The organism is Amycolatopsis sp. NPDC021455, assembly GCF_040640995.1.
GTDB lineage: Bacteria > Actinomycetota > Actinomycetes > Mycobacteriales > Pseudonocardiaceae > Amycolatopsis.
This window is the reverse complement of the sequence record NZ_JBFACT010000004.1, coordinates 227,868-284,025: the sequence shown is the minus strand read 5'-3', so window position 1 is coordinate 284,025 and position 56,158 is coordinate 227,868. Positions and strand designations below refer to the sequence as shown.

54 protein-coding genes (2 of these 54 only partly in view) are annotated in these 56,158 nt (G+C 70.3%); 19 read left to right on the top strand and 35 right to left on the bottom strand.

What is annotated here, in order from left to right; translation table 11 throughout:
- The 14 genes from AB0G28_RS08710 to AB0G28_RS08645 all read right to left on the bottom strand — a co-directional run.
- Window positions 1-752, bottom strand: partial view of a DUF6551 family protein gene (locus AB0G28_RS08710; RefSeq protein ID WP_361084880.1) — the 5' portion only. It extends 16 nt beyond the left edge of the window; the window shows 752 of its 768 coding nt (coding positions 1-752); it begins with the start codon at window positions 750-752; its stop codon lies beyond the left edge, outside the window.
- Between the two features lie 26 nt (window positions 753-778).
- Entirely contained in the window at window positions 779-1,651 is an 873-nt protein-coding gene (locus tag AB0G28_RS08705) for a ParB N-terminal domain-containing protein (RefSeq protein ID WP_361084877.1), read from the bottom strand.
- On the bottom strand, window positions 1,648-2,010 hold the full coding sequence (locus AB0G28_RS08700; RefSeq protein WP_361084874.1) for an HNH endonuclease signature motif containing protein: 363 nt from the start codon (window positions 2,008-2,010) through the stop codon (window positions 1,648-1,650). The genes AB0G28_RS08705 and AB0G28_RS08700 overlap by 4 nt, the downstream gene beginning before the upstream one ends.
- The gene (locus tag AB0G28_RS08695) at window positions 2,007-2,432 is read right to left on the bottom strand and encodes a hypothetical protein (RefSeq protein ID WP_361084871.1); all 426 of its coding nucleotides are present in this window, start codon (window positions 2,430-2,432) and stop codon (window positions 2,007-2,009) included. The genes AB0G28_RS08700 and AB0G28_RS08695 overlap by 4 nt, the downstream gene beginning before the upstream one ends.
- A gap of 24 nt (window positions 2,433-2,456) precedes the next feature.
- Window positions 2,457-2,822, bottom strand: a complete 366-nt coding sequence (locus tag AB0G28_RS08690; RefSeq protein ID WP_361084868.1) for a hypothetical protein — start codon at window positions 2,820-2,822, stop codon at window positions 2,457-2,459.
- Window positions 2,819-3,043, bottom strand: coding sequence for a hypothetical protein (locus tag AB0G28_RS08685; protein WP_361084865.1), 225 nt, complete (start codon window positions 3,041-3,043; stop codon window positions 2,819-2,821). Before AB0G28_RS08685 ends, AB0G28_RS08690 begins: the two co-directional genes overlap by 4 nt.
- Window positions 3,040-3,600, bottom strand: coding sequence for a hypothetical protein (locus AB0G28_RS08680; protein WP_361084863.1), 561 nt, complete (start codon window positions 3,598-3,600; stop codon window positions 3,040-3,042). Before AB0G28_RS08680 ends, AB0G28_RS08685 begins: the two co-directional genes overlap by 4 nt.
- On the bottom strand, window positions 3,600-3,995 hold the full coding sequence (locus tag AB0G28_RS08675) for a hypothetical protein (RefSeq protein ID WP_361084860.1): 396 nt from the start codon (window positions 3,993-3,995) through the stop codon (window positions 3,600-3,602). Before AB0G28_RS08675 ends, AB0G28_RS08680 begins: the two co-directional genes overlap by 1 nt.
- 132 nt (window positions 3,996-4,127) lie before the next feature.
- Window positions 4,128-4,403, bottom strand: a complete 276-nt coding sequence (locus AB0G28_RS08670; protein WP_361084857.1) for a hypothetical protein — start codon at window positions 4,401-4,403, stop codon at window positions 4,128-4,130.
- A 72-nt stretch (window positions 4,404-4,475) separates the two neighbouring features.
- Window positions 4,476-4,892 carry a hypothetical protein gene (locus AB0G28_RS08665; protein ID WP_361084854.1) on the bottom strand — a complete coding sequence of 139 codons (417 nt, stop codon included), beginning with the start codon at window positions 4,890-4,892 and terminating at the stop codon, window positions 4,476-4,478.
- Between the two features lie 240 nt (window positions 4,893-5,132).
- Window positions 5,133-5,432 carry a hypothetical protein gene (locus AB0G28_RS08660; protein ID WP_361084851.1) on the bottom strand — a complete coding sequence of 100 codons (300 nt, stop codon included), beginning with the start codon at window positions 5,430-5,432 and terminating at the stop codon, window positions 5,133-5,135.
- Window positions 5,433-5,443: 11 nt separating this feature from the next.
- Entirely contained in the window at window positions 5,444-5,632 is a 189-nt protein-coding gene (locus AB0G28_RS08655) for a hypothetical protein (protein WP_361084848.1), read from the bottom strand.
- Entirely contained in the window at window positions 5,629-5,853 is a 225-nt protein-coding gene (locus AB0G28_RS08650; protein WP_361084845.1) for a hypothetical protein, read from the bottom strand. Before AB0G28_RS08650 ends, AB0G28_RS08655 begins: the two co-directional genes overlap by 4 nt.
- A gap of 66 nt (window positions 5,854-5,919) precedes the next feature.
- Window positions 5,920-6,189 carry a helix-turn-helix domain-containing protein gene (locus AB0G28_RS08645; RefSeq protein WP_361084843.1) on the bottom strand — a complete coding sequence of 90 codons (270 nt, stop codon included), beginning with the start codon at window positions 6,187-6,189 and terminating at the stop codon, window positions 5,920-5,922.
- A 386-nt stretch (window positions 6,190-6,575) separates the two neighbouring features.
- On the opposite strand from AB0G28_RS08645, the gene AB0G28_RS08640 reads away from it, so the two are divergent.
- Window positions 6,576-7,064 (top strand): hypothetical protein, encoded by a 489-nt coding sequence (locus AB0G28_RS08640; protein WP_361084840.1) that lies wholly within the window; start codon window positions 6,576-6,578, stop codon window positions 7,062-7,064.
- A gap of 387 nt (window positions 7,065-7,451) precedes the next feature.
- On the opposite strand, the gene AB0G28_RS08635 is transcribed toward AB0G28_RS08640, so the two are convergent.
- From AB0G28_RS08635 to AB0G28_RS08590, 10 genes are all read right to left on the bottom strand, one after another.
- On the bottom strand, window positions 7,452-8,735 hold the full coding sequence (locus AB0G28_RS08635) for a tyrosine-type recombinase/integrase (RefSeq protein ID WP_361084837.1): 1,284 nt from the start codon (window positions 8,733-8,735) through the stop codon (window positions 7,452-7,454).
- A gap of 184 nt (window positions 8,736-8,919) precedes the next feature.
- A complete protein-coding gene (locus AB0G28_RS08630) occupies window positions 8,920-10,323 on the bottom strand; it encodes a rhamnulokinase family protein (protein WP_361085301.1) in 1,404 nt (467 codons plus the stop codon).
- 5 nt (window positions 10,324-10,328) lie between these two features.
- Complete coding sequence (locus tag AB0G28_RS08625) at window positions 10,329-11,747, bottom strand: L-fucose/L-arabinose isomerase family protein (RefSeq protein ID WP_361084834.1); 1,419 nt, start codon at window positions 11,745-11,747, stop codon at window positions 10,329-10,331.
- Window positions 11,748-11,757: 10 nt separating this feature from the next.
- Window positions 11,758-13,788: a bifunctional aldolase/short-chain dehydrogenase gene (locus AB0G28_RS08620; RefSeq protein ID WP_361084831.1), complete on the bottom strand. Its 2,031-nt coding sequence runs from the start codon at window positions 13,786-13,788 to the stop codon at window positions 11,758-11,760.
- Window positions 13,789-13,790: 2 nt separating this feature from the next.
- Window positions 13,791-14,954 carry an L-rhamnose isomerase gene (gene rhaI, locus AB0G28_RS08615; protein ID WP_361084828.1) on the bottom strand — a complete coding sequence of 388 codons (1,164 nt, stop codon included), beginning with the start codon at window positions 14,952-14,954 and terminating at the stop codon, window positions 13,791-13,793.
- A complete protein-coding gene (locus tag AB0G28_RS08610; protein WP_361084824.1) occupies window positions 14,951-15,295 on the bottom strand; it encodes an L-rhamnose mutarotase in 345 nt (114 codons plus the stop codon). The genes rhaI and AB0G28_RS08610 overlap by 4 nt, the downstream gene beginning before the upstream one ends.
- A gap of 56 nt (window positions 15,296-15,351) precedes the next feature.
- Window positions 15,352-16,413, bottom strand: coding sequence for a rhamnose ABC transporter substrate-binding protein (rhaS, locus tag AB0G28_RS08605; protein ID WP_361084821.1), 1,062 nt, complete (start codon window positions 16,411-16,413; stop codon window positions 15,352-15,354).
- Window positions 16,414-16,418: 5 nt separating this feature from the next.
- The gene (locus AB0G28_RS08600) at window positions 16,419-17,417 is read right to left on the bottom strand and encodes an ABC transporter permease (protein WP_361084818.1); all 999 of its coding nucleotides are present in this window, start codon (window positions 17,415-17,417) and stop codon (window positions 16,419-16,421) included.
- A complete protein-coding gene (locus AB0G28_RS08595; RefSeq protein ID WP_361084815.1) occupies window positions 17,410-18,450 on the bottom strand; it encodes an ABC transporter permease in 1,041 nt (346 codons plus the stop codon). The genes AB0G28_RS08600 and AB0G28_RS08595 overlap by 8 nt, the downstream gene beginning before the upstream one ends.
- Window positions 18,447-19,964 carry a sugar ABC transporter ATP-binding protein gene (locus AB0G28_RS08590; RefSeq protein WP_361084812.1) on the bottom strand — a complete coding sequence of 506 codons (1,518 nt, stop codon included), beginning with the start codon at window positions 19,962-19,964 and terminating at the stop codon, window positions 18,447-18,449. The genes AB0G28_RS08595 and AB0G28_RS08590 overlap by 4 nt, the downstream gene beginning before the upstream one ends.
- Before the next feature lie 151 nt (window positions 19,965-20,115).
- On the opposite strand from AB0G28_RS08590, the gene AB0G28_RS08585 reads away from it, so the two are divergent.
- Both AB0G28_RS08585 and AB0G28_RS08580 read left to right on the top strand, forming a co-directional pair.
- Window positions 20,116-21,153, top strand: a complete 1,038-nt coding sequence (locus tag AB0G28_RS08585) for a LacI family DNA-binding transcriptional regulator (RefSeq protein ID WP_361084809.1) — start codon at window positions 20,116-20,118, stop codon at window positions 21,151-21,153.
- A gap of 83 nt (window positions 21,154-21,236) precedes the next feature.
- Complete coding sequence (locus tag AB0G28_RS08580) at window positions 21,237-23,624, top strand: glycoside hydrolase family 2 TIM barrel-domain containing protein (RefSeq protein ID WP_361084806.1); 2,388 nt, start codon at window positions 21,237-21,239, stop codon at window positions 23,622-23,624.
- Window positions 23,625-23,710: 86 nt separating this feature from the next.
- Here the strand turns inward: AB0G28_RS08580 and AB0G28_RS08575 are convergent, their stop codons facing one another.
- Complete coding sequence (locus AB0G28_RS08575) at window positions 23,711-24,073, bottom strand: DUF488 family protein (RefSeq protein WP_361084803.1); 363 nt, start codon at window positions 24,071-24,073, stop codon at window positions 23,711-23,713.
- A 406-nt stretch (window positions 24,074-24,479) separates the two neighbouring features.
- Here AB0G28_RS08575 and AB0G28_RS08570 point away from each other — a divergent pair, with 406 nt between their 5' ends.
- The 4 genes from AB0G28_RS08570 (at window position 24,480) to AB0G28_RS08555 (ending at window position 28,299) form a co-directional block, all read left to right on the top strand.
- A complete protein-coding gene (locus tag AB0G28_RS08570; RefSeq protein WP_361084800.1) occupies window positions 24,480-25,247 on the top strand; it encodes a sulfotransferase domain-containing protein in 768 nt (255 codons plus the stop codon).
- Between the two features lie 34 nt (window positions 25,248-25,281).
- Complete coding sequence (locus AB0G28_RS08565) at window positions 25,282-26,739, top strand: MFS transporter (protein ID WP_361084797.1); 1,458 nt, start codon at window positions 25,282-25,284, stop codon at window positions 26,737-26,739.
- A 172-nt stretch (window positions 26,740-26,911) separates the two neighbouring features.
- Window positions 26,912-27,520 carry an adenylyl-sulfate kinase gene (locus AB0G28_RS08560; protein ID WP_361084794.1) on the top strand — a complete coding sequence of 203 codons (609 nt, stop codon included), beginning with the start codon at window positions 26,912-26,914 and terminating at the stop codon, window positions 27,518-27,520.
- Complete coding sequence (locus tag AB0G28_RS08555) at window positions 27,520-28,299, top strand: class I SAM-dependent methyltransferase (RefSeq protein WP_361084792.1); 780 nt, start codon at window positions 27,520-27,522, stop codon at window positions 28,297-28,299. The genes AB0G28_RS08560 and AB0G28_RS08555 overlap by 1 nt, the downstream gene beginning before the upstream one ends.
- A gap of 420 nt (window positions 28,300-28,719) precedes the next feature.
- On the opposite strand, the gene AB0G28_RS08550 is transcribed toward AB0G28_RS08555, so the two are convergent.
- The gene (locus tag AB0G28_RS08550) at window positions 28,720-29,925 is read right to left on the bottom strand and encodes a phospholipase D-like domain-containing protein (protein WP_361084789.1); all 1,206 of its coding nucleotides are present in this window, start codon (window positions 29,923-29,925) and stop codon (window positions 28,720-28,722) included.
- A 362-nt stretch (window positions 29,926-30,287) separates the two neighbouring features.
- Here AB0G28_RS08550 and AB0G28_RS08545 point away from each other — a divergent pair, with 362 nt between their 5' ends.
- The 3 genes from AB0G28_RS08545 (at window position 30,288) to AB0G28_RS08535 (ending at window position 33,632) form a co-directional block, all read left to right on the top strand.
- Window positions 30,288-30,509, top strand: coding sequence for a hypothetical protein (locus AB0G28_RS08545; protein ID WP_361084786.1), 222 nt, complete (start codon window positions 30,288-30,290; stop codon window positions 30,507-30,509).
- Window positions 30,510-30,603: 94 nt separating this feature from the next.
- Window positions 30,604-32,688, top strand: a complete 2,085-nt coding sequence (locus AB0G28_RS08540) for a putative Ig domain-containing protein (protein ID WP_361084783.1) — start codon at window positions 30,604-30,606, stop codon at window positions 32,686-32,688.
- Window positions 32,689-32,768: 80 nt separating this feature from the next.
- Window positions 32,769-33,632 carry a GNAT family N-acetyltransferase gene (locus AB0G28_RS08535; protein WP_361084779.1) on the top strand — a complete coding sequence of 288 codons (864 nt, stop codon included), beginning with the start codon at window positions 32,769-32,771 and terminating at the stop codon, window positions 33,630-33,632.
- On the opposite strand, the gene AB0G28_RS08530 is transcribed toward AB0G28_RS08535, so the two are convergent.
- On the bottom strand, window positions 33,557-33,913 hold the full coding sequence (locus tag AB0G28_RS08530; RefSeq protein WP_361084776.1) for an MmcQ/YjbR family DNA-binding protein: 357 nt from the start codon (window positions 33,911-33,913) through the stop codon (window positions 33,557-33,559). The genes AB0G28_RS08535 and AB0G28_RS08530 overlap by 76 nt on opposite strands.
- Before the next feature lie 56 nt (window positions 33,914-33,969).
- Between AB0G28_RS08530 and AB0G28_RS08525 the strand changes: the two genes are divergently transcribed.
- Window positions 33,970-34,725 (top strand): fructosamine kinase family protein, encoded by a 756-nt coding sequence (locus AB0G28_RS08525; protein ID WP_361084773.1) that lies wholly within the window; start codon window positions 33,970-33,972, stop codon window positions 34,723-34,725.
- On the opposite strand, the gene AB0G28_RS08520 is transcribed toward AB0G28_RS08525, so the two are convergent.
- The 3 genes from AB0G28_RS08520 to AB0G28_RS08510 all read right to left on the bottom strand — a co-directional run bounded on the left by AB0G28_RS08520 (window position 34,722) and on the right by AB0G28_RS08510 (window position 38,198).
- On the bottom strand, window positions 34,722-35,378 hold the full coding sequence (locus tag AB0G28_RS08520; protein ID WP_361084771.1) for an HNH endonuclease family protein: 657 nt from the start codon (window positions 35,376-35,378) through the stop codon (window positions 34,722-34,724). The genes AB0G28_RS08525 and AB0G28_RS08520 overlap by 4 nt on opposite strands.
- Window positions 35,379-35,467: 89 nt before the next feature.
- Entirely contained in the window at window positions 35,468-36,328 is an 861-nt protein-coding gene (locus tag AB0G28_RS08515) for a hypothetical protein (protein ID WP_361084768.1), read from the bottom strand.
- Window positions 36,329-36,464: 136 nt separating this feature from the next.
- Entirely contained in the window at window positions 36,465-38,198 is a 1,734-nt protein-coding gene (locus AB0G28_RS08510; protein ID WP_361084765.1) for a pyruvate dehydrogenase, read from the bottom strand.
- Window positions 38,199-38,268: 70 nt separating this feature from the next.
- Here AB0G28_RS08510 and AB0G28_RS08505 point away from each other — a divergent pair, with 70 nt between their 5' ends.
- Window positions 38,269-39,171, top strand: a complete 903-nt coding sequence (locus AB0G28_RS08505; protein WP_361084762.1) for a LysR family transcriptional regulator — start codon at window positions 38,269-38,271, stop codon at window positions 39,169-39,171.
- Between the two features lie 51 nt (window positions 39,172-39,222).
- A complete protein-coding gene (locus tag AB0G28_RS08500) occupies window positions 39,223-40,317 on the top strand; it encodes an ionic transporter y4hA (protein ID WP_361084759.1) in 1,095 nt (364 codons plus the stop codon).
- Window positions 40,318-40,525: 208 nt separating this feature from the next.
- Here the strand turns inward: AB0G28_RS08500 and AB0G28_RS08495 are convergent, their stop codons facing one another.
- The 5 genes from AB0G28_RS08495 to AB0G28_RS08475 form a co-directional block, all read right to left on the bottom strand.
- Window positions 40,526-42,895, bottom strand: coding sequence for a SpoIIE family protein phosphatase (locus AB0G28_RS08495; RefSeq protein WP_361084756.1), 2,370 nt, complete (start codon window positions 42,893-42,895; stop codon window positions 40,526-40,528).
- Window positions 42,896-42,909: 14 nt separating this feature from the next.
- A complete protein-coding gene (locus AB0G28_RS08490) occupies window positions 42,910-47,460 on the bottom strand; it encodes a HAMP domain-containing protein (protein ID WP_361084754.1) in 4,551 nt (1,516 codons plus the stop codon).
- Window positions 47,461-47,766: 306 nt separating this feature from the next.
- Window positions 47,767-48,738: a magnesium transporter CorA family protein gene (locus AB0G28_RS08485; RefSeq protein ID WP_361084751.1), complete on the bottom strand. Its 972-nt coding sequence runs from the start codon at window positions 48,736-48,738 to the stop codon at window positions 47,767-47,769.
- Window positions 48,739-48,781: 43 nt separating this feature from the next.
- The gene (locus AB0G28_RS08480; RefSeq protein ID WP_361084748.1) at window positions 48,782-50,698 is read right to left on the bottom strand and encodes a prolyl oligopeptidase family serine peptidase; all 1,917 of its coding nucleotides are present in this window, start codon (window positions 50,696-50,698) and stop codon (window positions 48,782-48,784) included.
- Between the two features lie 34 nt (window positions 50,699-50,732).
- A complete protein-coding gene (locus AB0G28_RS08475) occupies window positions 50,733-51,158 on the bottom strand; it encodes a DUF6292 family protein (protein WP_361084745.1) in 426 nt (141 codons plus the stop codon).
- Between the two features lie 185 nt (window positions 51,159-51,343).
- On the opposite strand from AB0G28_RS08475, the gene AB0G28_RS08470 reads away from it, so the two are divergent.
- The 6 genes from AB0G28_RS08470 to AB0G28_RS08445 all read left to right on the top strand — a co-directional run.
- The gene (locus tag AB0G28_RS08470; RefSeq protein ID WP_361084742.1) at window positions 51,344-51,778 is read left to right on the top strand and encodes a DUF6292 family protein; all 435 of its coding nucleotides are present in this window, start codon (window positions 51,344-51,346) and stop codon (window positions 51,776-51,778) included.
- Window positions 51,775-52,368 carry a hypothetical protein gene (locus tag AB0G28_RS08465; RefSeq protein WP_361084739.1) on the top strand — a complete coding sequence of 198 codons (594 nt, stop codon included), beginning with the start codon at window positions 51,775-51,777 and terminating at the stop codon, window positions 52,366-52,368. The genes AB0G28_RS08470 and AB0G28_RS08465 overlap by 4 nt, the downstream gene beginning before the upstream one ends.
- A gap of 72 nt (window positions 52,369-52,440) precedes the next feature.
- Complete coding sequence (locus AB0G28_RS08460; RefSeq protein ID WP_361084736.1) at window positions 52,441-53,847, top strand: FAD-binding oxidoreductase; 1,407 nt, start codon at window positions 52,441-52,443, stop codon at window positions 53,845-53,847.
- A gap of 11 nt (window positions 53,848-53,858) precedes the next feature.
- Complete coding sequence (locus AB0G28_RS08455; protein ID WP_361084733.1) at window positions 53,859-55,124, top strand: class I SAM-dependent methyltransferase; 1,266 nt, start codon at window positions 53,859-53,861, stop codon at window positions 55,122-55,124.
- A gap of 100 nt (window positions 55,125-55,224) precedes the next feature.
- The gene (locus tag AB0G28_RS08450; RefSeq protein WP_004558414.1) at window positions 55,225-55,428 is read left to right on the top strand and encodes a cold-shock protein; all 204 of its coding nucleotides are present in this window, start codon (window positions 55,225-55,227) and stop codon (window positions 55,426-55,428) included.
- A gap of 280 nt (window positions 55,429-55,708) precedes the next feature.
- Window positions 55,709-56,158: the beginning of an acyl-CoA desaturase gene (locus AB0G28_RS08445; protein ID WP_361084730.1), read on the top strand. Its footprint extends 483 nt past the window's final position; only the first 450 of its 933 coding nucleotides appear in the window; its start codon is at window positions 55,709-55,711; its stop codon lies beyond the right edge, outside the window.

Sequence of the window (56,158 nt, the reverse complement as noted above, 5' to 3'; positions counted from 1 at the left end):
CACTCGGGGAGGCGCTTGGTCCGTCGCCCCTTGTTGACCATGCCGACGAGGACCTCGGCCATGGCATCGGCGATGTTGGCGCTGCGCAGCCTTCGCAGCTGGCGGGCGTCTCCGATGACACCCAGCGGTCCACCGTCGTGCGTGGACAGGTCTGTAGCCAGCTTGCGCAGATCCAGTTCCTCACCGTACCGAAGAACTACCAGGCCGAGGCCCTTGATCAGCTCGGCGCGGACGCCGTGTTCGTTCATCCCGAAAGCGACGGTGAGGACGTTGACCACGGTGTCGCAGGCGTCGAGGTTGCCGCCTTCATAGATCTTCGCCCCGTCGTAGACCCACTCCAGGGCTCCGACGGCGCTGAAGTGCCCGCGGCTGACGGCGCCGGTAACCTTCCAGCCGTTGCGTTCGAGGATCTGATTGAGTGCGACCGCTTTCGGGTCGCCCTCGATGACGCGCACGGTGAACTTGCTGGTCGGCCGGACCGTCTTCGTGTTGTTGTACAACCTGAACAGCTTCGCCTCTTCCGCCAGGGTCAGGCCCTCGAAGAGTTTGCAGTCGGCCTCGTATTCGCCGTGGCCGGCTTCCTTGAGGGCGGCCACGCGGGTCTGGCCGTCCACGACGTGGAAGGTGCCGTCGGCGCGGTGGCTGACGATGAGTGTGCCGAGGGCGGCGAAGTCCAGCTCTGCCGCGATGGCACGTGCTCGCTTGGGGTCGATGGCTCGCTGGACGCGGCGGTCCACCGTCAGGTGATCCACCCGGATGGTCTTGATTGTGGGTTCTTTCATGGCTGCGTATCTCCTTCCTGGGTGATCCGCAAGTACCTGCGGATCTTGGACAGTGCGTGAATTCCCTTCGTCAACGCACGGTCGAAGTTCTTGCGGTCCTCCTCGGATAGGTCGGGGTCGGCGCTGGTGATGGTCTTGAGCGCGAGGTCGATTCCGTTCATGTCCGTCGCGATGGCTTGCAATGCATCGCGCGAGATGACGCCACTGTCGTTCCTCGACGCATGAATCCGGTCGCGCCGAGCACCGGGGGCTCCGTCCTTTTCGCGTGGTGCGGCCCCCCGAGGGCGCATCCCGCTGGCGACCTTCCGGACGAACTCCTCTTGCTCTTCTGGAGGCAGGCGGACGACGCGATCGGCGGTGGCGAGCGGAACCTTGCCCTCCTCCACGAGCGCAGCCACTTCTGGAGTGCCGCGCTGAAGCACGCTGCGAGCCCGCTGCACCGCGGTCCGGGAAACCTTGAGCAGATCCGCCGCCTCCTTCTGCGACGGCGGCGGGTGCTCAAATGCCTCAGCTGAGGCATTTGAATCCCGCTCACGTTCACCTGGGGCCCGGATCGCGATCTTCCCCGCGATGACGGCGCGCTGAACGTCAGTGAGGTGCCGCCGGTGCAAGTTGAGGCTGATCACGTACACCCACGGGTCGCCGTTGTGGGTGGCGAAGCGTGGTTCCACGCCCGCGTCACGACAGGCCATGAGCCGGTGGCGGCCGTCGAGGATCTCTCCGGACGGCGTGAGCATGATCGTCTCCAGAAGCCCGTTCGTCCGGATGTCCTCCACCAGCTCGGCAAAGTCCTCTTCGGACATCAGCGGAAACAGCTCGGCCGCCGGATGAACCTTCGCTACGTCAGGCCGCCACGCGAGGGCTGTCATGCGATGTCCTTTCCGTTGACGCCAGCGGTGAAGTCGACGGGCTCCCAGCTGCCGTCATCGCGCAGCCAGACGTAGTGACGGCCGAAGTGCTTCCAGAGCAAGGCGGGCATGTCGGCGGGGTCGCGCGCTTGCCGAACGCTCCACCCGTTGGCGTAGGACTTCAGCGGGTGGGCATGGATGTAGCCGTGACAGCCGGTGGTGCCGGAGCCACAGACGTGCAGCAGGTTCGAGACTCGCCACGTTCCACCCTGCGACCTGTTCTTCCGGTGCTGGATGTTCGTCGCCTTGCCTCGCCCACACACCTCGCACATGCCGTCGCTGCGGGCGGCGACAATGCGGCGCGCTTGGGTGATGTTCATACGCAGTCCGCTTCATCGCAGCCGGCGGCGTCGTCGGCGCGATGCATCGCCGACGACTCGGCCCCCGCCAGATCCATCAGGCGCATCCGGAGGTTGTGCAGGTCGCCGTTGGCCTTCAAGAGATGGCCAGCCTGCGACAGCCCGCGCTGTTCGAGGTCTTCGTTCCGCGCTTCAAGCCTGCGGATTTGAACCTTGAGACGAGCAACCTCATAGAGCAGCTTGCCCACCTGGATATCGGCCGGCTGGTCATCCGCATCGTGGTGATGCAGGTGAATCGCATTGTGCTCGAACACGATTTGCTCGGCAGTGTCGCGCTCGTGCGCCGTGAAGATCGGCTCGTCGTCGAACTTGCCGGGGTTTTCCGCATACGCGTGGATGCCATAGTGCGTGCCAACACGCCAGCGGCGGGTATCCGCTGTCATCGTATGTCCTTTGTGGAGTCTGGCCTAGATTCCTGCTCGGCCTTCGGCGTGCATCTTGTCGACTTCGCGGGCCGAGGCAACGAACGTTCTGCCGTTCGCTACCTGCTCCCGAAGCTGGAGCAGCTGAGCCTTGTGCGCTTCGGCTTCCGCTGCGGTGACCAGGCGCTCCAGGTAGAGCGCGGCGATCCGGTCGTCGGCTTCGGCGATGGTTTCGGCTGTCGCGTGGGAAACGCGCTCTCCGTCAGCTTTCGCGCGAAGAATCGCTTGCGCACGCGCGGACTTGTGTGCAGCCTCCGCTTTCGCTGCTGCGACAAGGATCCCGCGATACTCGGCGGCCTTCTGCTGATACTGGCGGCTGACGTTCCCCAAGTGCTCCAGGGGTTCCGTCACTCCAGTTCCGCCTCCGTGAGGATGATGAGGCCCCGTGCGACGTTGGCATCACGTCGAATGAAGCCGCCTCGTTCCAGCGTGTTGAGTTGGTGGATCACCGAGGATTTGGAGCGGAGCTTCACGCCGTCAGCGATTTCGGCGACGGTCGGCGGGTAGCCGTTTTCCTTGATGTAGGTACGGATGAAGTGCAGGATGGTCCGCTGCGTGTAGCTGAGGATCACGACGTGGACTCGCGATCCGGCATCCCGTCCGCTCGGAGAGAAGCGAGGAAGCCGTTGAGCATGGTTCCCGGCGCATCGCGGATGTCCTGCTCGGTCCGGCGAGCGAACTCGTGCATGACGTCCAAGAGCGGCCATCCCCGCTCCGCGGCGAGATCCTTGATCTCGGAACGGAGGCGGTCCGCGGCGGAATCGGGTTCCCGCTCGGCAACGCGGTTGCGGACTTCCTCCTGCGAAGCGACACCCTTGCGGGTGTCCGCGGCGAGCGCGGCGACGATCGCGCGCCCCCAGGCCGCGGTTTCGGCGTTCTGCAGCTCGCTGAAGCGGGTGTAGGGGGTTCGCCCGGGAACGGGTTCGTAGGCCATCCCGACGCCCGGTGTCGGATCGTCGGGATTTCGGTAGGCGGCAGCCACAACGACGAGGTACATCTGGTCGCCGATGCGCTCGATCGCGTAGGGCGCACTGGTGTTGACCGGGCGCAGGCTGCCTTCGGGGTACTTGGCCCGGAACTCGGCGATGCGGCTGGCGACGTCGTTGTAGTCGCCCAGGTCGACGGCCATCACGCATCACCGTCCAGCAGCCGCGGGCCGGCGATCTCGTGCCACCGCTCGGCGACGACGGCCTGGTAGCCGGGCTCTCCGCGGAAGGAGATGTAGGGGTTGCCGTAGCGAGCTTCAATGCCGGGGATGACCTCGGCGGTAGCGAAGTCGATTGCGGCGCCGTGACGCTTGACCGAATCGAAAATCTTGTCGAGGAACGCGGGTCGGATGCGCTGCTCGATCTCCTCGGGGCAGTGCTCGGCCACCCAGTCGAGCAAAGCGCGCTCGTTGGTCACGGTGGGAGTGGTGCGACCACGCGTCTTCGTGAACTTGCCGAGGCGTACCCCGTCGGGAAGGGTCGCCGCCTTCGAATCACCTTCGTCCATCGCGGACAGAAGCTGTTCGTTGATGTCCATTTCGAGGTCGCGGATGCGCTCCTTGAGCGCCTTCAGGACGGCGAGAGTTACAGCCTGGTCCCGGATATCGACTGCCTGATCGGTCGTGTCTGATCCCTGCCTGCGGGTCGTCGGTGGATGACGTTCGGTCTGCTAGAGCGGCAATTCCATCTTGCCGGTGCGGAACTCGCGTCGCGTGTCGAGCAGCTCTCGGCCGCGCTCCCACTGGTCGGTGGCCTCAGGGAGTGCCTCGACTGCAGTGATGCTGACCTCCGCGGTAGTCGTGCCGTCCCTCGCGAGGGTCGTGGTCCGGACGCATCGGATACTGGCGATGATGAGCTGTTCGCGGGGCGGCTTGGCAACCAGTTCGTCGAAAATGTCCTCCAGGCCGCTGTCGGCCGGGAGACGCCCTGTGATCTTGATGGGCATGTGCGCTCCTCGGGGGTGGGGATGAGGTGGGGGCGCGTGCGTCGGGATCACCCGCCCCCACCCCGGTCTGTGTCAGCCGGCCGAGGCCAGGGTGCTGATCGCGAAGGCGTGGCTTGCGGGGATCTCGACGCCGTGGACCTTGAACGACTCTTCGAACTCGCGGTCGGTGGCGTCGTAGCCAGCCTTGACCAGCAGCGCCCACGCTTCGATGGGGTCGAGCTGGGTCCAGATGAGCATGAACACGTCCTCGACGAGGATGGTGGTGCTGGCCCGAACAAACATGCTGGTCGGCTTGAGCTGGAGGGGTGTCCCGAAGTGGAGGGCCCAAGCGATCACGTCGTCGAGGTGCAGAAAGTGCATCCGCACGCCGGTTTCGCCCTCCCGGCGCACCTCGGTGTTGTGCGGCCGGGGAAGCTCGGCGTAGTCGCGGATGACGTCGCGGAACGCCTGCGCCCGCCTGTCGATCTGATCGTGGAACATGATGGTCATCTCCGGGAAGGCCCTTCTGAGCTGCTGCGTCTGTCCTCTGTGGCGAGCGGGTGATCCAAGAACCAGGTATGCGCCTCGTAGAGCGCGCAGGCATAGCCGGGAGTGCGGTGCCGGTAGTTCTGCTGGATCGCGGTCCGGTGGGGAACGGGGAGGCGATACCAGCACCTGTTACACGCGAACCGATGCTTCGGAACCGGAGCACCGCACCCACCCGGGCATTCGTGGGTGCGGCTCATGCGACTACCGATCGGCGGTCGGCGTGTCCTCCTCGGGCGCGTCGCCGGGCTCGGTGAACTGTGGTGTCGGGTCCGGGGCAGGCTGCGGGGTCTCCTCCGGCGCGTCGTTCGGCTCCGGCGGCTGCTCCTCGTCGGGCGCGGCGGCAACCGGCCACGCCTGCCGACGCAACTGTGTGACAATCTTGCGGTTCTTCGCGAGGACTCCGTTGAACGTCGGGGTGTCGCGGTTCTTCAGCAAGATCCCGCTGAGGTCATCCGGGACGGTGATGCCGGCGACGTCGAACGGAGCTTCGGTGATGGGCATGTACTTCCTCTCTAGCTGAGCCACACGATCGCGATGCTGGCCATCAGGACAACCAGCAGCACGGCGGCGGCGATGAACATCTTCATGGCGGCCTGTCCGATACGGGTGAAAACGGCATCGGCGTACACGGCGCGCGTCTTGTCGATCAGTCGGAGCTGGCCACGGACCACCTCACGGGCCCGGCCGCGAATCTCGGTCACAGCGCCGACCCGGCCTCGTCGGGCAGGTACACCCGCCGACGAACCGGCTTGGCGGCGTGGCGGGGAGTGTAGTTGCCCATCCCGAGGTTCTCGATCGGCCACGGCGGCACACCCCAGTGGTAGCGCTGCCAGATCGCGGCGACGGTCCGCAGCTCGATATCGCCTTTGTGGCGGCGGTGTTGGCCGCCTCGCCTGGGAATGGGATGATGAGTCTGAGTCATCGGGGTTCCTTTGCGGGGGATCGAGCGCGGTCGGGAATGGGTAGCGTCAGCCCGGCCGCGCGCAGGTCAGTGGGCGCGCTTGGCCGCTCGGGCAGCGCGGCCCTGTTCCTTCGTGGCTTCCTCGATGAGCGATGTTTCGTACTCATCGATGGATCGCCGCGTAATCCAGGTCCGGCCTCCGTGCTTTACCCGGGCGAGCTTGCCGTCCTCGATGTAGCGGTACACGGTTGACCGGTCGATCCGGAGATACTCCACCGCCTCGTCGAGGGGTACCGCGTTCCGTCGTAGGAACTCGGGCATGGACATCTGCCGCGTCTCGTCCGCGGTGGCCAACACTCGGGCCCTCCTCTCCGTTCTTGGTCCCTTCCGGTCGACGGTCCGCGCGTGCGCTTGGGCGGGTCGTTGTTTCCGTCGAGCGGGGCCGGTTGGGGCTTCTGTGACCCTTGCACGACGACACGCCGAAGATCAAGAAATCTGACAGATTTTACCAATATTGCGCTATAGCGCCTGGTCACGCGACATCATGCGATCCATGTGCCCGCTAAGTAACCGCCGAAATCCCCCGATCGGGAGGTATCTGCACCTGCGCTTACAGAGAGATGCTGACAACATGACTGCGACACCGTGCCAAACTGTCCGACAGGCGTGACTACGGCGGCAGACACCAGGCGGCAAACCTCGCCGGGCGTGAGCCTCCGGGGAGCAAAGGAAGGTCGAGAGCGATGTCGAACGCGAACCCGACGCAAAGCCAAGAACTGTCTCCCGAGTTGAACCATCTTCGGCAAGTGCGAGCGCTTTTCGAAAAATATGGTGTCGCAAAGAACAGGGTGAAACGCGCCGAAGAAGTCGGCGTGGACCTGCACGTCATCAACCGGATCTTCAAGCCGGGAACGGCAACATACGTCGGGATTCCAAAGTCGGAGAGAATTTCCGCAATCGCCACATTCCTCGGATGCTCGTACAACGAAGTTTTCCTGGCGTTCGCAAAGGACTTATACCCGCAGACGCAGGACTGCGCAGAAGTGGTTGAGCGACTCCTGCGGCTCACGGTCAACATGTCCGACCGCAAGCGACGCGCAATTGTCGAACTTGCCAAGGTGGTGGATGCGGCTACGACAGAGCAACGTGCCGACGTCGTTCGTTACGCCAAACGGACGGTTCCACTCTGGGTGACATCGACCGAAAGTGTCACTTCGGATACGACGGAATAACTGCCATCTGCACCTTTGGTGTGATATTAGTGCATCTGCATCATTTGATGCCGCCGTCTGGGTACCTCACGTAACCCAGATTCCCGTGGCGCCACCCATGGCTGCCCGGTGGTGCTGAGAGGGGATGGACGCGTGACGGCACTGAGGCTCGTCGTGGGAGATGCGAAGCAGAAGCTACCGGTGGAACTTCGGCCAGATGCCGAGGGGGCAATCACCGAGGTCCGGCTGCGACCGTGCGGGAAGTTCATCCTACTGACAGCCGAGGACTTAACGGTGATTAACCAGCTTCAAGGCACCGAGGTGCCTAACGCCGAAAGTCACCCCTAGTCAACGATTTCGCGGGGTCGAGATCCGGGTGGGCATCTCGACCCCGCAAACCGTTCGTATTTACGCCGCCGGCTTCTTGTCGATAGGCGTCGGCATGTTGTCGACCACGGCGAACCGCCCCTGGCCGACGACGTTCATCCAGGCAGACATCTCCTCGACCTCCGCGTCCGTCACGTATTTCGTCGTCGTGCTGAGGTTGGTGTGCCCGAGCATCTTCTGGACTACCTTGATCGGCGCCCCGGTGGCCGCCAGGCGCGTGGCGGCGCAGTGGCGAAGATCGTGGAAGCGCGGGCGGGGCTCGCGGACGCCGGAACGCCGCCACGCGTTGCGCCACTGCCGGCTGATGTAGCTGGGATCGATCGGCTTGTTCCGGCTGTTGCGGACCACGTGATCCGTGCCGTCGTCACCCAGCCGGGTACCCCGCAGTGCCTTCAGCATCGCGACGGCGCGGGGCGTCAGCGACACGAGCCGCTCGACGCCGGTTTTCGTGCTGGCCCGACGCGTGCCTCCGGGTTCCATGACGTCGCGGACGAGGACCGTCGGGATAGGGCTGTTCAGATCGAACCGCCGCCAGGTCAGGCCGCAGATCTCACCCGCGCGAAGCCCGCAGTCGTAGGCGAGAACGAACGCCACCACCGTCCAGTCCGGGGCGTGCTGGCACACCTTGTCGAAGGTGTCGGGCCCGATCACCTCGGGGTGAATGAGCCGCCGAACCTTCACGGATTGCCCCTCCGTTTCATCCTTCGGGCAGTACCCCTTCTTGACGGCCCAGCGGAAGACCTGTCCGAGGTAGAGCAGCCGGTTCGCCCGGGTCGCGGGGGCGCGGCCGGCGTCCTTCTCTTTCAGGTCCCACTCCCGGTAGGTGTCCCACTTCAACTCCGGCATCGGCGTGTCGCCGAATCGGCGCATCAGGACGTTGAGGTAGGAGCGCCGGGACCGGCAGGACTGCGCGGTGCCGTCCTGGAGGGGCAGCCACTCCTCGACCACCTGCCGGAAGGTCTTGACGTCGGGCTTGTGGGTCTGGCGCTGGACGGGGATGCCCTGGGCGATCAGGGCGCCGTCGAGGCGGGCTTTGTACTCCTCGCGCGCGAGGAGGGCGGAGGACTCATCCGGCCAGGTACCGCGGGAGCCGGGCTCGGGGTTCTTGACCCAGAGCTTCTCCTTTTTGACAGGGTGCCAGTAGTAGATGCGCCACCGGCCGCTGGACAGCTGCTCCGGCGCCGCCTCCTCGTTCTTCGGGGCGGACTTCCGGCGGGTCTTGGTTGTCATCGCGTGGGCTGCCTCTCGCTTGCGCACGCGCGGCGTCCCATCGGTGACGGTAACCGGCCGACCGAAGCTGATCAACTCCGTGGGAAATGTATTCCCACGACCACCGTGCCCAGAGCTCCCATGATCACGATTACGGGCCTCTGACCTGCGGCGATCCTTGATCATCTTCGTTGGTCGTCCCGGTGTGCCGTGAAGGCCTCCTTACCGGCTCTTATGGCCGGGAAGGAGGCCTTCACGGACTTTCGGCGACGGGTGGCGGTCAGGAGGTGACGCGGGCTTCGGCCGCGTCCCAGTCCGCTGCGCCGGACGGCTCGTAGTGGTGGACGGTCTGGGTCTCGCGCACCAACGCCCGCATCGTCGCCAGGTCCGGCAGGTCCTCGCCCAGCGCGCGGGCCTGGACCAGCACGTTTCCCAGCGCCGCCGCCTCGACCGGCCCTGCCAGGACCGGGACTCCGCACGCGTCCGCCGTCGACTGGCACAGCAGCGCGTTGCGGGCGCCGCCGCCGACGATGTGGACCACGTCGACCCGGCGGCCCGCCAGGACTGCCGCCTCGCGGATCGTGCGGCGGTGGGCCAGGGCCAGGCTGTCCACGATGCACCGGACCACCGCGGCCCGGCCCTCGGGCGGGCGCTGGCCTGTCGCCCGGCAGGCCGCCTCGAGACGCGATGGCATGTCGCCCGGGGGCAGGAACACCGGGGCATCGATGTCCACCACCGCGGCCAACGCGGGTGTCTCGGCAGCCGCCGCCAGCAGGCCGGGCAGTTCCGCATCGGGGCACGACCACGCGCGCAGTGTCTCCGACAGCACCCACAGCCCCATCACGTTCCGCAGGAACCGGATGGTGCCGTCGACGCCGCCTTCGTTGGTGAAGTTCGCGGCCAGCGCGGCGTCACCCAGCTCCGGCGCGGGCAGCTCCAGCCCGGCCAGCGACCAGGTGCCCGAGGAGATGTAGGCGAAGTTCGTCCCCGGTGAGGCCGGCACCGCGACCACCGCGGACGCCGTGTCGTGCGAGCCGACCGCCACCACCGGCAGCCCGGACAGCTCCCGCGCCGGGCCCACCACCGTGCCGGGGTCGCGCAGCGGCGGCAGCAGCCGCGGCGGGATGCCGACGCGCGAAGCGAGCGAAGCAGCCCAGGCCTGTTCGCGGACGTCGTACAGCTGCGTGGTCGACGCGTTCGTGCGCTCGGCGCCGATCGACCCCGTGAGCCAGTAGTTCAGCAGGTCCGGGATGAGCAGCATCGTGGCTGCCGCGTCGAGCCGGTCGCCTTCGGACACCAGCTGGTACAGCGTGTTGAACGGCAGCTGCTGCAACCCCGTGACGTCGTACAGCTCGCGCGCGGACACCGTGGCCGCCACCTTGGCGGGCACGCCGTCGGTACGCGGGTCGCGGTAGCAGACGGGGTTGCCGAGCAGCGCGCCACGCTCGTCCAGGAGCCCGTAGTCGACGGCCCACGAGTCGACGCCGACGCCGTCCAGCGGGCCGGCTTCCCGGATCCCGGCGAGGGTCTCGCGGTACAGCCCCAGGATGTCCCAGTACAGCGCCGGCCCCGCGCGGACTCCGCCGTTCGGGAACCGCCGGACCTCCTCGACGGTCAGCGTGCCGGAACCGACCGTCCCGGCCATCACCCGGCCGCTGGACGCGCCGAGGTCGACCGCCGCCACCCGCTTCACGGGTTCACCACGGACAGCTCGAGGCCGAGCAGGTCCGCGACGGCCGTCAGCTCGGCGACGCGGTGCCCGGTGCCCAGCGCCCAGTGGTGCGCGATGCCGCTCGCCGACCACGCGTCCGTCCACTCCCCCGGGTCGCAGCCGAAGTCCACGCGGGACGTCGTGTTGCCGATCCGCAGCAGTGGCCCGGGCACGACGGTGCCTTCGGACGCGATGAGCGTGAACGTCCCGTCGCGGCGCTGGCCGAGCCCGCACAGCGTCACCGGGCCGTGCTTGACGTCGAACTCGACCGACACGCCCCACCCGCGCTTGCCGTGGTAGACGCCCAGGCCGCGCAGCAGCGGCTTGCGGGCGCTGATGCCGAGGTGGGCCGGGCCGTCGTGGCCCATCTCCACCACGCCGTCACGGAAGTTCAGCGCCTGCAGCTCGGTGAACGAGCCGCCCGCGCCGAGCCGGTCCATGACCAGCATGGCCAGCGACGTCCGCAGCTCGTACTCGCCGACGGCGGGAATGCCGCGCGCAGTGAGCAGCGATGCGCCGAGGATGAACCCGGCGCCGACGCGTTCGTGGGTTTCGCCGTCGAGACCCCGATGGTAGTAGGCCAGGGAATCCAGCGAGAAATCCGCAACGAGCCGGTCGAGGGCGACCGAGACCCGGGCACCCCAGGCGAAGTCTTCGTCCACAACGGACTCGTCCACAGTGAACACTTCACGGGCCAGCGCCACCCGGGCGGCGGTCTCGTCGTCGGAGACCTTCTCGACGCGGACCCGCAGGTCGTCGACCTCCAGGATCTCGACGTGCCCGCCGAGCTGGGCCGACACCAGCGTCGGGTCGGTGGAGACGTCCATCATGCCCGGGTAGAGGTGCCCGAGCAGGCCGTGGCGGCCGTGCCGCAGCGCCGCCCGGACGCCGGCCGCCTTGATCCAGCGCTCGATCCGAGTCCAGGCGCGTTCGTCCTCCAGGTAGCCGGACACCGAGCGGAACTCGACGCCGAGACGGCGGAACGCGTTGGCCATCTCGGGCAGCGGGCACGCGCCGCAGTAGGCCAGCCAGGCGCCGGTGTCGAAGGACTCGTGGTCCATCACCTCGGTCGGCTGCAGGTTGAGCAGCAGGACCGGCGCGCCCGAGCGCTGCGCGACCGGCGCCAGCATGCTGGACGTCAGGTACGTGGTGAGGAAGCCGATGATCAGGTCGCACCCGGCCACCCGCAGCTTCTCGGCCGCGGCCGCGCCTTCGACCGCGTCCGAGACGAACCCGGCGTCGACGACCTCGCAGTCCATAGTGGACAACCGCTCGGTGACGCGCCGGGCCGAGGCCCGCAACTGGGGCAGCAGCGACGGGAACTGCGGCCAGTACGCACCGAGCCCGCCGGAGACCAGGCCGACGCGGGTGCGGCGCGGGGTGATGCGGTCGATCATCGGTCCTCCTTCAGCGCAGGAACGCGGCGGCGACCCCGGCGTCCACCGGCACGTGCAGACCGGTGGTGTGGGTCAGCTCGCCGCCGGTCAGCGCGAACACCGCGGCGGCCACGTGCTCGGGCAGCACTTCGCGCTTGAGGATGGTGCGCTGGGCGTAGAACTCGCCGAGCTTCGCCTCCTCGACGCCGTAGACGGCCGCGCGCTGAGCGCCCCAGCCGCCGGCGAAGATGCCGGAGCCCTGGACGACACCGTCGGGGTTGACGCCGTTGACCCGGATGCCGTGCCCGCCGAGTTCGGCCGCCAGCAGCCGGACCTGGTGGGCCTGGTCGGCTTTCGCCGCGCCGTAGGCGACGTTGTTCGGGCCCGCGAACACCGAGTTCTTCGAGGAAATGTAGACAATATCCCCGCCGATGCCCTGGTCGATCATCGCCTTGGCCGCCGCGCGGGCGACCAGGAACGACCCCTTGGCCATGACGTCGTGCTGCAGGTCCCAGTCGCGTTCGGTGGTCTCCAGCAGCGGCTTCGAGATGGACAGCCCGGCGTTGTTGACCACCAGGTCGATGCCGCCGAAGGCGAGCACGGTGGCGTCGATCGCAGCCTGCACGGCGCCGGCGTCGGTGACGTCGGCGGTCACGGCCACGGCCTTGTCCGCGTTCCCGATGCCCGAAGCGACCTCCGCGGCGGCGTCGGCGTTCAGGTCGGCGATCGCGACGCACGCGCCCTCGGCGGCGAGCCGCCGGGCGATGGCCTTGCCGATGCCCGAACCCGCGCCCGTGACCAGGGCGATCCGCCCGGCGAGGGGCTTGGGCTTCGGCATCCGCCGCAGCTTGGCCTCTTCGAGGGCCCAGTACTCGATCCTGAACTTCTCGCTCTCGGGGATCGGTGCGTAGGTCGAGACGGCCTCGGCGCCGCGCATGACGTTGATGGCGTTGACGTAGAACTCGCCCGCCACGCGCGCGGTCTGCTTGTCCTTGCCGAACGAGAACATGCCGACGCCGGGGACGAGCACGATCGCCGGGTCAGCACCGCGCATCGCGGGCGAGTCCGGGCTCGCATGCCGTTCGTAATAGGCGGCATACTCCGCACGGTATTCGGTATGCAATTCCTGCAGACGTTCGAGGATACTGTCGACCGGAGCCGTCGCGGGCAGGTCCACGACCAGGGGGCGGACCTTGGTCCGCAGGAAGTGGTCGGGGCACGACGTCCCCAGCGCGGCGAGCGGCGCGAGCTTCTCGCGAGCCAGGAAGTCGAGCACGACGTCGCTGTCGGTGTAGTGCCCGACGACCCGCTGGTCGGTCGAGGCGAGCCCGCGGATCACCGGCGCCAAAGCCGCCGCCCGCGCGTGCCGCTCGGCTTCCGGGAGGGCCTCGAAGCCGGGAACGACCGGCCCGAACGGCTCCGCAGCACCCCGGGACGCCAGGAACGCTTCGGCCGTGCGGATGATCTCCAGGGAGTTGGCCTGGCACTCCTCGGAAGTCGCGCCCCACGCGGTGATGCCGTGCCCGCCGAGGATCACGCCGATCGCCTGCGGGTTCGCCGCCTTCACCGCGGCGATGTCGAGGCCCAGCTGGAACCCGGGCCGCCGCCAGTCGACCCACGCGACGCGGTCGCCGAAGCACTCCTTGGTCAGCGCCGGGCCATCCGCTGCCGTCGCGAGGGCGATCCCGGAGTCGGGGTGCAGGTGATCGACGTGCGGGGCCTCGACGAGACCGTGCATCGCGGTGTCGATCGAGGGCGCGGCGCCGCCCCGGCCGTGGAGGCAGTAGTCGAACGCGGCGACCATCTCGTCCTCGCGCTCGACGCCCGGGTACACGTTTACCAGGGCACGCAGCCGGTCGAGCCGCAGGACCGCCAGCCCGGCCTCGGTCAGCGTGCCGAGATCGCCGCCGGAGCCCTTGACCCACAGCACCTCCGTCGGCGCGCCGGTGACCGGGTCGGTGACGTCGCCCTTGGCGGAGGTGTTGCCGCCGGCGTAGTTGGTGTTGCGCGGGTCGGCCCCGAGCGCGTTGCTGCGCGCGATGAGCTGCTCCGGCACGGTCATCGTCATGCTCCCCATCCGGCCTGCGTGCCGCCGGCGCGCTCGGCCACGATCTTCTCCTGGTACCCGCCGCGGTGGTAGGCGGCGATCGGGTCCGGGTCGAGCCCGGCTTCCTCACGCAGTTCGGCCAGCAGCGGCCGGACGTCGGTGTTGTAGGCGTCCATCAGCACGGCGTTCGCGCCGAGCACGTCACCCGCCTGCTGGGCCGCCCGCAACGCGGGGCGATCCACCAGCAGCGCCTTCGCGGTCGCTTCCTGGACGTTCATCACCGACCGGATGATCGCCGGGATCTTCGCCTCGATGTTGTGGCACTGGTCGAGCATGAACGCAATACCGTAGGCAGGATCCAAGGCGTCGGCGCGGACGATCTCGTACATGATCCGGAACAGCTGGAACGGGTCCGCCGCCCCGACCATCAGGTCGTCGTCGGCGTAGAACCGCGAGTTGAAGTCGAACGCGCCCAGCTTCCCCGCCCGCAGCAGGAACGCCACGATGAACTCGATGTTCGTCCCCGGCGCGTGGTGGCCGGTGTCGATGCAGACGGTCGCCCGCTCCCCCAGCTCCAGGCAGTGGGCATACGACGTGCCCCAATCCGGGACGTCGGTCGCGTAGAACGCCGGCTCGAACAGCTTGTACTCCAGCAACATCCGCTGATGGCCGCCCAGCCGGTCGTACGCCTCCTTCAACGCGGCGGCCAGCCGGTCCTGCCGGTCCCGGATGTCGTCCTGGCCGGGGTAGTTGATCCCGTCGGAGAACCACAGCTTCAGGTCCCGTGAGCCGGTCGCGTCCATGATGTCGATCGCTTCGAGGAGGTGGTCGGTCGCCTTGCGGCGGATGCCCGGGTCGGGGTTGGTCACCGAACCGAGCTTGTAGTCCTCGTCCTGGAAGACGTTGGTGTTGATGGCGCCGATCTCGACTCCGAGGTCTCGCGCGTACGCGGTCAGGGCGGCGTAGTCGTCGACCTTGTCCCACGGGATGTGCAGCGCCACGCTCGGCGCGACCCCGGTGAGCTTGTGCACCATCGCGGCGTCGGCGATCTTCTCCTCGGGGGTGCGCGGCACGCCCGGTTGCGGGAACACCTTGAACCGGGTGCCCGAGTTCGCGTACGCCCACGACGGCGTCTCGATGCGCTGGGCCCGCAGAGCCGCTTTCACATCCACGGCGATCACTGTCCTTCCGCGACAGGGGTGGGGTCGAGGTGGAAGACCTCTTCCAGGAGCTGGAAGCCTTCGTCGGGCGGGCCGCCGTCGAGGCCGGTGAAGAACTCCGCCATCTCCGCCTGCCAGCGGGTGTTGACCTCGGTCTTCGCCATCGCGGCCTGCGCGGCGGCGAGGTCGTCGGCTTCGACGTAACCGATCAGGAGGCCGTCCTCACGCAGGAAGAGCGAGTAGTTGCGCCAGCCGGTGTCGCGCAGGGCCTGCTGCATTTCGGGCCAGACGGCGCGGTGGCGCTCGGCGTACTCGGCCAGCCGATCGGGCTTGACCTGCAGGCAGAAGCAGTATCGGGGCACAGTCCATCCTTGGTGGAGCCCGGCCGGGCCACCCGTCGCGACCCGGCCGGGAGACTTCAGAAGTTGAACTTGTCGATGTTGTTCGCGTCGAACGTCGTCGGCGGGCCGAGCACGATCTCGCCGTTCTCGCCGATCGTGTACTCGCCGAGCTTGCCCGCCTTGAACTTCTCGCCCGTCTTGCCGGTGATCTGACCGGACTTCAGCGCTACGCCGGCGTAGGCGGCGAGGTAGCCGATGTCGGCCGGGTTCCACAGCGCGAACTGCTTCACCGTGCCGTCCTTGACGAAGGCGCGCATCTGGTTCGGCGTGCCGAGACCGGTCACCGCGACCTTGCCCTTGTAGCTCGACGAGCTGACGTAGCGCGCGGCGGCCGCGATGCCGACCGTGGTCGGCGCGACGATCACCTTGAGGTTCGGGAACGACTGCAGCAGGCCCTGGGCCTCCTGGAACGACTTCTGGTCGTCGTCGTTGCCGTAGGCGACCTTGTCCAGCTTCAGGCTCGCGTACTCCGGCTTGGCCAGTTCCTTCTTGAACACGTCGATCCACGCGTTCTGGTTGGTGGCGTTGGGCGTCGCGGACAGGACGGCGACCTCGCCGGACCCGCCGCTGAGGTCCTTGGCCTGCTTGGCCAGCGCCTCGCCGATGCCCTGCGTGGTGGCCTGGTTGATGAAGACGTCGCGGCAGTCCTTCGCGGCGTCGGAGTCGAAGGCGACGACCTTGATGCCGGCGCTGCGCGCCTGGTTGAGCGACGGGCACACCGCGTTCGGGTCGTTCGCGGCGATGCCGATGACGTCCTGCTGCTGCTGGATCAGCGTGTTGATGTAGCTGACCTGCGACGACGCGCTGGCGTCGTTCGGCCCGACCAGCTTGTACTCGCCCTTCAGCTCGCCCAGGGCCTCCTTGCCGCCGCTGACCTCGATGTCGCTGTAGGGGTTGTTGAGCTGCTTGGGCAGGAACGCCATCTTGACGCCCTCCTTCGCCGCGGCGTTCGGGTTCGCCGCGGCGGTGGACTGCTGGGCGCCGGAGCCGGCGTTGTCGTTCTTGGTCGTGCCGCTGCACGCGGCCAGGACCAGCACCAGCCCGGCCGACACTGCGCCGGTGAGGAACCGTCGGGACATCTTCGTCACCTTTCCGGAGTTACCGCTTGCCGACGGCGTCGCACTGCCGTGCGGGCCGAAGTCACGATGTTGGGGAGCAGGACCGACACGATCAGGAGCACGCCGGTCACGATGTTGAGCGCTTCGTTCGACACGTCCTGCAGGCGCAGCGCGTTCTGCAGCGACGCCAGCAGGACCACCCCGGCGAGCACGCCGGGGAGCGTGCCCTTGCCGCCGAAGATGGACACGCCGCCGAGCAGCACGGCGGCCACGACGGCCAGTTCAAGACCGAACCCGTTGTCGGCGCGGGCGCTGGAGTACCGCAGCGTCCACAGGACCCCGGCGAGACCCGCGACCGCGCCGCTCACGACGTACAGCCAGAACTTGAGCCGCCCGGTGCGGATGCCGGCGAACCGGGCCGCCTGTTCGCCGGCACCGGCCGCGAAGACGCCGCGGCCGATCGGGGTCGCGTGCAGCACGACGCCGAAGATCAGGGCGACGACGATCAGCGGGATCAGCACGTTCGGGATCGGGCCGTCGCCGATCGTGCCGGTGACCCAGCTGGTGTAGGCCCGCGGGAAGTCGGCGACCGCGCCGTCACCCAGCACCACGAACGCCAGGCCGCGGTAGAGGGCCAGGGTGCCGATCGTGACGGCGAGCGAAGGCAGCTTCAGCACGGTGACGAAGAAGCCGTTCAGCGCGCCGAGGACCGCGCCGAGCACGATGCAGAGCGGGATGATCGTCTCGATCGTCATCCCCGCGTCCCACAGCGAGCCCATCACCGCCGACGTCAGGCCGAGCGTGCTCGCCACCGAGAGGTCGATCTCGCCGGTGACGATGATGAACGTCATCGGCAGCGCGACCAGCGCGATCGGGAGCAGGTCGAGCAGCAGGAAGGTGAAGTTCCGGCTGGTGCCGAAGTTCTCGACGGCACCCGAAGCGACGATCAGCACGATCACCGTCACGAGCACGACCGCGGCGTCCCAGCTGAGCAGCCGGCCGAGCCGGTTCCCTCGGTCAGACATGGGCGTCCCTCTTCTTCAGTGCCTTCGCGACCCGGACCGCGACGAGCCGGTCCGCGCCGATCGCCAGCAGGATCAGCGCGCCGACGATCGCCTGCTGCCAGAACTGGTTGATGTCGAGCACGGCCAGGGCGCTGCCGATGACCGTCAGCAGCAACGCGCCGAGGCCCGCGCCCCAGACCGAGCCGCTGCCGCCGAACACCGCGACCCCGCCGACGACGGCCGCGGCGACGACGTTGAGCTCGTAGCCGGTGCCGGCGGCCGCGTCCACGGTGCCGAACCGGGCGGCGAACAGGACACCGGCGAGCCCGGCGAGCGCGCCGCTGACCAGGAACGCGGCGCTGGTGTTGCGGCCGACCCGGATGCCGGCCAGCTGCGCCGCCTGTGGGCTCGACCCCATCGCGTACAGCTCGCGCCCGGCCGGGTAGCTGCGCAGCACGATCCCGGCGAGCACCAGCACCAGCAGCGCGATGAGCACCAGCCACGGCACGCCGAGCAGCGACGCGGTGCCGAAGTCGAGGAACGACGCGGGCAGCTTGTCGGCGTTGATCTGCTGGCCGCCGGCCCAGAAGTAGCTGACGCCGCGGTAGGCGTAGAGCGTGCCGAGCGTGACGACCAGCGCGGGCACCTGGCCGAACCGCACCAGGGCGCCGTTGAGCAGCCCGCAGACCGCGCCGACGCCGAGCCCCACCAGGATGGCGACGATCACCGGCAGGCCCGGGTTGTCCTTCATCAGCGTGCCGACGGCGAAGGCCGACAGGCCGAGCACCGAGCCGACCGACAGGTCGATGTTGCGGGTGATCATCACGATCGCCTGCCCGACGGCGAGCACCGCGAGGATCGCCGTGCCCAGCAGGATGTCGCGGATGCTCTGCCCGGACAGGAACCGGGAGTTCTGCGTCGCGGTGAACGCGACGAGGACGGCCAGCGCGAGCACGATGCCGGATTCGCGGGCCTTGAACACGTTCGCGGTCCACGAGCGTCCGGAGTGGACAGTCGTCTCCCTGGCCACCGGCGCCTCCTTCGTCGCGGTCATGCGGCGGCTCCCTGGCCCATCGCGGCGAACATGACGGCGTCCTCGGTGGCCTCGGCGCGCGGGAGCTCGGCGACGATCCGGCCCTCCCGCATCACCAGCACGCGGTCGGCCATGCCGAGCACTTCGGGCAGTTCCGACGAAACCATCACGATCGCGACGCCTTCGGCGGCCAGCGACGACATCAGCCGGTGCACCTCGGCCTTCGTGCCGACGTCGATGCCGCGCGTCGGCTCGTCCACGATCAGCACCTTCGGCGCCATCGCCAGCCACTTGGCCAGCACGACCTTCTGCTGGTTGCCACCGGAAAGCGTGCCGACGGGGTCGCCGAGGCGGCGGTACTTGGTGCGCAGCCGCTCGGTCCAGCGCCGGGCCTCCTGCCGCTCGCTCGCGCCGGTCAGGAAGCCGAGCTTCGAGAGCGCGCGCGACCGCGGCAGCGTGACGTTGCGTTCGATCGACAGGTCCATGATCAGGCCCTGCTGACGCCGGTCCTCGGGGACCAGCGCCATCCCGGCGGCCATCGCGGCCCGCGACGAGTGCGGCTTGAGCTTCTTGCCGCTGACGCGGACGACCCCGGCGTCCCGTTCGTCGACGCCGAAGACGGCCTGGACGACTTCGGAGCGGCCCGAGCCGACCAGCCCGGCGAACGCGACGATCTCGCCCGCGCGCACCGAGAAGGAGATGTCGCGGAAGACGCCCTCCCGGGCGAGGCCCTCGACCTCCAGCACGGTCGCGCCGGGTTCGACGTCCTGCTTGGGGAACAGCGCGTCGAGGTCACGGCCGACCATGCGTTTCACCATCTCGTCGACGGTGACGTCGTCGAGCGCGTCGGTCGAGACGTGCCTGCCGTCGCGCATGATGGTCACGCGCTGGCAGAGCGCGGTGATCTCCTCGAACCGGTGCGAGATGAACATGATCGCCGCGCCTTCCTGGCGCAGCGTCCTCGCGACGGCGAAGAGCCGCTCGACCTCGATCTGGGTCAGCGCCGCGGTCGGCTCGTCCATCACCAGCACCCGGGCGTCGGCGCTGAGCGCCTTGGCGATCTCGACGATCTGCTGGTCGGCGATGGACAGCCCGCGCGCCGGCCGGGCCGGGTCGATCCGGACGCCGAGGCGGGCGAAGAGGCGCTCGGCCTCGGCGCGGATCGCCGCCCGGTCGATCCGGCCGAGGGTCTTGCGCGGGTGGCGGCCCATCACGATGTTCTCCGCGACGCTCAGGTCGGGGAACAGCGTGGGTTCCTGGTAGATCACCGCGATGCCGGCGGCCTTCGCGTCGGCCGGGGAGCCGAACTCGGCCGGCTCGCCGTCCAGCAGCAACGTGCCGTCGTCGGGCTTGTGCACCCCGGCGAGCATCTTGACGATCGTGGACTTGCCGGCGCCGTTCTCCCCGACCAGCGCGTGCGCCTCCCCGGCGTGCAGCCCGAAGCTCACGCCGGCGACGGCCGCGACCGCGCCGAACGACTTCGTCACGCCGCGCACCTCCAGCAGAGGGGCTGGGCCCGGGTCCTGCCGCGTCATCGCGACCTCCGGATTGAAAGGTTTCACAAATCTGGTGCGGTGAAGCTACTATGCGACGGAAGAAGAAGTCAATGAATCCGTGAAGCCGTGGCCAAATGGCATCTCCACCAGGTTGTTCGCGGTGATGTTACGTTTCAACGAGGGGGTTTCGATGGTGGTCAGGGAGCCCGGTGCCGAGCCGCGCGCGGCGGGCATGAAGGAAGTCGCGGCGGCCGCCGGCGTCTCCCTCGGCACAGTGTCGAACGTGCTCAACCGGCCCGACCGGGTCAGCCCGGCGACGCGCGCGAGGGTCGAGGCCGCGATGGCCGAACTCCGGTTCGTGCGCAACGAGTCCGCGCGGCAGCTGCGGGCCGGGCGCAGCCGGGTGCTGGCCTACGTGATGCTCGACGGCAGCAACCCCTTCTTCACCGACGTCGCCGCCGGCATGGAGGACGCCACCGACGCCGGCGACCTTTCGCTGTTCCTCTGCAACAGTGCGCACCAGCCGTCGCGGGAGGCGGCCTACCTCGGCCGGCTCGAGCAGCAGCGGGTCCAGGGCATCCTCATCACGCCGGTCGACCCGGACGCCCCGCTGCTGCGGGAGATCGCCCGCCGCGGCACCCCGGTGGTCGTCGTCGACCGGACCCCCGGCGGCACCACGCACTGCTCGGTCGCGGTCGACGACGTCTACGGCGGGGAGATCGCCGTGCGGCACCTGGTGGAACAGGGGCACGAGCGGATCGCGTTCATCGGCAACCACACTTCGGTGGGCCAGGTCCGCGACCGGCGGCTCGGCGCGCTGCGAGCGCTGAGCGAGGCCGGGCTGGGCCCGGACCACCTCGTCGACCTCACGACGTCGGCGCTGACCGTGGCCGACGGCCGCGGCGCCGGCGAGCGGCTGGCCGGGCTGCCCGCCGCGGTCCGCCCGACCGCCGCGTTCTGCGCGAACGACCTGGTCGCGCTCGGCCTGCTGCAGAGCTGCGCGAACCTGCGCATGCGCGTCCCGGAAGACCTCGCGATCGTGGGCTACGACGACATCGAGTTCGCCGCGGCGGCCGCGGTCCCGCTGACGTCGGTCCGCCAGCCGCGCCGCCGCCTGGGCCGCACGGCCGCCGAGCTGCTGCTGGCGGAGACCACCGAAACCGGGCACGAGCACCGGCAGGTCGTGTTCACCCCCGAGCTGGTGGTCCGCGCCTCGACCCTGCGCTGAAGTCCCCGTGTAACCCGCGGCGCCCCACAGCTGATTCACAGGGGGAGACGCATGATCTGGGCGGGACACACACGGAGGTCGTCATGGCCGGGCAATGGCGGCTTTCGCGGCGGAGGTTCCTCGCCGCGGGCGGGGCCGCGCTACTCGGCGCCGCTGTCACCGGGTCCGCCGGGCTCGCCGCGGCCGGTCCGGAAGCGGTGCGGCTGACCGATTTCTGGTTGTTCGGCCCGTTCGGGGACGGCGGCACGGACCCCGACTTCGACGAGACCGATCTCGACCCGGTCCGGCTGCCCCACTGCGTGACGCCGTTGTCGTGGACCGGCTGGCAGCCGTCGTCGTGGCAGGAGCAATGGCTCTACCGCAAGCACTTCACGGTGACGCCGGCGATGACGGCGGAACGCGTCCGGGCCCGCTTCGACGGCGTCATGACGAACGCGGCGGTGTACCTCAACGGCCGGCTCGTCGTCACGCACGAAGGCGGTTACCTGCCCTTCGAGGTCGAGCTGCCGGAGGTCGTGGCCGGCGACAACGTGCTCGCCGTGGTGGTCGACGGGCGGTGGGCGCTGGACGTCCCGCCCAACCTGCCGCGCACCGCGGGCCCGTCGGTGATCGACTTCTACCAGCCGGCCGGGATCTACCGCCCGGCGACGATCGGGACCGTGCCGCGCACCCGGCTGTCCGACGTCTTCGCCCGCCCCGGCGACGTCCTCTCCCCCAGCCCATCGCTGCACGTGACCTGCGAGATCGACACCACGGTGGCGCTCGCCGAGCCGCTGTGGGTGACGGCGTCGGTGCGCCAGGCCGGCCGGGAGCTGGCCCGGGGCACCACCGACGTCGCCCCGATGCCGGTCGGCACGAGGACCGTCGAGTTCGACGTGGGCGGGCTCGGCGCGGTCCGCCTGTGGGACGTCGAGGATCCCGCGCTGTGCGACGTCGAGGTCTCCGTCCGGTCCGGCCCGCGGGTGCTCGACCGGCGGGTGGTGCGGACCGGGTTCCGCGAGGCGCGGTTCACCCCGGACGGCTTCTTCCTCAACGGCAGGCGGCTCAAGCTGTTCGGTCTCAACCGCCACCAGTGGTACCCGTTCGCGGGCGGCGCGCTGCCCGACCGCGTCCAGCGGCGCGACGCGGAGATCCTGCGCCGCGAGCTGAACTGCACGATGGTCCGCTGCTCGCACTACCCGCAGTCGAGCGCGTTCCTCGACGCCTGTGACGAGCTGGGCCTGCTGGTGTGGGAGGAGATCCCGGGCTGGGGCCGCGTCGGGGACGACGCCTGGCAGCGGCAGAACCTGAAGGACGTCGCCGGGATGGTCGTCCGCGACCGCAACCACCCGAGCATCGTCGTGTGGGGGACGCGGGTCAACGAGGCCGCCGGGTCGACCGAGCTGTACCTGCGCACCGGGCGGCTGGCGCGGCAGCTGGACCCGTCGCGGCCGACGAGCGGCGCGCTGGCCACCACGACCGGCGCGCGGCTCGCCCTGCCGCCGGGTACGGACGAGCAGGTCCTGGCCTACAACGACTACACCGCCCGCCGCGGCGCGCCGTTCCAGCTGCGCCCGCCGCGGGCCGGGGTGCCGTACCTGGTGACGGAGTCGATCGGCACGCTCGCCGGGGCCCGCGCCTACCGCCGCACCGATGCCCCGGCGACCCAGCACCTGCAGGCCGAGCTGCACGCGAAGGCCCACGACCTGGCCGCCGCCGACGACCGCTACTGCGGCCTGCTCGCGTGGTGCGCGTTCGACTACCCGTCGGGCTGGCAGCGGTCGGTCGGCGGGTCGAAGTTCGCGGGCGTGTCGGACTTCTTCCGCATCCCCAAGCCGGCGGCGGCGTTCTACGCCTCGCAGGGCGACCCGCGGGTCCGGGCGGTCGCCGAGCCGGGGTTCGCCTGGGACTTCACGGCCCAGCCCACGGGTCCGGGACGGGCCGCGACGATCTGGTCGAACTGCGACCGCCTGCTGCTGTTCCTCGACGACCGCCCCGCGGGCGAGGCCCGTAGCCGCCGCGCGGACTTCCCGCACCTGAGGTACCCGCCGTTCGCGGTCGATCTGACGGTCCCGCGCGGGCACCGGCCACAGCTGCGCATCGACGGGTATGTCGGAGACCGGCTGGCGGTGAGCCGCCGGTTCAGCGGCGACCGGAGCCACGACGTGCTCAGTTGCGTAGCCGACGACCCGCGGCTCCGCGCCGACGGCACCGACGCGACGCGGGTGGTGATCGCGGCGACCGACCGTTTCGGGACGCTGCGGGCGGGCACGGCCGGCCGGGTGACGGTGACGCTGACTGGCCAGGCCGAGCTGGTGGGCGACGAGACGCTGGACTTCGGCGCGACCGGCGGCGCGGCCGCCGTGTGGCTGCGGCCGTTGCCGGGGCCGCCCGGGGTGCTGACCTTGACGGCTCGGCACGAGACGCTCGGCTCCGCCACCGCGACGGTGACCACGACGGCCGCGGGCCCGGACACCGTGCCGCGGCTGTGACGACGCTCCTCGACCGGGACCTCCGCGGCCGCGCCGCCCGCCCCAAGAAGCAAGGCTGACCGCCATGAGGGGGCTTCAAAGCCGCCTCACTCCCCCGCCAGCACCTCGGCCAGCACCGCCGCCTGGCTGATCGACGGCGACCCGCTCGCCGTCAGCAACGTCACCGGACCGCCGTCCGCCAGCTCCCGCAGCCGGGCCAGTGCCGCCACCCGGTCCGGTTCCCGCAGCTCCGCGCGGTACCGCTCGGCGAACTCCGCGAAGCGGTCCGGGTCGTGGCCGTACCAGGTGCGCAGCTCGTCGGACGGCGCCAGCCCGCGGTACCAGCCGTCGAGGACGATCGCCGTGCGGGCCGTGCCGCGGGGCCAGAGCCGTTCCACGAGCACGCGGACGCCGTCGGCGGGCCCCGGTGGGTCGGACAGGCGCGCCACCCGGACGACCGTGGGCTGCATGCGCGCATTCTGCGACGCATCCGGAGCCGCCGCCACTCCGGAACGCCGGGCCGGCCCGGCACGCGGAGTCACCTCCCCGGTCGTCGCCGGGGCCCGGGGGCGCACCCGCGGGCCGGGTTTCTTCAGCGCCGAAGAACCGGTGAAGATCTGCGGTAAACGCATGTCACGCATCGCGGAACAACTGAAATCGCGAACAGTCCCGGTGGCGCCGCCACCCTTCCGGAAACATCGGAAATCACCCGTTCGGTGGGTTAGTCGCGCAACGGGAAGGGTAAACGACTTGCTTCGCGCGCCACTGGCGCCAGGGGAGGGAGATTCACCGATGAGTCAAGGAACTCGTCCGGCGGGCAGAACCGCCCACTTCAGCTCGATGGGGTTCGAGCAGCACTACCGGAACATGCGGCTGATGCGCGACGACGACATCGTCATGCCGAGCATCGGCGGAGCAGGCTCCAGTCTCCTCGGCAACGTCATCCTGGAACTCGGCTTGCACTACGTCGACCTGACCAAGGAGACACTGCGTCCCGACGGCTCCTCACGGCCCCCGACCGACGAGATCACGCGCCGCATCCGGGCCGGCCGTTTTGCCGAAGCGCCCGAGCGGCCGACGGCACCCCGGTTCATGAAAACCCATCTTCCCGCCGGCGAGTTCGAAAACCACGCGATCGGGGGCGTGTGGATGCTGGTCCGGGATCCCCGTGACGCTCTTTACTCGTGGTACCAGTACCACCGCGGCTTCGCCCGGCTTCCCTGGGAACAGGTGCCCGGCACCTTCGAGGAATTCCTCGCGAAACCCTTCTTCATCGGTGTGCCCCCCGTTGCCGCCTGGACGTCGTACTACCGCGAATGGGCCGGCCGCGGCCGGGGATGCGCCCACTTCACCACCCTCCGCTTCGAGGATTTGAAGCGCAGACCCGTCACGACGATGCGGGAAGCGCTCGAGCCCCTGGGCCTGAGCTACTCGACCGGCCAGCTCGGACGCGCGACCGAGCGCAGTTCGTTCACCGCCATGCGGCGCCACGAAGACAGCGTCGCCGCCACGGGCGGAAGCGCGCGCGTAATGCGCAGCGGCGCGGTCGACGGCTGGCGGTCCTGGATGACGCCCGAGCTCGAACCGTTCTTCACCGGTTCCGACTTCACCGCGCTGGCGCAGAGTTTCGGTTATGATCTTTGACCCGGCCGACCCGGGCCGCAGGAGAGTGACGGATTTGCCCAGGTTCCTCCCCCGGCTGAGTGCCGCGCGATCGCCGCTCGCCGCCGCGGTGCTCTCCGCCACCAATTTCCTGATGGTGTTCGACGGGCTGGTCGTCACGGTCGCGCTTCCGTCGATCCAGCACAGCCTCGGGTTCAGCACACTGGGATTGCAATGGGTGGCCACCGCCTATTCGCTCCCCCTCGGCGGGTTGCTCCTGCTGGGTGGCCGGTGCGGGGACCGCTTCGGGCGGCGGCGAGCGCTGATCGCGGGCCTGGAGATCTTCTCCGTCGGCCTGGTGCTGGCCGGCCTCGCCCCGACGGCGTGGGCACTGCTGGCCGCACGGGTGCTGCAGGGGGCGGGGGCGGCGCTGGCCATCCCGAACTCCTACGCGCTGATCAGCACGATGCGCTCGACCGAGCGGCGGAACCGGATCTTCGCCGCGGTCGCGGTGGCCGGCAGCGGAGCCGCGGCCGGCGGGGCGGTCATCGGCGGGCTGGTTTCGCAAACGCTGGGCTGGCGCTTCGTCTTCTTCCTCAGCGCGCCGGTCGCGATCGCGGCCATCCTCATCGCGCCGAAGGTGCTCGACGCCGGACGCGACCACGACCGGCCGTCCAAACTGGACGTCGGCGGGGCGCTGCTGTCCACCATCGGGCTGACCGCGCTGGTCTTCGCCATCTCGAGCATCGAACGGTCCGGGGTGTCGTCGCCGATCACGTGGGGTTCGTTCCTGCTCTCCGCGGCGATCCTGGCGGGTTTCGTGCTCCGCGAATTCCGCACGTCCCGCCCGCTGCTGCGACCGGCCCTGCTGCGCGTCCGGACTCTCCGCGCGGCGATCATCGGCATGCCGGGGCAGGTTTTCGCCTACACCGGCACGGTGTTCATCGGCCTGCTGTTCTTCCAGCAGGCCCGGGGCTACACAGCGCTCCAGGCAGGACTGGCTTTCGCCCCCTTGGGCGTCGCGTCGGCGATCGGGTCCCCGATGACCACCCGTCTGCTGAGGCGCTGGCACTGGACGGCCGTGGCCGTGGTTTCGCAGGTCACCTGCGCGGGTGGGCTCCTGCTGCTCGCCATCGCCCCGGCGGACGGCGGCTACGTGGCGCATTTCCTGCCGGGGATGATCTTCCTCGGCTTCGGGATCGCCGGGGCGGCGGTGACGCTGAACGTCGCCGCCGGCAGCGAGGTCCCGGCCGGCGAGAAAGGCGTCGGGTACGGGTTGTTCGAGACGAGCACGCACATCTCCGGCGCTCTCGTCATCGCCATCCTGGCCACGGTGGCCACCGGCTACACCAGAACACTCCCCGACGCGGACACCGCCGGCGCACTGGCCGCCGGATACCAGACGGCCTTCGCCGTCGCCGCCGCGGCGGCCTTCGTCGCCGGCGTCCTGACGGTGCTCGTCGGGCACCGGCGGCACCGCCAGAAAGCCGGACCCCGCCCCGCGGACCCGGAACGAACAGAAACACGAAACTGACGGGATTGCCGGATCCCATCGTAAGACCATTCGACGAATGGCCATTTCAGCGTGCCGCGTTTTCATTGAAACAATTTCATTGGAAATCACACTTTCAGCCTATCGACGGGCGCGAAGTGACGTATTTAACATCACCGTGAGTGGATTTACATCAATCACCATGGGGGGAACGGTGCACAGACAAGAAAATGCGTTGTTCACCGACCACACCGCGCCGTCCGAGGGCGCGGTCGTCTGGCTGACCGGGCTGGCCGGTTCGGGGAAGACGACCGTCGCGGAAATACTCGCCGAGCGCTGGCGCGAACGAGGAGTGCCGCCCATCCTGCTCGACGGCGACGTCATGCGTGAGGTCCTCGACCGGCGCGGCGGGTACGACCCCGGCAGCCGGTTGAAGATGGCGTTCACCTACGGCAAGTTCGCCTGCGCGCTGGCCCGGCAGGGACACCTGGTGATCGTGGCGACGATCTCCCTGTTCCACGCGGTGCAGCGGTGGAACCGCGAACACGCACCACGTTATTGCGAGGTCCTGCTCGACGTCCCGATGCCCGAACTGCACCGGCGCGACAAGAAAGGCCTGTACAGCGGCAGCGATCCGGAATGCGTGGTCGGGCTCGGTCAGCCGGCCCAGTTCCCGGAACACCCGGACGTCGTCGTGGACAACCACGGCGGGGTGTCGCCCCACCGCGCCGCCGACCGCATCATGGAAAAGGCCGACGAGCTGTTTTCCGCCGTCACCCCCGCGAAAATCGGTCTCGCCCGCCGCCAGAAGGAGAAAGTGTGATGACCACCGAACTCAAGCACGGGGATTTCTCCAGCCTCGCCGAAGACTACTCACGGTACCGGGAGGGGTACGCCCCCACGGCCCGTGACGCCCTGCTCGGCCTGACCGGCCGGCCGCCGGACACGCTCGACGTGGTGGACGTCGGAGCGGGGACGGGCATCTGGACCCGCATCCTCGCGGAAGCCTCCCCCCGCTCCTTGGTGGCCGTGGAACCGAACCCGTCCATGCGGGAGCGCGGCATCGAGGATTCGCGGGGCGCGGCCGTGAGATGGGTGGAGGGCAGCGGCGAGTCCACCGGTCTCCCGGCGGCCTCGGCCGACGTGCTGACGATGGCCTCGTCCTTCCACTGGGTGGACTTCGACCGCGGCCTCGACGAGTTCCACCGGGTGCTCCGCCCGGGCGGCTGGTTCGCGGCGCTGTGGAACCCGCGCCGGATCGAGGCGAACCCCCTCCTCGTGGCGATCGAATCGGAGATCACCCGCCTCAAGCCGGACCTGAGCCGGATCACCTCGTCCCGGTCCGGCCTGATCGCCACCCTCACCGACCGGCTGAGCGCGCGCTCCGGCTTCGGCGACGTCGTGTACATCGAAGGCCGGCACACCGTGCGCCAGAGTGTCGACCACTACCTGGGGATCTGGCGGTCCGCCAACGACGTGCAGGTCCAGCTCGGGCCGGCCCTGTTCGACCAGTTCATGGCCCGCACGCGGGAGCTCCTGGCGGGGCACGACCACGTCGACACCACGTACCTGACGACGATGTGGGCCGCGCGGCGGGAATGACCGGGCAGCGACCGCACCCGGCAGCAGCTGCCCCGGGCAGGAACCGGCAAAGGGCCACCCCGGCGACCGCGGAGGGATCGCCGGGGTGGCCCTACCCCCAGCTCGTGCCGCCGGCGAAAGCGACAGCCGAACCGCCGGTCACGCCGGCGGCCGAGCCGGCCGGGGACATCGTCGGGTGTCCCCGGCCCGGCCAGGATCGCCGACCGGCCCTGCACCTCGCTTGCAGTGCGCTTGCACGCCCGGCCACGACCCGATGCACGCGAGCGGACCGGGTGGAGTTCCGCGTCCTCGGCTCCGGCGCGGGCGACCCCCGCCGGTCACCGAAGGACCCGGGGTACGACCCGGGCACCGTCGATGCCCACCGCGTCACCGCGCTGACCCGGCGCCGAGACCGCCTCACCACTCCCGACAACCACGTGGTCAGCAGGTACCGGTCGGCGGCGCCGAGCACTTCGCGCGGGCCAGGATGGTGCTGAAGTTGTCCTGGTAGGCGGCGCTGATCGCCGCGTTCTCCACCTTGATCAGGATTTCGTCGTTGTCACGCAGGGCCGCGCCGGAGACGTTGTGCGAGCCGGTGAAGACGAGGGCCCGGCCGGCTTTGTCGCTGTAGTTGCCCGTGTAGAGCATGTATTTCGAATGCACGGTGATCTCGCGGTCGTTCACCGTCGTGCTGAACCGCTTGAGCGTCACGTTCGCCTTGCCCTTGAGGGCGGCGAGCGCCGCCGTGCCCATGTCGTCGTAGACGATCCGGACCTTGCAGCCCAGCTTCCCGATCCCGATCAGCTCGTCGACGACCGGGGTGCGCGAGTCGGCGATGTTGGCCTGCACGACGTTGAGCGAGCAGCCGGCTTCGTACTTCGTGATGTACTTCAGCACCTGCGCCCACGTGTCGGTGGCGAACTCCTCCGACGTGCCGCCGTCCGAGTCGGCGCGCGGCGAGAGGTAGCTGGTGACCATGCTGGTCAGCGTCTTGTGGTAGCCGGCATTCGCGAAGTAGTTGTTGTCCTTCTTCTGCGCCAGCATCTTCTGCATGTGCCCGGCGTAGAAGCCGTACAGGTCCGGGTCGCCGTAGGTGAGCAGGGCATTGTTGAACATGTTGCCCTGCACGGTGGTCAGGTTGTACGAACCGATGACGACGACGTCCTTCTTGCCCTCGGTTTCGGAGAACATCCACAGCTTGTCGTGGTTGATCGAATGCGGGCTGCCGTCGTGGGCGATGCAGCCGGTGTTGTCCCCGCCGGTGCCGCAGAACACCAGCTGGGTCAGCCCGGCGGACTGGAGGATCGGCATCGCGGTGTTCGCCGGGTCGTCGTCCGCTCCGCCGTCGAGCGCGATCCGCACCTTGACGCCGCGGGCCTGCGCCGCCTTGATCGCTTCGGCGAGCGCGGGCCGGGTCCAGCTGTAGAGGGAGATGAAGATCTCCGCGCCGGCCGGGGTGCCGTTGGCCAGCTGGACCAGCCGCGTTTCGATCGAGTGGTCGCGGTCGCCGTTCTCCGGCGGGTTGTTGAAGATCGCTTCCATGCCGGTCTCGGCGGCGGCCGCGGGCGCGGCGTGCACGACCCCGCCACCGGACAGCGCGAGCAGCGCGCCGGCCGCCACGGTGAGCGCCTTGATCCTGGGGCCCATGTCTTCCTCCCTGTCTCCGGCCGCCAAGCTCGCACCCCGCCGTACAAGATCCGTACAAAGTGGAGGTCACCCTCCACAGTGGATCTTTCAGCACAGCGCGAGTGATCGGTCACGCTGAGAAACATCGCGGGAGAAATTCCCGACGCCCGCACCGGAAGCGCGACGCCGGAAATCCTGTTGCGGAACAACGCATCCTACGAATACCGTCGGATGCTCCCGGCGGGATTCCGAGGAACGCCGGGCACGGCGGCCACCAGGGCCGTCCGACCCGGAAATCCGATTCCCCTTTGCCATGGCGCACGCCGTCCGTCGGGTCTAGAAAAGGAGACCGTCCACCGTTCCCGATCCGAAAGGGATCTCTCGTGTCCGTTTTCATCGCCGTTCTGCTCGCCCTGGGCGCCGGCATGCTCGTCGGCGGCCGGGTCCACACCGCGAAGGAGGCCCGCGCCACCTATTCCGCCTACCGTTCCCGCACCGCCAAGGGCTTCGGGGAATGGATCAAGAGCACCGTCTCGGCCGCCCTCGCGGTCGCCGGCGCCCTCGTGCTCCTCTTCATCCTGCTCAACGCCCTGCAGCAGACCTGATCCCGAACCCGACTCATGGCGGGTTGTTGCGGCCCTGGCCGCAGAGGACGCTTTTCGTGGCTCCCACGGGCGGAGCCGGGAAAGGACTGCCTCCATGAGATCGAGGGCGCTTTCTGCTGCGTTCAGCCTGGCCGTCGGCCTGCTGGGCACAGTCGCCGTCGCCACGCCGGCCTCGGCCGCCGCGGTCTGCGGTGACCAGACCGTCGGCAACGGCGGGTTCGAGAGCGGCACCACGCCGTGGACCCCGAGCAGCGGGGTCATCACCGCCGCCACCAGCGCGGAACCCGCGCACGGCGGCACGATGGTCGCCTGGCTGGGCGGCCACGGCAGCACGCACACCGACACCCTGTCCCAGTCGCTGACGCTCCCCGCCGGCTGCGCCTCGGCGACGCTGTCCTGGTGGTCGCACATCGACACCAAGGAGACGACCACCGGTACCGCCTACGACAAGCTGGTGGTGCAGGCGGGCTCCGACACCCTCGCGAGCTACTCGAACCTCGACAAGAACACCGGGTACGTCCAGCGGACCGTGGACGTCTCGCGCTACCTCGGCCAGACCGTGACGCTGAAGGTCACCGGCACCGAGGACTCGAGCCTGGCGACCAACTTCGTCCTCGACGACTTTTCGCTGACCACGACCGGGACGAGCAACCCGCAGTCGCCGGTCGTCACCTCGCCGGGCGCGCAGTCCGGCGCCGTCGGCCAGGCCGTGGCGCTGCAGATCCAGGCGAGCGACCCGCAGGGCGACGCCCTGACCTACAGCGCGACCGGGCTGCCCGCCGGCCTCGCGATCGGCGCGGCCACGGGCAAGATCACCGGCACGCCGACCACGGCCGGCACGTCTTCGGTGACCGTGACGGCGAAGGACCCCGCCGGCAACAGCGGCAGCGCGACCTTCGCCTGGACGATCTCGCCGGCGCCGTCCGACTCCACGCGCACGCCCGTCAACCCCGCGTACACCGTGAGCCTGACCTCGAACACCGCGGGCGACACCTGGACCGGGCACCAGAGCGTCAGCTTCACCAACGGGTCGGCGACCGCGCTGCCCGAGGTGTACCTGCGGCTTTGGGACAACTACCACGGCTCCTGCCCGACCACGCCGATCACCGTCACCAACGTCACCGGCGGCACGCCGTCCGCGCTGAGCGTGAACTGCACCGCGCTGAAGATCACGCTGCCCGCCCCGCTCGCCCAGGGCCAGTCGGCGACCATCGGGTTCGACCTCAAGATCGTCGTGCCCAGCGGCGCCGACCGCTTCGGCCACGACGGCGCCTTCAACATGATCGGCAACGCGCTCCCCGTGCTCGCGGTCCGCGACGGCGCCGGCTGGCACCTCGACCCGTACACGAACAACGGCGAGTCGTTCTACACGGTGATCAGCGACTTCGACGTCACGCTCGTCCACCCGACGTCGCTGCTCACGCCGGCCACGGGCACGTCGACCGAGACGACCAGCGGGACCACGACCACCACGCACGCCGTGGCGAGCAAGGTGCGGGACTTCGCGTGGGGCGCCGGGCCGTTCGCGAAGATCAGCACGACGTCCGGCAAGGGCGTGCGGGTGAACGTCTACTCGGTCAGCGGGATCTCCACCAGCAGCGCGAACTCGATGCTGTCGCTGGCCGCCGACGCGATCGACGTTCACGCCGGGCGGTTCGGCGACTACCCCTACGGTGAGCTGGACGTGGTGCTGGACAACAACTTCTGGTTCGGCGGCATGGAGTACCCGGGCTTCGTGATGGACCTGGTGTCGAACGTGGCACTGCCGCACGAGATCGCGCACCAGTGGTTCTACGGGATCGTCGGCGACGACGAGTACAACTCGCCGTGGCTGGACGAGAGCTTCACCGACTACGCCACCGACCTCTACCGCGGGATCACCGGCAGCGGCTGCGGCATCACCTGGCAGTCGAGCGCGGAGAAGCTGACCAACTCGATGGCCTACTGGGACGCGCATTCGTCCCGCTACTCCACGGTGGTCTACAACTACGGCAAGTGCACGCTGCACGACCTGCGGCGGCTGATCGGCGACACGGCGATGGCGAACCTGCTGAAGTCCTACGCCCAGTCGCACTGGTACGGCGTGTCGACCACGGCCGAGTTCAAGGCCGCGGCGCAGGCGGCGGCCGGGTCGACCGACCTGACGTCGTTCTGGGCTTCGCACCGCGTGGAGGGCTGAGCAGCCCCCGTTTTCCACGCTACCGGAGGGCACCGACAAAATCGGTTTCGTTCCCCGTCCGCGTCCGCCACTGTGGGGACGTGGACGGGGAACGGCTTTTCTGCGATACCGGCCTGGCCCGGCGCATCGAACACGCGGAAGCGCGGTTCGTCGCCGCCTGCTGCGACGCCGCCCGGATGCGGCTCGGGGACGAGGCCGGCTTCACGCGCCCGCTCGCCGACGGCATCGCGAGTTTCGCCGAGGAAGGCTCACCGTTCAACAAGGTCGCGGGCCTGGGCTTCGCCGGTCTGCCGGACGTCGCCGAGCTGGACGAGATCGAGGCGGCTTTCGCGGTCGTCGGTGCGCCGGTGCAGGTCGAGCTCTCGCAGCTCGCCGACCCGTCGATCGGCGCCTTCCTGACTGCTCGCGGCTACCGGCTGGAGTCCTACGAGAACGTGCTCGGGCGGCGGATCGGCGGCGGTGACTTCCCCGAAGGCGTCCGGGCCTGCCGGGATGACGAGCTGGAGAAGTGGCTGGTCGAGGTCGCCGAAGCGTCGGCCGTCGCGGACACCGGAGGCCTGCCCTCGCACGAGGACTTCCCCCGCGAGCTGCTCGTGAACGCCTTGCGGGACATGGCCGACGTCCGGCGGTACCTCGCGGTGCGGGACGGCGAGTTCGCCGGCGGCGCGAGTTTCCGCGTCACCGGCGGGATCGCCCAGTTCACCGGTGCCGCGACCGTGCCGGCCCACCGCCGCCGCGGGGTCCAGACGGCGTTGCTGCGGGCCCGGCTCGCCGCGGCGGCCGAAGCCCGGTGCGACATCGCCGTGGTCACCACGCAGCCGGGGTCGAAGTCCCAGCAGAACGCGCAACGGCAGGGGTTCGACCTGCTCTACGCCCGGGCGATCCTGGTGAAGGGCACCTCCGCGACGAGCTCTTCCGGCGCCGAGAGCCGCCAGGCCTCGTAGACGAGCTCGGCGAGCTCGTCGGCCTCGATCCGGTCGAGGTACACGACCACCCAGCCGAAACCGCCCGCGGTGAACTGCACCTCGAACACGTCCGGCCGTTCCGCGACCAGCGCCAGCTGTTCGGAGATCGTCTGCTTGAGGCCGACGGTCCGGGTCCGCGGCCAGAAGTAGCCGAACCGCTTGCCGCGCACGCTGAACGACGAGTAGTCGCGCGCCTCCGACCGCTGGACCTCCGCCAGCGCGCCGAGCACGCGTTCGAACTCGTTCACCCGCACAGTCACTCTTCGCTCCCCTGCCCTTCGGCGACCACCGTAGCGCGCCGGTACCGTCGGCGGACATGAGCGAGTCCGGAGACGACCGCGAGGTGGTGGTCAAGCGGGGCCACGCTCCCGGCGCGACGGCGGCCGAAGCGGCGGGCCTGCGCTGGCTGGCCGCGGCGGGCACAGTGCCGGTCCCTGCGGTGCGCGCGTTCGACCGGGACCGGCTGGTCATCGACCGCGTCCCGGCCGGGCGCCCGTCGGCCCCGGCGGCGGAACGCTTCGGCCGCGGGCTGGCCGGCTTGCACGCGGCGGGCGCCCCGGCGTTCGGCGCACCGCCACCGGACGGGCCGGCGGACGCCTGGATCGGCCGGGCCCCGATGGCCAACGTCCCGGCGGCCGACTGGGCGTCCTGGTACGCCTCCGACCGCGTGCTGCCCTACGTCCGGCTGGCGGTGGACGCGGGGACCTTCGGCCTCTCCGAAGCGGCGTTGTTCGAGCGGGCCTGCGGACGGATCCCGGCCTCGGCCGAGCCGCCGGCGCGGCTGCACGGCGACCTCTGGAACGGCAACGTCCTCTGGGACGGGCGCGAGGCGTGGCTGATCGATCCGGCCGCGCACGGCGGGCACCGCGAGACCGACCTGGCGATGCTCCACCTGTTCGGCTGCCCGCACCTCGACCGCGTCCTCGCCGCCTACGAAGGGGCGGCGCCCCTGGCGGACGGCTGGCGCGACCGGATCGGGCTGCACCAGCTGTTCCCGCTACTGGTACACACTGTCCTGTTCGGACAGTCCTACGCCGGACAGGCGCTCGCTGCGGCGCGCACGCTGCTCTAACAGTGCTCCAGCATCGTCTCGAGCGCCGTTTTCTCGGGGACGGTGATCGTCAGGCCGTAGTTGCGCTTCACGACGATCCAGTCGGTGGCGTAGGTGCACCAGTACGAAACGAGCGGCGGTTTCCACTGGTCGGGAGCCTTGTCGCTCTTCTGCTCGTTGAGGTTGTCGGTGACGGCCTTCAGCTGCGGGCGGACGAGGTCGTTCGCGAACTGCTCGCGCCGCTGCCGGGTCCAGCTCTTGGCGCCGCTGATCCAGGCCTGCCCCAGCGGCACGACGTGGTCGATGTCCACATCGGACGCCTTGTGCCAGGTCCGGCCGTCGTAGGGGCTGACCCAGGTGCCGGACTTCGGGGCGCACTGCGCGTCGGTCTTGACGTCCTTGCCGTCGCGCTTGAGGACCTGCTCGCGGGTGTCGCAGTTGGCGTCGACCTTGTCCCAGTGCGGGAACTCGTCCCGGGAGTAGCCGTCCATGGTGCCGCGCACGGCGATCTTGAGCGCCGCCAGCTCGGTCCGCGCTTCGGAAGGTGAGATCGGCGGGGCGGCGGCCGTCCCGGTGGGCTGGGCGCCGGTGGCCAGCTCGTCCGGCACCTTGCAGCCGGTGAGGGAGGCGCCCGCGAGGACGGCCAGCAGAACAAGCACTCGGGTGCGCGGCATCGTGAACCCCTTTCACATCTACCGGGAGGTGCCCAGCGGACGCCCCGGGGAAACGGTGCAGATGGCTCAGTTGACGCGAACCGAACGGGTCAGGAGCCGTGGAAGACCTGCGCGACGAAGACCGCGGCGATCACCCCGACGGTGACGAGCAGACCGAGGACGACGAGCAGCCCCCACGGCACCTGCCGGATCGGCCGCGGCCGCGGGAACACGGCGGAGACAGGTCCGGGCGCCGGCGGGACGGGCGGGCTCCAGGGGCCGGGCTCTTCGTCGGCAACGGGTGGCGGAGGTTCCGGGGGCACGGAGATCACGGCGGGGAGCTCCGGCAGCTTCGCGCGAGGCGGCAGCCGGGCCGGGAAGCCGTCGGCCAGAAGGGCCGCCCGCGGCGGGGCCAGGTGCGCGAGGGAGAGGGCGTAGCAGGCGTCGAGGACGTCGTCGGCCGACCAGACGGTCCGCCACCGGTTGTGCTGCCCGATGATCCGCCGCAGGCCACGCGGATCGGCGAGGACGACCGCGACGCCTGGGCCGGGCTCCGGCTCGCTTGTCCGCGTATCCGCGACCGACCGGTTCTCGACCACGTCCAGCGCCATCCCGCCCACCGACGGAGCCGCCGGCGGGACCACCGTGACCAGGCCCGTCACGTACCGGCCCCCTTCATGACCGGCGAGCGCACCCCGCGCCGCCGCCACCGCCTCCTCGGCCCGGCCCGCCGGGCCCGGCCACTCCGCCGGGCCCGGTTCGTGCGCCGCGATCACCACCACGCCGTAGCGGGTGAACACCAGCGCGTCCACCCATCGCGGTCCCAGGCGGCTCGGCAGGCTGATGCCCGCCAGCGCCAGGCCCGTCAGGTGGTCCGGGCCCGGTCCCCACGACCGCAACAGCTCCACGATGTGCTCGGCCGCCGCCGGGAGGTCCCGGGCGTCGCCGGTGCGCTGGAGTGCCACGAGCACGCCGACACCTCCCAGGACGAGACGGCACGCGCTGTCTCGACGGTAAGAGGCGGACCAGCCCTCACCCCAGCAGCCGAACGAGTGATCGAACACCACCGTGCGTAGCCGGAGCAGCGTCCACAGTGGACCTGCGAGGCTACGGCCGCGGCGTGTTGCGCAGGTTGGCGCGGGCCAGGTCGACCATCTTGCCGACGCCGCCGTTGAGCACCGTCTTCGTCGCGCCCAGGGCGAACCCACGCACCATTTCCCCCGTGATGCGCGGCGGGATCGACAGCGCGTTCGGGTCGGTCACCACCTCGACCACCGCCGGGCCAGGGTGGGCGAACGCCTTCTCCAGCGCCCCGCGCACGTCGTCCGGGTCCTCGACGCGCTCCGAAAAGACGCCGCAGGCGGCGGCGATCGCCGCGAAGTTCACCGGCGCGTGGTCCGTGCCGAAGTCCGGGAGGCCGTCGACCAGCATCTCCAGCTTCACCATCCCGAGGGTGGCGTTGTTGAACACCACCACCTTCACCGGGACGTCGTAGGCGGGCAGCGTCAGCAGGTCGCCCATCAGCATCGCGAGCCCGCCGTCGCCCGACAGCGACACCACCTGGCGGCCCGGCTGCGAAAGCTGCGCGCCGATCGCGTGGGGCAGCGCGTTCGCCATGCTGCCGTGCCGGAACGAGCCGAGCACGCGGCGGCGGCCGTTCGGGGTCAGGTAGCGCGCCGCCCAGACGTTGCCCATGCCGGTGTCGACCGTGAACACCGCGTCGTCCGCGGCGACCTCGTCGAGCACCGACGCGACGTACTCCGGGTGGATCGGCCGCCGGTGCTCGATCTTCGTCGTGTACGCGCCGACGACCTTTTCCAGCTTCCGCACGTGCTCCCGCAGCATCCGGTCGAGGAACCCGCACTCGGTGCGCGGGCGCAGCAGCGGCAGCAAGGCGCGCAACGTCTCCTTCACGTCCCCGTGCACCGCCAGGTCCAGCGGCGTGCGCCGGCCGAGGCGCGAGGCGTCGTGGTCGATCTGGATCGTCCGGGCCCGCGGGAGGAAGTTGTCGTACGGGAAGTCCGTGCCCAGCAACACGATCCGGTCGGCTTCGTGCATCGCGTCGTAGCAGGCGCCGTAGCCGAGCAGGCCGCTCATGCCGACGTCGAACGGGTTGTCGTACTGGATCCACTCCTTGCCGCCGAGCGAGTGCCCCACCGGCGCCGCGAGCTTCTCCGCCGCCGCCATGACCTCGTCGTGCGCGCCACGGACGCCCGCGCCGGCGAAGAGCATCACCTTCTCGCCCGAGTTCAGCAGGTCCGCCAGCTCCTGGGCGGTGTCCGGCGACGGCACCACGGGCGACGGCGTGACCAGCGGGAGCCGCTCGGTCAGCGGGCCCGTCGCCTTGCGGTCGGCGAGGTCGCCCGGGATGGTCAGCACCGCGACGCCGCCCTTGCCGACGGCGGCCTGCGTGGCGATCCGCAGCAGCCGCGGCAGCTGCGCCGGGTCGGCCACGACCTCGCTGAAGTGGCTGCACTCGGCGAAGAGCCGGTCCGGGTGGGTCTCCTGGAAGAAGCCGGTGCCGATCTGGTTCGACGGGATGTGCGACGCGATGGCCAGCACCGGCGCGCTGGAACGATTCGCGTCGAACAGGCCGTTGATCAGGTGCAGGTTGCCCGGTCCGCAGCTGCCCGCGCACACCGCGAGCTTACCGGTGACCTGCGCTTCGGCGGCCGCGGCGAAGGCGGCGGTCTCTTCGTGGCGCACGTGCACCCACTCGATGCCGTCGGTGCGGCGGACCGCGTCGACGATCGGGTTGAGGCTGTCGCCGACGATGCCGTAGATGCGCTCGACGCCCGCGTCCCGCAGGGTCCTGACCAGTTGTTCTGCCACGGTAGCCATACCTCCAGCGTGGCCTCGCCCCATCGATGCGTCCAATGCCTGATTGGCTGAAAACCCATACACTGGAGGCATGGACGTCCAGACGCTGCGGCTCTTCCGCGAGGTCGCCGGCGGCGCCACCGTCACGGAGACCGCCGCGCGCGGGCACCTCACGCAGCCCGCGCTGTCGCGGGCCCTGCGACGGCTCGAGCACGAGGCCGGCGCCGAGCTGTTCCGCCGGTCCGGGCGGGTGCTGCGGCTGACGCCGGCCGGGCACGCCTTCAAGCGGCACGTCGAGGGCGCGCTCGACCAGCTCGACCAGGGCCTGCGCGAAGTCGGCGAGATCGTCGCGCCGGGCGCCGGGGTCGTGCCGCTGGCCTTCCTGCACACGTTCGGCACCTGGCTGGTGCCCGACGTGCTGAGCGGGTTCCTGCGCGAGCACCCGGACACCCGCTTCGAACTGCGGCAGCACGGCGAAGCCGGGCTCGAGGCGGAACTGCTGGAGGGCACCGCGGACCTCGTCATCACCAGCGGCGACCCCGGACACCCCCAGCTGCACTGGTCCCGGCTGCTCGTCGAGCCGCTGCGGCTGGCCGTGCCGCCGCACCACCGGCTCGCCGCGCGCCGCCGGGTCCGCCTCGCCGACGTCGCCGGCGAAACCTTCATCCTCCTGCGGCCCGGGTACGCCCTGCGCGAGACGACCGAGCGGCTGTGCGCCGAGGTTGGGTTCGCGCCGCGCGTCGGGTTCGAAGGCGACGAGGTCGAGACGTTGCGCGGGCTCGTCACCGCCGGGCTCGGCGTGTCCGTGCTGCCGCTGCCGCACACGGCGGAGTTCCCGGCGCCGCACCTGGAACTGACCGATGTGGACGCTGCCCGCGACATCGGGCTCGCCTGGGCGGCCGGGCGGAACCTCCCGCCGCCCAGCGAAACCTTCCGGCGGCACGTCCTCGACACCGTGCCCGCCCGATTCGACCGTCCACATGGGACGATGTGAGAATTCCCTTACCACCAGGCATCATCACCGCCGGTGTGCGAGGGTGGGGGTATGGCCGCGCTGAGATCCTTCCTGCTGTCCTGGACCTCCGTCACCCCCGTGCTCGGCGTGCTGGTCCTGACGCTCGCCTGGGGCCGCGACCTCGGCCCGGTCTTCGTGGCCCTCGTCGCCGTCGCACTGGGCGCGACCGTGCTCGCCGCGGTGCACCACGCCGAGGTCGTCGCGCACCGCGTCGGGGAACCGTTCGGGTCGCTCGTGCTGGCGGTCGCGGTCACCGTCATCGAGGTCGCGCTGATCGTCACGATGATGGTTTCCGGCGGCCCGGAAACCGGCTCGCTGGCGCGGGACACCGTGTTCGCGGCGGTGATGATCACGACGAACGGGATCGTCGGCATCTCGCTGCTCGTCGGCGCGCGGCGGTACGGCTCGACGCTGTTCAACCCGGAGGGCAGCGGGGCCGCGCTGGCCACGGTCGCGACCCTGGCCTCGCTGAGCCTCGTGCTGCCGACGTTCACCTCCAGCACGCCCGGGCCGGCGTTCTCCCCGACGCAGCTGACGTTCGCCGCGCTCGCTTCGCTGGCGCTGTACGGGACGTTCGTGCTGACCCAGACGGTCCGCCACCGCGACTTCTTCCTCCCAGTGGCCGCCGACGGCGCGGTCAAGGAGGACGACCACGCCGACCCGCCGTCGAACCGGGCGGCCCTGGGCAGCCTGGTGCTCCTGCTCGTGGCGCTGGTCGCGGTCGTCGGGCTGGCGAAGGTGGAGTCGCCGGCGATCGAGGCGGCCGTGCGTGCGGTGGGGTTCCCGCAGTCGTTCGTCGGCGTGGTGATCGCGCTGCTGGTGCTGCTGCCGGAGACCTTGGCGGCGGTGCGCGCGGCCCAGCGCGACCGGATGCAGATCAGCCTCAACCTGGCCTACGGCTCGGCGATCGCGAGCATCGGCCTGACGATCCCGGCCATCGCGCTGGCGTCGGTGTGGCTGCCGGGACGATTGCTGCTCGGCCTCGGCTCGACGCAGATCGTGCTGCTGGCCCTGACGGTGGTGGTGAGCGTCCTGACGGTCGTCCCAGGCCGGGCGACCCGCCTCCAGGGCGGCGTACACCTGGTCCTGCTGGCGGGTTTCCTGGTCCTGGCGGTCAACCCCTGACGGAGTTCGGGCCGAACCGCCGAGACCACCGTGTCGTCCCTCCAATCACGAGTGATGCCCGCTCAATCACGAGTGATGTCCCTCTGATCACGGCTGATGCCCGTTTCGTCACAACGGCCGAGCGGGCGGAAAGGGGCATCACCAGTGATTGAAGAGGCATCACGCGTGATTGGAGGGTCATCACGCGTGATTGGGAGGTCGACACGGGTCAGGAGGTCGTGACTTCGATGCCGACCACGCAGGTGTCGTCGTCGGTGTCGGCCGTGCTGTACGTGAGCAGCGTGTCCAGCTGGTGCTCCAGGCCGCCGTCGTGGCCGTCGACCAGGGTGACCAGGCGGGAGACCGAGTCCTGGACCGGGCGGTCGCGGCGCTCGATCAGGCCGTCGGTGTAGATCAGCAGGATGTCGCCCTCGTCGAGCTGCAACTCCTCCTCCTGGTAGACGACGTCGCGGACCGCGCCGAGCAGGGAACCGCGGATCAGCGGCAACGTCGTCGCCTCGCCGCTGCGGTGCCGGACGATCGGCGGCAGGTGGCCCGCCCGCGCCCAGCGCAGCTTCCGGTGCGCCGGGTCGTAGACGGCCGTGACGGCGGTCGCCGTGACGTGGTCGGTCAGGTGGTAGGCCACCAGGTTCAGCCAGGTCAGCAGCTGCGCGGGCCCAGCGCCGGTCGCCGCGAGGCCGCGCAGCGCGTTGCGGAGGCTCACCATCCCGGTCGCCGCGTCGATGCCGTGCCCGGCAACGTCGCCGACGCACAGCAGCACCTCGCCGGTCGGCAGCGCGACCGCGTCGTACCAGTCGCCGCCGACCAGGTGCTCCTTCTCCGCGGGCCGGTAGCGGACCGCGGCACGCAGGCCCGGCATGTCGATCGGCCCCTTGGCCGGCGGCATGATCGCGTGCTGCAGCTGCAGCGCGAGCCGGTTGCGCTCCATCGCCTGCTGCTCGGTTTCGGCCAGCCTGTCCCGCGTCGCGGCCAGCGCCACCTCGGTCCAGTGCTGCGAAGACACGTCCTGGTAGGCGCCGCGGACCGCGACCAGCTCGCCGCGGGCGTCGACGACCGGCTCGGCGACCACCCGGATGTGCCGGGCGACGCCGTCGGAGCGCTGCAGCCGGAAGGCCGTCGACGACGGCCGCTTGTGGTGCAGCACCGCGCGCAGGAACCGGCCGATCGCCGGCGCGTCGTCGGAGTGCGCGTGCCCGGCCAGTTCGTGCAGGGACAGCGGCGCGGCGTTCGGCGGCAGGCCGTACAGCGCGAACAGCTCGGTGTTCCAGGTGATCGCGCCGGTGACGACGTTCTCTTCGAAGCCGCCGATGCGGCCGAGCCGCTGGGCGTGCTGCAGCAGCACCGCCAGCTTCGCCGCGTCGTCCTGGATCCGAAGGATCATCAGCACGTTGCCGGCGAACCGCGTGATGCTGATGTCCGTGAGCACGGTCAGCGGCACCTGGTCGACGAGCGTGGTGACCGCCATGCTGTCGGCGCGGAACGGCTCGCCGGTGGCGTAGACGCGGTGGATCTTGTCGAGCAGGCCGCTCTTCTCGGCCGCGAGCGGGTACGTCTCCAGCAGCCGGGTGCCGACGATCCGGCTGCGCGGCCGGCCGCCCGGGTCGGCGAACCGGACGTTGGCGTGGTGGATGCGGAAGTCGCTGAGCCGGCCGCCGTCGAGGCACGGCGAGAGCAGCACGGCCGGGTCGTGCAGGCCGTCGACGAAGTCCACCAGCTCCCCGAGGAAGTCGCCCGAGCCGTCGGCGGCGACCGGGGCGACCACGCCGTCCCAGGTGTCGAGGGTGTGCGCGCACAGCTCGGCCAGCGCTTCCAGCTGCCGCCGCTGCCGCCCGGGTTCGGCGGGCAGCGGCTCCGGCCAGCACATCTCGACGACGCCGATGATCCGGCCACCGGTCCCGGTCGGCACCGCGACGCGCCCGCCTCCGGCCAGCGTGTGCTGCCCGACCGACGGCAGCCCCGCGCCGGCCAGGGTCGGCAGCCAGACCGTGTCACGCTCGATCAGCGCGCTGCGGGCGGGCGTCGCGACGCCGGGCGGGACGTAGCGCCAGCGGCCCGCTTCCTCCGGCGAAAACCCGGCGGAGCCGGCCAGGGTGAGCGATCCGTCGGGGCCGGCGAGCCACACCGCGACGGCGGTGGCACCGAGCGGCCGCAGCGCGTGCTCCAAAATGGACTCCGCGACGCGCTGGGTGTCCCCCGCCGCGAGCACGCCGCTTTCGGCCGTGCGCAAGCGGACCGCGACGGAGTCTTCGCCTTCGGCGCGGGCCAGGAACTCCTGGGCCACCTCGCTGATGCGGTCCTCGGCGGCCTCGCCGACGATCTCCGCCGCGAACTCCAGCGGCGTCATCCCCGCGCGTCCGGCGAGGGTCTCCAGCTGCTTCGCCGCGTCCGGCGGCGTGCAGCGCAGGCGTTCCATCAACACGCCCTTGGCCAGCTCGATCAGCGCCCGGCCGTCGGCGACGGCGTGCGCGTGGTCGACCTCGCCGCGCAGGCGGGCGACGGTGTCGGCGAGCCGGGCGAGGTTGGCGGACACCTCGGCCGGCGGGGCGAGCACGGGAACGCCCTGGTCTTCGGCAGGCAACTGCCCGTCCCCGATCACGCCGTCACGTGCCGCTTGATGCGGGCGATCAGGTCGTCCGCGTCGACGGGTTTCGTCACGTAGTCGGTCGCGCCCGACGCGAGGCTCTTCTCGCGGTCGCCCGGCATGGCCTTCGCCGTCACCGCCACGATCGGGATGCCCGCGTGCTCGGGCATCGCGCGGATCTTCGCGGTGGCGGTGTAGCCGTCCATCTCCGGCATCATCACGTCCATCAGGATCAGGTCGATGCCGGGGTGCTCCGCGACCGTCTCGACGCCCTTACGGCCGTCCTCCGCGTGCAGCACCTGCATCCCGTGCAGTTCCAGGATGCCGGTGAGCGCGTAGACGTTGCGCGGGTCGTCGTCGACGATCAGCACCGTGCGCCCGGCCAGCGTCGTGTCGACGTCGGCCGCGCGCACCGGCGCGGCCGGCTCGTCCGGTCTGACCAGCGGGAGCACCGCGCCGGGTTTCTCGGCCGAGAGGTGCAGCGCGATCCGCTCGCGCAGCTCGTCCAGCCCGGACAGCACTTCCAGCGACTGGACGTCGGCGCGGGACTGCACCAGCTGCTCCAGTTCGCCGTCGATGCGGCGGCTGTTGTGCGCGAGCACCGGCACCAGCCGCAGCGCGCTGTCGCCCTGCATCGCGTCGAGGAAGGTGAACGCGGCCCGGTCCGGCAGGTCGAGGTCCAGCACCACGCAGTGGTAGGCGTCGGTGGCGAGCGCGGCCGCGGCTTCCTGCGTACCGACCGCGGTCACCACCTCGACGTCGGCGGGCGAGATGCCGATGTCCCGGCTGTCGGACAGATCCGCGGCGGCGCTCTCGGCGACGAGCGTCAGCAGCCCGTGCTGGCGTTCCTCCACGACCAGCAGCCGCCGGTAGGCGCGCGGCGCGGACGTCGCGACGCCCGGGCCGACGTCGCCGATGACGACGGCGGTGCCCGGGTGCTCCCCCGCCGGGGCGCCGGCGAAGTCCGGCCGGGCGACCGGCAGCGTGAAGGTGAACGTGCTGCCCTCGCCGGGGGTGCTCTCCGCGGTGATCACGCCGCCGAGCAGCTGCGCGATCTCGCGGCTGATCGACAGGCCGAGCCCGGTGCCGCCGTACTTGCGGCTCGTGGTGCCGTCGGCCTGCTGGAACGCGCCGAAGATCGACTCCAGCTGGTGCTCGGCGATCCCGATCCCGGTGTCGGTGACGCGGAACGCGACGGCGGGCCCGTGCGCGCGCAGCGGCCGGGGCAGCGACTCGGGGTCCACCGGCTCGATGTGCAGCTCGATGCCGCCGACCTCGGTGAACTTGACCGCGTTGGACAGCAGGTTGCGCAGCACCTGCCGCAGCCGCGAGTCGTCGGTGAGCAGCTCCGGCGGCGAGCCGGGGGCGACGGTGATCCGGAAGTCCAGGTTGCGCTGCGACGTCATCGGCCGGAACGTCGCTTCGACGTAGTCCAGCAGGCCCCGCAGCGACACCTGCTCCGGGGTGACGTCCATCTTCCCGGCCTCGACCTTCGACAGGTCCAGGATGTCGTTGATCAGCTGCAGCAGGTCCGAGCCCGCGGAGTGGATGATGCCGGCGTACTCGACCTGCTTCGCGGTGAGGTTGCGGGTCGGGTTCTGCGCGAGCAGCTGGGCCAGGATCAGCAGGCTGTTGAGCGGGGTGCGCAGCTCGTGGCTCATGTTGGCCAGGAACTCCGACTTGTACTTCGACGCGAGCGTCAGCTGCTGGGCACGGGCCTCGAGTTCCTGGCGGGCCTGCTCGATCTCCAGGTTCTTCGTCTCGATGTCGCGGTTCTGCGTGACCAGCAGCGCGGCCTTTTCTTCCAGCTCGGCGTTCGACGACTGGAGTTCCTCTTGCCGCGCCTGCAGTTCCTCCGAACGGGCCTGCAACTCCGCGGTCAGCCGCTGCGACTCCCCCAGCAGCTCGTCGGTGCGGGCGTTGGCGACGATGCTGTTGACGTTGACGCCGATCTGCTCCATCAGCAGTTCGAGGAACGCCCGGTGCACGTCGGTGAAGCCGTGCACCGACGCCAGTTCGAGCACGCCGAGCACCTGGTCCTCCACCACGATCGGCAGCACGATCAGGCTGGCGGGCGCGGTGCTGCCGAGGCCCGAGGAGATGGTCGCGTAGCCGGGCGGCACGTCGTCGACGGCGATCGGGCGGCGGCTGCGCGCGGCCTGCCCGACCAGCGACTGGCCCACGCGGAACCGCACCGCCGGGCCGTCGCCGTCGTCCGGGTGGCCGTACGCGCCGACCAGCCGCAGCTCCGGCACCTCGGCGGTGTCGTCGGCCAGGTAGAACGCGCCGTACTGGGCGTTGACCAGCGGCACGAGCTCGTCCATCACCGCGGCCGCGACGACGGCGAGGTCGCGGCGGCCCTGCATCAGGCCGGTGATGGTGGCCAGGTTCGACTTGAGCCAGTCCTGCTCCTGGTTCGCCCGCGTGGTTTCGCGCAGCGACTCGACCATCGAGTTGATGTTGTCCTTGAGTTCGGCGACCTCGCCGGAGGCGTCGACGGTGATCGAGCGGGTCAGGTCGCCTTCGGCGACCGCGCTGGTCACCTCGGCGATCGCGCGGACCTGCCGGGTGAGGTTCCCGGCCAGCTCGTTGACGTTCTCCGTCAGCCGCTTCCAGGTGCCCGACACGCCTTCGACCTCGGCCTGCCCGCCGAGGCGGCCCTCGCTGCCGACCTCGCGCGCCACGCGCGTGACCTCCGCGGCGAACGCCGAGAGCTGGTCGACCATCGTGTTGATCGTCGTCTTCAGCTCGAGGATCTCGCCGCGGGCGTCGACGTCGATCTTGCGGGTCAGGTCGCCCTGCGCGACGGCGGTGGTCACCTGGGCGATGTTCCGGACCTGCCCGGTGAGGTTGTTCGCCATCGAGTTGACGTTGTCGGTGAGGTCCTTCCAGGTGCCGGCCACGTTCGGCACGCGCGCCTGGCCGCCGAGCATGCCTTCGGTGCCGACTTCGCGCGCCACGCGGGTGACCTCGTCGGCGAACGCGGACAGCGTGTCGACCATCGTGTTGATGACGTCGGCCAGCGCCGCGACCTCGCCCTTGGCCTCGACGGTGATCTTGCGGGACAGGTCGCCGCGCGCGACCGCCGTCGCGACCTGCGCGATCGAACGCACCTGGCCGGTCAGGTTGGACGCCATGACGTTGACGTTGTCGGTGAGGTTCTTCCAGGTCCCGGACACGCCGCGGACGGTCGCCTGGCCGCCGAGGTTGCCCTCGGTGCCGACCTCGCGCGCCACCCGGGTGACCTCGTCCGCGAACGCGGACAGCTGGTCCACCATCGTGTTGATGGTGTCCTTGAGCTCCAGGATTTCGCCGCGGGCGTCGACCCGGATCTTCTGCGACAGGTCACCGCGGGCGACCGCGGTCGTGACCTGGGCGATCGAACGGACCTGCGCGGTGAGGTTGTCGGCCATGACGTTGACCGACTCGGTGAGGTCCTTCCAGGTGCCCGAGACGCCCTTGACGTCGGCCTGACCGCCCAGCCGCCCCTCGGTACCCACCTCGCGCGCCACCCGGGTGACCTCGTCCGCGAACGCGGACAGCTGATCCACCATCGTGTTCAGCGTGTCCTTGAGCTCCAGGACCTCGCCGCGGGCGGTCACGTTGATCTTCTGGGACAGGTCGCCCTTCGCGACGGCGGTGGCGACCTGCGCGATGTTGCGGACCTGGTCGGTCAGGTTGCCCGCCATGAAGTTCACCGAGTCGGTGAGGTCGCGCCAGGTGCCCGAGACGCCCTTGACGTCGGCCTGACCACCGAGCCGTCCTTCGGTGCCGACTTCTCGCGCGACGCGGGTGACCTCGTCCGCGAACGACGACAGCTGGTCCACCATCGTGTTGATCGTGTTCTTGAGTTCGAGGATCTCGCCGCGGGCGTCGACGGTGATCTTCTGCGACAGGTCGCCCTTCGCCACCGCCGTCGTCACCTGCGCGATGTTGCGGACCTGGTCGGTCAGGTTGCCCGCCATGAAGTTCACGGAATCGGTGAGATCACGCCAGACCCCGCCGACGCCGGGCACCTGGGCCTGCCCGCCGAGGCGGCCCTCGCTGCCCACCTCGCGCGCCACCCGGGTGACCTCGTCCGCGAACGACGACAGCTGGTCCACCATCGTGTTGACGGTATCCTTCAGCTCGAGGATCTCACCGCGGGCGTCGACGTCGATCTTCTGCGACAGGTCGCCCTTCGCGACCGCGGTCGCCACCTGGGCGATGTCACGCACCTGGGTCGTGAGGTTGCCGGCCATGGCGTTCACCGAGTCGGTGAGGTCCTTCCACGTGCCGGACACCCCGGGGACCTTCGCCTGCCCGCCCAGCTGGCCCTCGCTGCCGACCTCCCGCGCGACGCGGGTCACCTCGGAGGTGAACAGCGAGAGCTGGTCGGCCATGCCGTTGAACACCGTGGCGATCTCGCCGAGCAGACCGTCGGCCCCGCCCGGGAGGCGGATGCCGAAGTCGCCGTCGCGGACGGCGGTCAGCCCGGCCAGCAGCCGGCGCAGCTCCTGCTCTCCCGCCTCGCCCACGCCCGAAGCGTCCGCACCCGCACCCGGGCGCGTCCCTTCGACCATTGCCCCACCCATCCGCCACCCGTTTCTCCGTTTGTCCGGCGCGCGGCGCCGCCGGCGTGGGCACACCGGATGGCTCAGCATAGTGCAACTGCACTATGCTGAGCGGCAACGGTTGAGCAACCAGCCGCGCCCGTGACCACGCGCGCTCCCCAGGTGGTGCTCGAAAGCCTTTCCTTCCCCCGCAGGCCATCCGGCCCCATTGACCCGTTCGGCTGAACGTCGCCGGCGGGTCCGTCCGCGTGCGCTCCGCCGCGCCCGATTGTCCACTGTGGACGCTCTATTGTGGAATGCCGGATATGGTGCGCATCACAGCCAATCCTTGCGTTTGAACAACGCGTACAACCCCACCGAAAGCACGAGAACGGCGACCGTCGAGGCCCAGAACCCGCTCGGCGCGCCGTTGCCCGGGTACGGCACGTTCTGGCCGTAGAACCCGGTCACCGCGGTGGGCACCGCGATCACCGCCGCCCAGCCGGTCACCTTCTTCATGATCAGGTTCAGCCGGTTGCCCTGCAGGTTCAGCTGGGTCTCCCGGACTCCCGCGATCAGCTCCCGCAGCGCCTCGGTCTGCTCCGCGGCCTGCCGGGCGTGGTCGTGGACGTCCTCGAAGTACGGGCGGGTGAGCTCGTCGGCCAGCCGCAGGTCGGGGCGCATCAGCGAGCTGATCACCTCGCGCATCGGCAGCACCACCCGGCGCAGCGCGGTCAGGCTCTTGCGCAGCCGGAACGAGCGGCGCTGCAGCACCGAGGAGTCGGGCCGGTCTTCGAAGACGAGGTCCTCCAAGGCTTCGACCTCGTCGTCGAGTGCCTGCACCGCCTCGAAGTGGCCGTCGACGACGTAGTCGAGCAGGCCGTGCACCAGGAAGGACACACCGGACTTCGCCAGTTCGGCCGCCTGGTCCCACCGGCGCACGACCGCGTCGATGTCGAAGCCGTCGTTCTTGCGCACGGTGACGAGCGCCTGCGGCGTGACGAAGGCGGCGAGCTCGTAGGTGGCGACGCGGCCGGTCGCCTCGTCGAACCGGACGGCGTAGGAGGTCAGGAAGGCGTGGCCGGCGTAGCGGTCGAGCTTGGGCCGCTGGTGCTCCTGGACGGCGTCTTCCACGGCGAGCCGGTGCAGGCCCAGCTCGCCGGCGAGTTCGGCCAGGTCGGCTTCGGACGGGGCACACAGGTCGACCCACACCGTGGTGTCCCGCTCGGCCAGGAAGTCCGAGACGTCCGCGAGCGGGAAGTCTTCCTTCTGCAGCACGCCTTCGCGGTACACCCGGGTTCTGGTCATCCCCACCGGTTACCCGCGGCGGCGGGAGTTCACACGGGCTCGCTCATCCGTCCTGTTCGGACGGTCGTTCGGGTGCCAGCCAGCGGGAAAACCACTCCCGCGCGCGCCGCAGGACGTCGATCTGGTGGCCGCGTTCGCGGAACGAATGGCCCTCTCGCGGGTACACGACGTACTCGTGCTCCAGGCCCCGGTCGCGCAGGACGTGGTGCAGCAGGTCCGCTTGGGAGAGCGGGACGTTGATGTCGTCCTCGCCGTGCAGGATCAGGACCGGGGTGCGGATGCGGTGGGCGTGGGTGATCGGGCTGGTGCTGCCGTCCGGTCCGCCCAGCGCGGTGTCGAACCGCGTTTGCTCGCCGGTCGCCGCGAGAACGCGCCAATCGATGACACCCGCGAAGACGAGTGCCGCGGCGAAGCGGTCCGTCTGCGAGACCGCCCAGGCCGCCATGAACCCGCCGTGACTCCCGCCGCCGATGCCGAGCCGCCGCGGGTCGGCGACGCCGTCGCCGACGAGCCGGTCGATTCCGGCGATGATGTCGGTGAACTCCGCACCGCCGACGGCCCCGGCGACGCTCACCGCGAAGGCGTGCCCGCGGCCCCAGCCGCCGCGCGGGTTCGGCAGGAACACCGCGAAGCCCGCCGTCGCGAGCCACTGGCCCGAGGGGTACCAGTTCAGCTGGAACCGGTCGGCGTAGCGGTCGTCCGGGCCCCCGTGGACGAGGGTGACCAGGGGGAACGGTCCGTCGTCGCGGGTCTTGCCGGGTGGGAGGAGCAGGAGCCCGTCGAGCTCCAGGCCGTCCTCGGCGCGGTAGGACAGGCGTTCCTGGGTGCCAAAGCGGATCCCGGAGAGCGGCGGCTCGGCCAGGCGGGTGAACGGGCCCGCCGGTGGTCCGGCGCGGACGAAGTGGGGCTCGGTCGCGGTGCTCGCGACGGCGGCGATCCGCCCGCCGCCTGCGGAGAGGGACTGCAGCGTCCCCTGGGCGCGGGTCAGCTCCGTGAAGGTTCTCGTGACGGGCTCGAGCCGCCGGACCGTGGTGTCGAGGCCTTCGGCGAACGACGCCAGCGGCGGCCCGCCGTCCGTCGTGACCAGCTGGGCCGGGCAGATGCCCATCCCGGCGGTGAGATTGCGGTGCTCGGCTCCTTCGCCGGCTTCGAAGACGGCCCGGCCACCGATCAGCCCGGGCGGGGTGAGGCCGAGGTAGGCCAGGTGCCAGCCGGTTTCGTCGTGCCACCAGGTGAGCGAGAAGGCTTCGAGCGCGGGGGTGCCGAGGGCGCGCAGCGCGCCGGTGGCGGGATCGACGAGGTGGAGGCCGGGTTCGAACAGCCCGGGTTCCCGGTCGGCGACGGACCAGGTGAGCACGGCGAGCGCGCCCCCGTCCGGACGCGCGGCGACCTCGACGACGTGCCGCTCGCCGAAGTCCCCGAGCGCGCGGACAGCACGGGTCCGCGGGTCGAGCAGCCACAGCCGATCGGGCTGCTCGATGGTGTCCCAGCTGCGACGTGAACCGTCCGCGGCGACAACGCGCACGCGGGGGTCGGCCGGCCGGTGATCTTGGTCCGGCGCGACGAACACGACCAAGCCCCGATCGCGCTCCGCATCCGGATCCGGCAGCCGGACATGCGCGTGGACTCCCGCGGCCCAGTCCGTCAGCTGTTCCGGATCGCCGCCGTTCAAACCCACCCGGTACAGCTGAGCCGTACCCCGCTCGGCGCGATCGGACAAGAACAAGACCGAGCCGGAGTCCGGCGCCCACCCGGGCTCGTGGTCTTCCGCGTCCGAGGGCGCGAGTTCCCGCGGTGGTGCGCCGCCGTCGGCGGGAGCCAGCCACAGGCCGCTCACCGGGTGCTTTCCCGCCCGGCCGACCGGGCCGTTCACGTACGCGACCCACCTGCCGTCCGGAGAAACCCGCGGTGTCCGCGGCACGTTCCGATCGACCGCGGCTTCCGCCGTCAGTTCCGCCACCCCAGGCCCCCGTCCACGACTCCAGGGGGCGACCCTATCGGCGAACGGCCTCCGGGAGCAGGGCCAGCAGCTGCTCGTGATCGCCGGCCTCGCGAAGGATCGGGGCTTCCAGCTCACCCGCGTCGGGGTCGTCCGCCCGCACCGCAGCCAGGAACCGCACCACCGCACGGGGGTCGGGGAACACGTCGCCACCGAGGTAGGCCAAGACCGTTGCGCCGGTCGCGTCCTCGATCGCCGCCGCCCAGCCGTGGACCTCGTCCCAGACCAGCGCCAGGTCGTGCTCGGGGAACCGGGTCAGCCGCCAGTCGAGGGCGATGTAGGCGGCGGCGGGCGTTCCGACGTCCAGCGTGCAGGATTCCAGTCCCACCCCCACGGCCCGGGCCACCGCCCCCACGTACCCGCGCAACCGCCGCTCGAACGAGAACTCCGTGTCGCGCCCGAAGTCGATCAGAATGCTCAACGCCGCCTCGCTTTCCCGTCCCGCCGCGGGATCCCCGCGGTCCGGAACGCGGATACCCCGACCTCGCGCTGCTCAATCCCGACGAACCGGGCAGCAGATGTCGTCTATCCGGCGACATCTCACTTGTCATCGTTTCGATGACATGTTAGAACCGGGGTATCCGAAGAGAAAGGCGAGACACCCCCGTGACCGCATCGATCGAACTTCCGACCGGTTACCAGCACCCCGCCGTCCCCGCGCTGCTCGGCTACCTCCGCGACGTCACCGCCGGGCTGGGGATCGGCCTCGAGTCGTGCACCGTCGACCACGACCGCCCGGTTTCGGCCTACGTCGCCCTCGACACCCGGCTGCCGCACTACCCGGACCGCGACGTCGCCCTGCTCTGGGACGAGGAACGCGGCTGGTCCGCGGCGATCGAGACGCACTCCGGCGAGGACCTCATCGTCCTGCGTTACCTCGGCGGCACCATCGCCCCGCCACCGCGCCGGGTCGCGCGGTTCGTCGGCGCCCTGCACGAAGACGACCACACCGTCGGCCACCCCGATCCCGTCACGCTCCGGACCGCCGGTGACGCCGACGAACTCGCCGCGCTGCTGCGCCGGCCGGTCGTGGCCCGATGACGGCGGCGCTGCCCCTGCCGGAGAGCTTCGCGCTGACGTTGCGCGGCTACGACCGGGAGCAGGTCGACGAGCGGATCGACGAGCTCCTCGCCGAGATCCGCCTGCTGACGGCCGACCGCGACGCGGCCGTCGCCGAAGCGGAAAACCTGACCCGGCAGCTCGAACTCGCCCGCTCCGGCAACGCCGCGCTGCGTGTCCGCCTCGACCGGATGTGCCGCACGCCGGCCGATCCGGCCGCCGTGAGCGACCGGGTCCGGCACCTCCTCGAACTGGCGCACGCCGAGGCGGACGGGATCGTCGCGACGGCCCGGGACCGCGCCGCGGCGATCGTCCGGGAAGCCGAAGAGACCGCGGACCGCCGTGACGCCGACGCCCGCGCGCGGGCCTACCGGATCGTCGACGACGCCCGGCGCCGGGCCGACCGCCTGGCGGCCATCGAGCGCCGCACCGCCGACCGGCTCCGGCGGATCGACGCCTTCCTGGCCGACGCCGAGACGCTCCTCGCCGAGCAGCCGGCACTTTCCCGTGAAAGTGCCGACGCTTCAGCGGCCGGCGGCGCGGACCAGGGCCCGCTGCGCGCGGTCGCCTGACCCCGGAGGGGCGGGAATGATCACCGTGACAGCACAGTGCGCCCGCCCACCCGGTGAGGCAGGATCAGGGGCGTGACCATTGATCAGGCGGGGGTGCCCGAAGCCCGTCCGGGCCCGGCGTTCCCCGAGCACGAAGCCCGCGTCGACGCCCTGAGACGGCAGCTCACCGCGATCGGCGGCGAAGCGACCGTCCGGCTGGCGAAACGGACGTCGAACCTCTTCCGCTCCCGCGCCGCCGCGAAGCACCCGGGCCTCGACGTCTCCGGGTTCAGCCACGTCCTGCGCGTCGACCCGGACAGCCGCACCGCCGACGTCGAGGGGATGGTCACCTACGAACAGCTCGTCGACGCCACCCTGCCGCACGGCCTGATGCCGCTGGTCGTGCCTCAGCTGAAGACCATCACCCTCGGCGGCGCGGTGACCGGGCTCGGCATTGAGTCCTCGTCGTTCCGCAACGGCATGCCGCACGAGTCGGTGCTGGAGCTCGAGGTGCTGACCGGCGACGGCCGGATCGTCGTCGCCACGCCGGACAACGAGCACCGCGCCCTGTTCCACGGCTTCCCCAACTCCTACGGCACCCTCGGCTACGCGCTGCGGCTGAAGATCCTCCTGGAGCCGGTCAAGCCGTTCGTGCAGCTCCGGCACGTCCGGCACCACGACCGGGTGAAGTACTTCGAAGCCCTGCGCGAGATCTGCGCGACGAGCGAACACGAGGGCGAGCACGTCGATTTCGTCGACGGCACCGTCTTCGGGCCGGACGAGCTGTACCTGACGCTGGCCACGTTCACCGACACTTCACCCGCGACGAGCGACTACACCTGGCTGGACATCTACTACCGTTCCATCCAGCGCCGCGAAACCGACCACCTCACCGTCCGCGACTACCTCTGGCGCTGGGACACCGACTGGTTCTGGTGCTCGCGCGCGTTCGGCGTCCAGCACCGCCTGCCCCGGCTGCTGCTCGGCCGCCGGTTCCTGCGGTCCTCGGTGTACTGGAAGGCCGTCGCGCTCGACCGGCGGTTCCGGATCGCCGAGCGGCTGCTGAAACTCCGGCGCCTGCCGCCGGAAGAGACGATCGTGCAGGACATCGAGGTCCCGGTCGGCCGTGCGGCGGAGTTCCTCGACTTCTTCGAACGGGAGATCCCGATCAGCCCGGTCTGGATCTGCCCGCTGCGGCAGCGGCCCGGCGGCGTCCGCTGGCCACTGTACGAATTGGACCCCGAAGAGCTGTATGTCAACTTCGGGTTCTGGTCGGCCGTGCCCCTGGACCCCGGTGAGCGCGACGGCGTCCACAACCGGATGATCGAAGCCGAAGTGACCCGCCTCGGCGGGCACAAATCCCTCTACTCGGACAGCTTCTACACCGAGGACGAGTTCTGGCGGCTCTACAACGGCGACGCCTACCAGGAGCTCAAGCGGGCCTACGACCCGGGAAAGCGCCTCCTCGGCCTCTACGAGAAATGCGTCCGCCGCCGGTGAAAGGAACGAACGTGACCCAGGAGAACATCACCGTCGGCGCCGTGTTCGAGCGGCTGCTCGGCCCCCGCGCCGAGGTCTCGATCACCGCCTACGACGGCAGCAGCAGCGGCCCGGCCGACGCGCCGGTGGCCATCGAGGTGCGTTCGCCGCTGGCGCTGGACTACCTGATGTCCTCGCCCGGCGACCTCGGCCTCGCCCGCGCGTACGTCGCGGGTGCGCTCGAGGTCACCGGCGACCTCTACACGGCGCTGCGTGCCCTGTCCACCCAGGTCGACCAGCTGACCCCGGCCGACCGGCTGTGGCTGCTGCGCAAGCTCGGCCCGCGCCACCTGCGGCTGGTCAAGCCGCCGGCCGAGGAGCACCCGAGCCGGTTCCGGCGCGGGATGACCGCGCTGCGGCACTCCAAGGCGCGGGACAGCGAGGCCATCGCCAGCCACTACGACGTGTCCAACCGGTTCTACGAGCTGGTCCTCGGCCCGTCCATGGCCTACACGTGCGCGGTGTTCCCGCACGAGGGCGCCTCGCTGGAGGAGGCGCAGGCGCACAAGTTCGACCTGGTCTGCAAGAAGCTCGGCCTCAAGCCCGGCATGAAGCTGCTCGACGTCGGCTGCGGCTGGGGCGGCATGGTCGCGCACGCCGTCCGGCACTACGGCGTCGAGGCCATCGGCGTCACTCTTTCGCGTGAACAAGCTCAGTGGGCGCAGAAGAACATCGTCGCGCTGGGGATCGCCGACCGCGCCGAAATCCGGCACCAGGACTACCGGGACGTCCCCGAAACCGGCTTCGACGCGATCTCGTCGATCGGCCTGACCGAGCACATCGGCGCGCGCAACGTCCCCGGCTACTTCCGGTTCCTGGCCGGCAAGCTCAAGGCGCACGGACGCCTGCTCAACCACTGCATCACCAACCCGGACACCAGCGTCGCGCACCGCTCGCGCGGGTTCATCGACCGCTACGTCTTCCCGGACGGCGAGCTGGAAGCGCCCGGCGAACTGATGACGGCCATGCACGACGCCGGGCTGGAGGTACGGCACTCGGAGAACTTCCGCGAGCACTACGCGAAGACGCTGGCCGGGTGGTGTGCCAACCTCGACGAGCACTGGGACGAGGCGGTCGCCGAGGCCGGCGCGGGGCGCAGCCGGGTGTGGGCGCTCTACCTCGCGGCCTGCCGGCTCGCCTTCGAACGGCGCGAGATCGAACTGCACCACATCCTCGGCGTCCGGACCGACAGCGAAGGCGGGATGGGCATGCCGCTGCGACCCGATTGGGGAGTTTGACCACCGGGGGTGGCCACTGCGGACCCGCAATGGAAGGATGGTCGTGAGACCGGGCGTCCGAACGGGACGCCCAGGCTCACTACAAAGAGTAGGTATTGGTATGGCTCAGGGCAGTGTCAAGTGGTTCAACGGCGAAAAGGGCTTCGGCTTCATCGCGCAGGACGGCGGGGGTCCGGACGTGTTCGTCCACTACTCCGAGATCCAGGGCAGCGGCTTCAAGTCGCTCGACGAGGGTCAGCGCGTGGAGTTCGAAATCGGCCAGGGCCAGAAGGGCCCGCAGGCCCAGCGCGTGAGCGTCATCTGAGCCACGAGGCACCCGAAGGCCCTCGCCCCCACCGGGGCGGGGGCCTTCCTCGTTCTCGGCCACACTGCGGATTCACAACGGTCAGGTAACGTAGGACGGGTACGAGGGCGTTCCCCGTGCGCCGGCGTCCGGCCGGCCTCGCCTTCGCACCGTGGCCTCGAGGCCGATCGCCGGCAGGAGCGGCGACCCGCCCGGCCACCCCCAGACCGCTGACCGCCGGGTGTTCCCCGCCCCGGCCTCCCGCGCATCCGCGCGGCGCCGATTTCGAAACGAGTAGTGCATGACCGCTTCCGTGAAGGCTGCCCGTCCCGCCCCGAAACCCGTGCTCTCCGGCAAGCAGACGATCCCCGAGCTGATCACCATCCGCGTCTTCCTGCTCGTGCCGTTCGTCGCGCTCGCCGTCGCCGTCCCCGTGTTCTGGGGCTGGGGCATCGGCTGGCTCGACCTCACGATCGGCGGCGCGTTCTTCGTGGTGTCGACGCTCGGGGTGACCGTCGGTTACCACCGCTACTTCACCCACGGCTCGTTCCGCGCGAAGCGGGCGCTGCGCATCGCGCTCGCCATCGCCGGCGGCCTCGCCGCCCAGGGCCCGGTGATCGGCTGGGTCGCCGACCACCGCCGTCACCACGCCTTCTCCGACCGCGACGGCGACCCGCACTCGCCGTGGCTGTTCGGCACCTCGCCGCTGGCGCTGGCCCGCGGCTTCTGGCACGCGCACATGGGCTGGCTC

What these genes read in the sequence shown, in the direction of transcription:
- AB0G28_RS08505 (WP_361084762.1), top strand. Translation starts at nt 38,269, where the DNA reads ATGGACGTCCAGACGCTGCGGCTCTTCCGCGAGGTCGCCGGCGGCGCC.
- AB0G28_RS08670 (WP_361084857.1), bottom strand. Translation starts at nt 4,403, where the DNA reads ATGCCCATCAAGATCACAGGGCGTCTCCCGGCCGACAGCGGCCTGGAG.
- rhaS (WP_361084821.1), bottom strand. Translation starts at nt 16,413, where the DNA reads ATGTCCCGACGGTTCCTCACCGGCGCAGTGTCGGCCGGGCTGGTGCTG.
- AB0G28_RS08675 (WP_361084860.1), bottom strand. Translation starts at nt 3,995, where the DNA reads ATGGACATCAACGAACAGCTTCTGTCCGCGATGGACGAAGGTGATTCG.
- AB0G28_RS08585 (WP_361084809.1), top strand. Translation starts at nt 20,116, where the DNA reads ATGGTGGTCAGGGAGCCCGGTGCCGAGCCGCGCGCGGCGGGCATGAAG.
- AB0G28_RS08555 (WP_361084792.1), top strand. Translation starts at nt 27,520, where the DNA reads ATGACCACCGAACTCAAGCACGGGGATTTCTCCAGCCTCGCCGAAGAC.
- AB0G28_RS08450 (WP_004558414.1), top strand. Translation starts at nt 55,225, where the DNA reads ATGGCTCAGGGCAGTGTCAAGTGGTTCAACGGCGAAAAGGGCTTCGGC.
- AB0G28_RS08590 (WP_361084812.1), bottom strand. Translation starts at nt 19,964, where the DNA reads ATGACGCGGCAGGACCCGGGCCCAGCCCCTCTGCTGGAGGTGCGCGGC.
- AB0G28_RS08600 (WP_361084818.1), bottom strand. Translation starts at nt 17,417, where the DNA reads ATGTCTGACCGAGGGAACCGGCTCGGCCGGCTGCTCAGCTGGGACGCC.
- AB0G28_RS08620 (WP_361084831.1), bottom strand. Translation starts at nt 13,788, where the DNA reads ATGACCGTGCCGGAGCAGCTCATCGCGCGCAGCAACGCGCTCGGGGCC.
- AB0G28_RS08525 (WP_361084773.1), top strand. Translation starts at nt 33,970, where the DNA reads ATGAGCGAGTCCGGAGACGACCGCGAGGTGGTGGTCAAGCGGGGCCAC.
- AB0G28_RS08490 (WP_361084754.1), bottom strand. Translation starts at nt 47,460, where the DNA reads ATGGTCGAAGGGACGCGCCCGGGTGCGGGTGCGGACGCTTCGGGCGTG.
- AB0G28_RS08700 (WP_361084874.1), bottom strand. Translation starts at nt 2,010, where the DNA reads ATGAACATCACCCAAGCGCGCCGCATTGTCGCCGCCCGCAGCGACGGC.
- AB0G28_RS08640 (WP_361084840.1), top strand. Translation starts at nt 6,576, where the DNA reads ATGTCGAACGCGAACCCGACGCAAAGCCAAGAACTGTCTCCCGAGTTG.
- AB0G28_RS08625 (WP_361084834.1), bottom strand. Translation starts at nt 11,747, where the DNA reads ATGATCGACCGCATCACCCCGCGCCGCACCCGCGTCGGCCTGGTCTCC.
- AB0G28_RS08465 (WP_361084739.1), top strand. Translation starts at nt 51,775, where the DNA reads ATGACGGCGGCGCTGCCCCTGCCGGAGAGCTTCGCGCTGACGTTGCGC.
- AB0G28_RS08650 (WP_361084845.1), bottom strand. Translation starts at nt 5,853, where the DNA reads ATGACTCAGACTCATCATCCCATTCCCAGGCGAGGCGGCCAACACCGC.
- AB0G28_RS08510 (WP_361084765.1), bottom strand. Translation starts at nt 38,198, where the DNA reads ATGGCTACCGTGGCAGAACAACTGGTCAGGACCCTGCGGGACGCGGGC.
- AB0G28_RS08550 (WP_361084789.1), bottom strand. Translation starts at nt 29,925, where the DNA reads ATGGGCCCCAGGATCAAGGCGCTCACCGTGGCGGCCGGCGCGCTGCTC.
- AB0G28_RS08485 (WP_361084751.1), bottom strand. Translation starts at nt 48,738, where the DNA reads ATGACCAGAACCCGGGTGTACCGCGAAGGCGTGCTGCAGAAGGAAGAC.
- AB0G28_RS08540 (WP_361084783.1), top strand. Translation starts at nt 30,604, where the DNA reads ATGAGATCGAGGGCGCTTTCTGCTGCGTTCAGCCTGGCCGTCGGCCTG.
- AB0G28_RS08575 (WP_361084803.1), bottom strand. Translation starts at nt 24,073, where the DNA reads ATGCAGCCCACGGTCGTCCGGGTGGCGCGCCTGTCCGACCCACCGGGG.
- AB0G28_RS08680 (WP_361084863.1), bottom strand. Translation starts at nt 3,600, where the DNA reads ATGGCCGTCGACCTGGGCGACTACAACGACGTCGCCAGCCGCATCGCC.
- AB0G28_RS08695 (WP_361084871.1), bottom strand. Translation starts at nt 2,432, where the DNA reads ATGACAGCGGATACCCGCCGCTGGCGTGTTGGCACGCACTATGGCATC.
- AB0G28_RS08705 (WP_361084877.1), bottom strand. Translation starts at nt 1,651, where the DNA reads ATGACAGCCCTCGCGTGGCGGCCTGACGTAGCGAAGGTTCATCCGGCG.
- AB0G28_RS08500 (WP_361084759.1), top strand. Translation starts at nt 39,223, where the DNA reads ATGGCCGCGCTGAGATCCTTCCTGCTGTCCTGGACCTCCGTCACCCCC.
- AB0G28_RS08595 (WP_361084815.1), bottom strand. Translation starts at nt 18,450, where the DNA reads ATGACCGCGACGAAGGAGGCGCCGGTGGCCAGGGAGACGACTGTCCAC.
- AB0G28_RS08660 (WP_361084851.1), bottom strand. Translation starts at nt 5,432, where the DNA reads ATGCCCATCACCGAAGCTCCGTTCGACGTCGCCGGCATCACCGTCCCG.
- AB0G28_RS08580 (WP_361084806.1), top strand. Translation starts at nt 21,237, where the DNA reads ATGGCCGGGCAATGGCGGCTTTCGCGGCGGAGGTTCCTCGCCGCGGGC.
- AB0G28_RS08570 (WP_361084800.1), top strand. Translation starts at nt 24,480, where the DNA reads ATGCGCGACGACGACATCGTCATGCCGAGCATCGGCGGAGCAGGCTCC.
- AB0G28_RS08665 (WP_361084854.1), bottom strand. Translation starts at nt 4,892, where the DNA reads ATGACCATCATGTTCCACGATCAGATCGACAGGCGGGCGCAGGCGTTC.
- AB0G28_RS08520 (WP_361084771.1), bottom strand. Translation starts at nt 35,378, where the DNA reads ATGCCGCGCACCCGAGTGCTTGTTCTGCTGGCCGTCCTCGCGGGCGCC.